The 57,179-nt window shown below is 61.3% G+C and carries 51 protein-coding genes and 1 pseudogene (1 of these 52 cut by a window edge); 30 read left to right on the forward strand and 22 right to left on the reverse strand.

Annotation, left to right across the window (positions count from 1 at the left end):
• A protein-coding gene (locus PQQ51_RS12145; protein WP_408497024.1) for a LysR family transcriptional regulator crosses the window boundary here: on the forward strand, positions 1–37 show its final stretch. The gene continues 905 nt to the left of window position 1, outside the view; 37 of the gene's 942 nt are visible here — the last part of the coding sequence; the start codon falls outside the window, past its left edge; its stop codon occupies positions 35–37.
• On the opposite strand, the gene PQQ51_RS12150 is transcribed toward PQQ51_RS12145, so the two are convergent.
• Positions 34–2,178: a TonB-dependent siderophore receptor gene (locus tag PQQ51_RS12150; protein ID WP_408497025.1), complete on the reverse strand. Its 2,145-nt coding sequence runs from the start codon at positions 2,176–2,178 to the stop codon at positions 34–36. The two genes, PQQ51_RS12145 and PQQ51_RS12150, sit on opposite strands and share 4 nt — an antisense overlap.
• A 474-nt stretch (positions 2,179–2,652) precedes the next feature.
• Here PQQ51_RS12150 and PQQ51_RS12155 point away from each other — a divergent pair, with 474 nt between their 5' ends.
• Positions 2,653–4,881: an NADP-dependent isocitrate dehydrogenase gene (locus tag PQQ51_RS12155; RefSeq protein ID WP_408497026.1), complete on the forward strand. Its 2,229-nt coding sequence runs from the start codon at positions 2,653–2,655 to the stop codon at positions 4,879–4,881.
• Between the two features lie 129 nt (positions 4,882–5,010).
• Here PQQ51_RS12155 and PQQ51_RS12160 read toward each other — a convergent pair whose 3' ends face one another.
• From PQQ51_RS12160 to PQQ51_RS12190, 7 genes are all read right to left on the reverse strand, one after another.
• Positions 5,011–5,238, reverse strand: coding sequence for a hypothetical protein (locus PQQ51_RS12160; RefSeq protein WP_408193129.1), 228 nt, complete (start codon positions 5,236–5,238; stop codon positions 5,011–5,013).
• A 367-nt stretch (positions 5,239–5,605) separates the two neighbouring features.
• The gene (locus tag PQQ51_RS12165; RefSeq protein ID WP_408497027.1) at positions 5,606–6,412 is read right to left on the reverse strand and encodes an alpha/beta fold hydrolase; all 807 of its coding nucleotides are present in this window, start codon (positions 6,410–6,412) and stop codon (positions 5,606–5,608) included.
• A gap of 43 nt (positions 6,413–6,455) precedes the next feature.
• Positions 6,456–9,449 (reverse strand): tetratricopeptide repeat protein, encoded by a 2,994-nt coding sequence (locus tag PQQ51_RS12170; protein WP_408497028.1) that lies wholly within the window; start codon positions 9,447–9,449, stop codon positions 6,456–6,458.
• Positions 9,446–11,029, reverse strand: coding sequence for a tetratricopeptide repeat protein (locus tag PQQ51_RS12175; RefSeq protein WP_408497029.1), 1,584 nt, complete (start codon positions 11,027–11,029; stop codon positions 9,446–9,448). The genes PQQ51_RS12170 and PQQ51_RS12175 overlap by 4 nt, the downstream gene beginning before the upstream one ends.
• Positions 11,030–11,192: 163 nt before the next feature.
• Positions 11,193–12,476 carry a DUF3443 family protein gene (locus PQQ51_RS12180; RefSeq protein ID WP_408497030.1) on the reverse strand — a complete coding sequence of 428 codons (1,284 nt, stop codon included), beginning with the start codon at positions 12,474–12,476 and terminating at the stop codon, positions 11,193–11,195.
• Positions 12,477–12,504: 28 nt separating this feature from the next.
• Entirely contained in the window at positions 12,505–12,996 is a 492-nt protein-coding gene (locus tag PQQ51_RS12185; protein WP_408497031.1) for a DUF2844 domain-containing protein, read from the reverse strand.
• A 210-nt stretch (positions 12,997–13,206) separates the two neighbouring features.
• Positions 13,207–14,097, reverse strand: coding sequence for a LysR family transcriptional regulator (locus PQQ51_RS12190; protein WP_408497032.1), 891 nt, complete (start codon positions 14,095–14,097; stop codon positions 13,207–13,209).
• 99 nt (positions 14,098–14,196) lie between these two features.
• Between PQQ51_RS12190 and PQQ51_RS12195 the strand changes: the two genes are divergently transcribed.
• From PQQ51_RS12195 to PQQ51_RS12205, 3 genes are read left to right on the forward strand one after another with little or no spacing between them, the layout of a single operon-like run.
• On the forward strand, positions 14,197–15,501 hold the full coding sequence (locus PQQ51_RS12195) for a CitMHS family transporter (RefSeq protein ID WP_408497033.1): 1,305 nt from the start codon (positions 14,197–14,199) through the stop codon (positions 15,499–15,501).
• A 33-nt stretch (positions 15,502–15,534) separates the two neighbouring features.
• Positions 15,535–16,902 (forward strand): acyclic terpene utilization AtuA family protein, encoded by a 1,368-nt coding sequence (locus tag PQQ51_RS12200; protein WP_408497034.1) that lies wholly within the window; start codon positions 15,535–15,537, stop codon positions 16,900–16,902.
• Position 16,903: 1 nt separating this feature from the next.
• Positions 16,904–17,212: an AtuA-related protein gene (locus PQQ51_RS12205; protein WP_408497035.1), complete on the forward strand. Its 309-nt coding sequence runs from the start codon at positions 16,904–16,906 to the stop codon at positions 17,210–17,212.
• A gap of 77 nt (positions 17,213–17,289) precedes the next feature.
• Here the strand turns inward: PQQ51_RS12205 and PQQ51_RS12210 are convergent, their stop codons facing one another.
• On the reverse strand, positions 17,290–18,003 hold the full coding sequence (locus PQQ51_RS12210) for a FadR/GntR family transcriptional regulator (RefSeq protein WP_408497036.1): 714 nt from the start codon (positions 18,001–18,003) through the stop codon (positions 17,290–17,292).
• Between the two features lie 374 nt (positions 18,004–18,377).
• Here PQQ51_RS12210 and PQQ51_RS12215 point away from each other — a divergent pair, with 374 nt between their 5' ends.
• Entirely contained in the window at positions 18,378–19,709 is a 1,332-nt protein-coding gene (locus tag PQQ51_RS12215; RefSeq protein ID WP_408497037.1) for an MFS transporter, read from the forward strand.
• A gap of 75 nt (positions 19,710–19,784) precedes the next feature.
• On the forward strand, positions 19,785–21,152 hold the full coding sequence (gene gudD, locus PQQ51_RS12220) for a glucarate dehydratase (protein WP_408497038.1): 1,368 nt from the start codon (positions 19,785–19,787) through the stop codon (positions 21,150–21,152).
• Positions 21,153–21,173: 21 nt separating this feature from the next.
• Here the strand turns inward: gudD and PQQ51_RS12225 are convergent, their stop codons facing one another.
• The gene (locus PQQ51_RS12225; protein WP_408497039.1) at positions 21,174–22,682 is read right to left on the reverse strand and encodes an MFS transporter; all 1,509 of its coding nucleotides are present in this window, start codon (positions 22,680–22,682) and stop codon (positions 21,174–21,176) included.
• A 471-nt stretch (positions 22,683–23,153) separates the two neighbouring features.
• Between PQQ51_RS12225 and PQQ51_RS12230 the strand changes: the two genes are divergently transcribed.
• Complete coding sequence (locus PQQ51_RS12230; protein ID WP_408497040.1) at positions 23,154–23,876, forward strand: dienelactone hydrolase family protein; 723 nt, start codon at positions 23,154–23,156, stop codon at positions 23,874–23,876.
• 80 nt (positions 23,877–23,956) lie between these two features.
• On the opposite strand, the gene PQQ51_RS12235 is transcribed toward PQQ51_RS12230, so the two are convergent.
• Complete coding sequence (locus tag PQQ51_RS12235) at positions 23,957–24,562, reverse strand: methylated-DNA--[protein]-cysteine S-methyltransferase (RefSeq protein ID WP_408497041.1); 606 nt, start codon at positions 24,560–24,562, stop codon at positions 23,957–23,959.
• Between the two features lie 272 nt (positions 24,563–24,834).
• Here PQQ51_RS12235 and PQQ51_RS12240 point away from each other — a divergent pair, with 272 nt between their 5' ends.
• The 4 genes from PQQ51_RS12240 (at position 24,835) to PQQ51_RS12255 (ending at position 30,018) form a co-directional block, all read left to right on the forward strand.
• Positions 24,835–26,199: a leucine-rich repeat-containing protein kinase family protein gene (locus PQQ51_RS12240; protein WP_408497042.1), complete on the forward strand. Its 1,365-nt coding sequence runs from the start codon at positions 24,835–24,837 to the stop codon at positions 26,197–26,199.
• A 62-nt stretch (positions 26,200–26,261) separates the two neighbouring features.
• Positions 26,262–27,215 (forward strand): substrate-binding domain-containing protein, encoded by a 954-nt coding sequence (locus PQQ51_RS12245; protein WP_408497043.1) that lies wholly within the window; start codon positions 26,262–26,264, stop codon positions 27,213–27,215.
• A gap of 613 nt (positions 27,216–27,828) precedes the next feature.
• Positions 27,829–29,304, forward strand: coding sequence for a catalase (locus PQQ51_RS12250; protein ID WP_408497115.1), 1,476 nt, complete (start codon positions 27,829–27,831; stop codon positions 29,302–29,304).
• Between the two features lie 108 nt (positions 29,305–29,412).
• A complete protein-coding gene (locus PQQ51_RS12255; RefSeq protein WP_408497116.1) occupies positions 29,413–30,018 on the forward strand; it encodes an ankyrin repeat domain-containing protein in 606 nt (201 codons plus the stop codon).
• Between the two features lie 51 nt (positions 30,019–30,069).
• Here PQQ51_RS12255 and PQQ51_RS12260 read toward each other — a convergent pair whose 3' ends face one another.
• From PQQ51_RS12260 to PQQ51_RS12270, 3 genes are all read right to left on the reverse strand, one after another.
• Entirely contained in the window at positions 30,070–30,240 is a 171-nt protein-coding gene (locus PQQ51_RS12260; protein ID WP_408497044.1) for a PRC-barrel domain-containing protein, read from the reverse strand.
• A gap of 66 nt (positions 30,241–30,306) precedes the next feature.
• Positions 30,307–30,879: a chromate transporter gene (locus PQQ51_RS12265; protein WP_408497045.1), complete on the reverse strand. Its 573-nt coding sequence runs from the start codon at positions 30,877–30,879 to the stop codon at positions 30,307–30,309.
• Positions 30,880–30,882: 3 nt separating this feature from the next.
• Positions 30,883–31,449: a chromate transporter gene (locus PQQ51_RS12270; protein WP_408497046.1), complete on the reverse strand. Its 567-nt coding sequence runs from the start codon at positions 31,447–31,449 to the stop codon at positions 30,883–30,885.
• A 161-nt stretch (positions 31,450–31,610) separates the two neighbouring features.
• On the opposite strand from PQQ51_RS12270, the gene PQQ51_RS12275 reads away from it, so the two are divergent.
• The 5 genes from PQQ51_RS12275 (at position 31,611) to PQQ51_RS12295 (ending at position 38,531) form a co-directional block, all read left to right on the forward strand.
• Entirely contained in the window at positions 31,611–31,994 is a 384-nt protein-coding gene (locus tag PQQ51_RS12275) for a hypothetical protein (RefSeq protein WP_408497047.1), read from the forward strand.
• A 109-nt stretch (positions 31,995–32,103) separates the two neighbouring features.
• Positions 32,104–33,405 carry a TolC family protein gene (locus PQQ51_RS12280; protein WP_408497048.1) on the forward strand — a complete coding sequence of 434 codons (1,302 nt, stop codon included), beginning with the start codon at positions 32,104–32,106 and terminating at the stop codon, positions 33,403–33,405.
• A gap of 10 nt (positions 33,406–33,415) precedes the next feature.
• Positions 33,416–34,969: an efflux RND transporter periplasmic adaptor subunit gene (locus PQQ51_RS12285; protein ID WP_408497049.1), complete on the forward strand. Its 1,554-nt coding sequence runs from the start codon at positions 33,416–33,418 to the stop codon at positions 34,967–34,969.
• A complete protein-coding gene (locus PQQ51_RS12290) occupies positions 34,966–38,184 on the forward strand; it encodes an efflux RND transporter permease subunit (protein ID WP_408497050.1) in 3,219 nt (1,072 codons plus the stop codon). The genes PQQ51_RS12285 and PQQ51_RS12290 overlap by 4 nt, the downstream gene beginning before the upstream one ends.
• Positions 38,181–38,531: a copper-binding protein gene (locus PQQ51_RS12295; RefSeq protein WP_408497051.1), complete on the forward strand. Its 351-nt coding sequence runs from the start codon at positions 38,181–38,183 to the stop codon at positions 38,529–38,531. The genes PQQ51_RS12290 and PQQ51_RS12295 overlap by 4 nt, the downstream gene beginning before the upstream one ends.
• Before the next feature lie 76 nt (positions 38,532–38,607).
• Here the strand turns inward: PQQ51_RS12295 and PQQ51_RS12300 are convergent, their stop codons facing one another.
• Together PQQ51_RS12300 and PQQ51_RS12305 are read right to left on the reverse strand one after the other, a co-directional pair.
• Positions 38,608–39,342, reverse strand: a complete 735-nt coding sequence (locus tag PQQ51_RS12300; RefSeq protein ID WP_408497052.1) for a hypothetical protein — start codon at positions 39,340–39,342, stop codon at positions 38,608–38,610.
• 121 nt (positions 39,343–39,463) lie between these two features.
• Positions 39,464–39,874 carry a BON domain-containing protein gene (locus tag PQQ51_RS12305; protein ID WP_408497053.1) on the reverse strand — a complete coding sequence of 137 codons (411 nt, stop codon included), beginning with the start codon at positions 39,872–39,874 and terminating at the stop codon, positions 39,464–39,466.
• A 69-nt stretch (positions 39,875–39,943) separates the two neighbouring features.
• Here PQQ51_RS12305 and PQQ51_RS12310 point away from each other — a divergent pair, with 69 nt between their 5' ends.
• Positions 39,944–40,267, forward strand: coding sequence for a hypothetical protein (locus PQQ51_RS12310; protein ID WP_408497054.1), 324 nt, complete (start codon positions 39,944–39,946; stop codon positions 40,265–40,267).
• 72 nt (positions 40,268–40,339) lie between these two features.
• Here PQQ51_RS12310 and PQQ51_RS12315 read toward each other — a convergent pair whose 3' ends face one another.
• On the reverse strand, positions 40,340–41,236 hold the full coding sequence (locus tag PQQ51_RS12315) for a helix-turn-helix domain-containing protein (protein ID WP_408497117.1): 897 nt from the start codon (positions 41,234–41,236) through the stop codon (positions 40,340–40,342).
• Positions 41,237–41,512: 276 nt separating this feature from the next.
• On the opposite strand from PQQ51_RS12315, the gene PQQ51_RS12320 reads away from it, so the two are divergent.
• From PQQ51_RS12320 to PQQ51_RS12360, 9 genes and pseudogenes are all read left to right on the forward strand, one after another.
• Positions 41,513–42,574 carry a porin gene (locus tag PQQ51_RS12320; RefSeq protein WP_408497055.1) on the forward strand — a complete coding sequence of 354 codons (1,062 nt, stop codon included), beginning with the start codon at positions 41,513–41,515 and terminating at the stop codon, positions 42,572–42,574.
• 340 nt (positions 42,575–42,914) lie between these two features.
• Entirely contained in the window at positions 42,915–44,168 is a 1,254-nt protein-coding gene (locus tag PQQ51_RS12325; RefSeq protein WP_408497056.1) for an MFS transporter, read from the forward strand.
• A 70-nt stretch (positions 44,169–44,238) separates the two neighbouring features.
• On the forward strand, positions 44,239–45,090 hold the full coding sequence (locus PQQ51_RS12330) for a dihydroorotate dehydrogenase electron transfer subunit (protein WP_408497057.1): 852 nt from the start codon (positions 44,239–44,241) through the stop codon (positions 45,088–45,090).
• Positions 45,083–46,033, forward strand: coding sequence for a dihydroorotate dehydrogenase (locus PQQ51_RS12335; RefSeq protein WP_408497058.1), 951 nt, complete (start codon positions 45,083–45,085; stop codon positions 46,031–46,033). The genes PQQ51_RS12330 and PQQ51_RS12335 overlap by 8 nt, the downstream gene beginning before the upstream one ends.
• 92 nt (positions 46,034–46,125) lie before the next feature.
• Positions 46,126–47,379, forward strand: coding sequence for an allantoate amidohydrolase (locus tag PQQ51_RS12340; RefSeq protein WP_408497059.1), 1,254 nt, complete (start codon positions 46,126–46,128; stop codon positions 47,377–47,379).
• A 27-nt stretch (positions 47,380–47,406) separates the two neighbouring features.
• The gene (gene pyrC / locus PQQ51_RS12345) at positions 47,407–48,462 is read left to right on the forward strand and encodes a dihydroorotase (protein WP_408497060.1); all 1,056 of its coding nucleotides are present in this window, start codon (positions 47,407–47,409) and stop codon (positions 48,460–48,462) included.
• A 28-nt stretch (positions 48,463–48,490) separates the two neighbouring features.
• The gene (gene aspA, locus PQQ51_RS12350) at positions 48,491–49,960 is read left to right on the forward strand and encodes an aspartate ammonia-lyase (protein ID WP_408497061.1); all 1,470 of its coding nucleotides are present in this window, start codon (positions 48,491–48,493) and stop codon (positions 49,958–49,960) included.
• 32 nt (positions 49,961–49,992) lie between these two features.
• The gene (locus PQQ51_RS12355; RefSeq protein ID WP_408497062.1) at positions 49,993–50,679 is read left to right on the forward strand and encodes an orotate phosphoribosyltransferase; all 687 of its coding nucleotides are present in this window, start codon (positions 49,993–49,995) and stop codon (positions 50,677–50,679) included.
• Positions 50,680–50,742: 63 nt separating this feature from the next.
• Positions 50,743–51,045 (forward strand): annotated as a pseudogene (locus PQQ51_RS12360) (NADP-dependent malic enzyme); the annotation flags it as partial.
• Positions 51,046–51,083: 38 nt separating this feature from the next.
• Here PQQ51_RS12360 and PQQ51_RS12365 read toward each other — a convergent pair.
• The gene (locus tag PQQ51_RS12365; protein WP_408497063.1) at positions 51,084–51,845 is read right to left on the reverse strand and encodes a helix-turn-helix domain-containing protein; all 762 of its coding nucleotides are present in this window, start codon (positions 51,843–51,845) and stop codon (positions 51,084–51,086) included.
• Positions 51,846–51,943: 98 nt separating this feature from the next.
• Between PQQ51_RS12365 and PQQ51_RS12370 the strand changes: the two genes are divergently transcribed.
• The 3 genes from PQQ51_RS12370 to PQQ51_RS12380 are packed head-to-tail and all read left to right on the forward strand — an operon-like array spanning position 51,944 to position 53,570.
• Positions 51,944–52,525, forward strand: coding sequence for a cyclase family protein (locus PQQ51_RS12370; RefSeq protein WP_408497064.1), 582 nt, complete (start codon positions 51,944–51,946; stop codon positions 52,523–52,525).
• Positions 52,526–52,542: 17 nt separating this feature from the next.
• Positions 52,543–53,049 (forward strand): flavin reductase family protein, encoded by a 507-nt coding sequence (locus PQQ51_RS12375; RefSeq protein WP_408497065.1) that lies wholly within the window; start codon positions 52,543–52,545, stop codon positions 53,047–53,049.
• Complete coding sequence (locus PQQ51_RS12380) at positions 53,046–53,570, forward strand: SLOG cluster 4 domain-containing protein (RefSeq protein WP_408497066.1); 525 nt, start codon at positions 53,046–53,048, stop codon at positions 53,568–53,570. The genes PQQ51_RS12375 and PQQ51_RS12380 overlap by 4 nt, the downstream gene beginning before the upstream one ends.
• On the opposite strand, the gene PQQ51_RS12385 is transcribed toward PQQ51_RS12380, so the two are convergent.
• From PQQ51_RS12385 to PQQ51_RS12400, 4 genes are all read right to left on the reverse strand, one after another.
• Positions 53,567–54,472: a LysR family transcriptional regulator gene (locus PQQ51_RS12385; protein WP_408497067.1), complete on the reverse strand. Its 906-nt coding sequence runs from the start codon at positions 54,470–54,472 to the stop codon at positions 53,567–53,569. The genes PQQ51_RS12380 and PQQ51_RS12385 overlap by 4 nt on opposite strands.
• A 166-nt stretch (positions 54,473–54,638) precedes the next feature.
• Entirely contained in the window at positions 54,639–55,460 is an 822-nt protein-coding gene (locus PQQ51_RS12390) for an aldo/keto reductase (RefSeq protein WP_408497068.1), read from the reverse strand.
• A gap of 112 nt (positions 55,461–55,572) precedes the next feature.
• A complete protein-coding gene (locus PQQ51_RS12395; protein ID WP_408497069.1) occupies positions 55,573–56,430 on the reverse strand; it encodes an NmrA family NAD(P)-binding protein in 858 nt (285 codons plus the stop codon).
• Positions 56,431–56,637: 207 nt separating this feature from the next.
• On the reverse strand, positions 56,638–56,973 hold the full coding sequence (locus PQQ51_RS12400; RefSeq protein ID WP_408497070.1) for a DUF4148 domain-containing protein: 336 nt from the start codon (positions 56,971–56,973) through the stop codon (positions 56,638–56,640).
• Positions 56,974–57,179 lie beyond the last annotated feature (206 nt).

A 57,179-nucleotide genomic window follows, 5' to 3' on the forward strand; every position in this document is an offset into this window, starting at 1 on the left:
CGACGCGGGCGCCCCGTTCGACGCAGCGCGCGTTTAGAACTGCAACGTGGCGCTGGCCACGGCGGTGCGTGTCGGCGAAGGCGACACGAACGAGCCCCACGCCGTAGTCCAGTAACGGCGGTTGAACAGGTTGTTGATCCCCGCGCGGAACGTCACGTCCTGACCGGCGATCTTCGTTTCATAGCGGCCGCTCAGATCGAACGTGGTATAGGCCGGCACGAACTGCGAGTTGTCCGCATTGACCGCCTGGTTGCCCACGTACTTGCCGCCGAACGCCAGCGTCAGCGGACGCAGATACGACGGGTTGTATTCGATCCGGCCCGTGAACGTGAAGCGCGGCGCGCCGAACACGCGCTTGCCTTCGACTGTCGGGTCGTCGATGTCGACGGCCTTCGTATCGAGCCACATCATGCCGCCCATCACGCGCCATTCGCTCGTCAGCGCGAACCAGCCGCTCGCGTCCACGCCGGTGAAGCGCTGGGTGCCGTCCTGAACGTACACATTGGACGTGTTCGTATAGTCGTAGCCTCGGTCGACGCGGAACAGCGCAAGATTGGCGCCCCACTTCGCGTGATCCGTCTTGAAGCCGATTTCATATTGCTTGCTGCGCAACGGACCATACGTCTGCGGGTAGTTGGCGTTGGTGTTGCCCGCGGCGCCGCCCTGTTCGAGCGACTCGACGTAACTCGCGTACGCCGTCGAATAGGGATCGGTCTTGAACATCAAGGCGAGCGTCGGCGTAATCGGATTCGCGCTGTATTGCGAGGTCTCGATGCTCGTCGGATCGTACTGATGCTGGCGGAATTGCGTGTAACGCAGACCGAGCAGCGCCGACAGACGCGGTGTGAATTGCACGGTATCGCTCGCGTACACCGCGGCTTGCGTGATCAGTTGCTGGCGATAAAGATTTGCGCCGATGCTCACTTCGTCGTTAGTCAGCAACGTGCTGCTGTACAGGTTGCCCGTGCCGAGCGAATAGCCGTCGTTCCAGCCGGTGCTGTTGCTGAGTTCGGTCGTTTGCGTCTGATAGCTCGCGCCGACCACGACATCGTGCTGGATGCTGCCCGTGTTGAATTTGCCCTGCACCATCGCGTCGACGTTCTGATAGAAGTAGCGCGTCATCGCCGCATAGAGCGTGTTCGAGTAGTTGCCCGCCGCGTCTTCGACAAACAGGAAGCTGTCCGAGTTGGTGCGGTTTTCCTTCGCAAAGCGGTACTTCAAGCTGGCGTGCCAGTTCTCGGAGAGGCGGTAGTCGAGCCCCGTGCCGAACGAGGCCATCTCGGTCTGGTAATAATTTTGCGGCTGCGTCAGGGCATGCGTGACGGTGCTTGCGTCGGGAATGCCGAGACCGCTGCCGAACCCCATCCCGAACAGCGTGCCATTGGTTTTGCGCTTCTGATAGAACGCGTCGACGGTCCACGTCAGATCCGGCGTGATGCGGAAATCCAGCGCGAGCGACGCGACCTGGCGGCGAATATGGCCGTTCTGTTCGGCGGTGTTGCCGTCTTCGTTGACGAGGTTCAGGCGGAAGCCGAAGCGATCGTCTTTGCCGAAGCGGCCGCCCAGATCCACCGCCTCGCTGAATACGCCGGCCGATTTGTAGCCGATCGTGAGGCTGCGGTACGGCGTGTCGGTGGGGCGCTTCAGCACATAGTTGATGATGCCGCCCGGCGCGCCGAAGCCGTACATGAAGCCGGACGCCCCTTTCAGCAATTCCACCTGCTCGAACGGTTCGAGCGGCAGGTCGGTGTCCCACGACGGGAAGGTCTGGCCGTCTACCTTGATGCTGTTCAGCGTGTCGATCGGCATCCCGCGCACGGTGAGGATCGAGTTCTCATTGACCGCGTTTTCGCTGATCGACGCCACAGCCGGGTCGTACTTGAACAGATCGTTCGCGGTCGCCGCGAACAGGTCCTTGCCTTCGTCGCTGGTTACCGTGCGAGTCGAGAACGGCGTGTCCACGGCCTTGCGCGAACCGAGCGCGCCGGCGTTGACCGTGTCGGCCTGCGCGACCGCGGTGTCCTTGGCGGCCGTGACGCTCACGGCCGGCAGCGTGGCGGACGCGTCGCTCGCGGCAACCTGCGCCCATCCCGACGACGACAGCGTGGATAGAGAAATACCGACGCTCACAAAAAGACCGACGCTGAGGAGGGAAGGCGTGCGGCGTTCAGCTCGCATAAACGTTGGGCAAAAGGCTGGCCGGGCCGGGCGCGCGGTCCGGCTGGCGATAAATCGTGTCTTCATGTTGTTTGACTTGGAGAAGGGGCGTGCCGCGCGCCGGCAGCGTGCGGATCGGCCTTCTTGGGCGAGGAGTGATTAAACGGATGTTCCAGACTTCAAAGCTTACGGATGTTAATGCATCTGATTCGCATTAACAATCTGTTTCGTTTCCAGGTCATCTATAAGACATCTGTCTTAAGACAGAGAGGAATCGGCTGAAAGCCTTGTCAGGCGGGGCTCGACCCTGTTCGGGCCGAGCGGGCGATATGTTTGTTTAGCAGCGAGTAGAGGAAAACACGCATATACTCTCGGTTCGAGCCGTATGCGTGGTGCCGTGGGTTGCGCTGCGCTTACGCTGCTTTCGTCGCACACTCGCGGGCTCAGCGCCACGAACGCTCTGTCTATCACTTCACCCCAAGCAAAGCATCAGACATGTCCACACCGCCGAAGATCATCTACACCCTGACCGACGAAGCCCCCGCACTGGCGACTTACTCGCTGCTGCCCATCGTCAAGGCGTTCACGCGCTCGTCCGACGTGATCGTTGAAACGCGCGATATCTCGCTTGCCGGCCGGATCATCGCTGCATTCCCCGACTTCCTGAGCGCGGAACAGAAGGGTTCCGACGATCTGGCGGAGCTGGGTGGACTCACCACGCGTCCGGAAGCGAACATCATCAAGCTGCCGAACATCAGCGCTTCGGTGCCGCAACTGAAAGCGGCGATCACCGAACTGCGCGATCAGGGCTACAAGCTGCCGGTCTATCCGGACGTCGCGACCACGGACGCCGAAAAAGACGTCAAGGCCCGCTACGACAAGATCAAGGGCAGCGCGGTGAACCCGGTGCTGCGCGAAGGCAATTCGGACCGCCGCGCGCCGTTGTCGGTGAAGAACTACGCTCGCAAGCATCCGCACAAGATGGGCGCATGGTCGGCGGACTCGAAGTCGCACGTGTCGCACATGAGCAGCGGCGATTTCTACGGCAGCGAAAAGTCGGCGCTGATCGCCGCAGCCGGCGCGGTCAAGATCGAACTGACGGCCGCTGACGGCTCGAAGACGGTCCTGAAAGAAAAGACCAACGTGCAGGCAGGCGAGATCATCGACGCGTCGGTGCTCAGCAAGAACGCGCTGCGCAGCTTCATCGAAGCGGAAATCGCCGACGCGAAAGCCAGGGGCGTGCTGTTCTCGGTGCACCTGAAGGCCACGATGATGAAGGTGTCGGATCCGATCATCTTCGGTCAGGTGGTGTCGGTGTTCTACAAAGACGTGCTGACCAAGCATGCCGATGCGCTCGCCAAGGTCGGCTTCAACCCGAACAACGGTATCGGCGATCTGTACGCGCGCCTGAAAGACCTGCCGCCGGAAACGGTCGCGGCGATCGAAGCCGACATCAAGGCGCAATACGAACAGCGCCCGCAACTGGCCATGGTCAACTCGGACAAGGGCATCACCAGCCTGCACGTGCCGAGCGACGTGATCGTCGACGCGTCGATGCCGGCCATGATTCGCGAGTCGGGCAAGATGTGGGGCGCGGACGGCGCGCTGCACGACGCGAAGGCCGTGATTCCGGACCGCTGCTACGCGGACGTCTATCAGGCCGTGATCGAAGACTGCAAGAAGCACGGCGCGTTCGATCCGGTCACGATGGGCACGGTGCCGAACGTCGGCCTGATGGCGCAAGCGGCTGAAGAATACGGTTCGCACGACAAGACGTTCCAGATTCCGGCGAACGGCGTGGTCCGCGTGACCGACGCAGCCGGCACGGTGCTGATCGAGCAGCCGGTGGAAGCGGGCGACATCTGGCGCATGTGCCAGACCAAAGATGCGCCGGTGCAGGACTGGGTCAAGCTGGCGGTCAACCGCGCGCGCGCAACGAACACGCCGGCCGTTTTCTGGCTCGACGCGGCTCGCGCACACGACGCGCAGATTATCAAGAAGGTCGAGCAGTACCTGAAAGACCACGACACCAACGGTCTGGACATCCGCGTGCTGACGCCGGTGGAAGCGACGAAGTTCTCGATCGAGCGCATCCGCGCCGGCAAGGACACGATCTCGGTCACCGGCAACGTGCTGCGCGACTACCTGACCGACCTGTTCCCGATCATGGAACTGGGCACGAGCGCGAAGATGTTGTCGATCGTTCCGCTGATGGCCGGTGGCGGCATGTTCGAAACCGGCGCCGGCGGCTCGGCGCCGAAGCACGTTCAGCAACTGGTCGAAGAAGGCTTCCTGCGTTGGGACTCGCTCGGCGAATTCCTCGCGCTGGCGGCGTCGCTCGAACATCTGAGCAACGCGTATCACAACCCGAAGGCGCAGGTGCTGGCGAAGACGCTGGATCAGGCAACCGGCAAGTTCCTCGACAACGACAAGTCGCCGGCGCGCAAGATCGGCGGTATCGACAATCGCGGCAGCCACTTCTACCTCGCGCTGTACTGGGCCGAAGCACTGGCCGCGCAAACCGAAGACGCGGCGCTGCAAGCGCAGTTCGCCGGTGTTGCGAAGGCAATGGCCGACAACGAAGCGAAGATCATCGAAGAGTTGGCGGCCGCGCAGGGCAAGCCGGTGGATATCGGCGGCTACTATCGTCCGAACGTCGATCTGACGAGCAAGGCGATGCGCCCGAGCGCCACGCTGAACAAGATCGTGGACGCGGTGGCTTGAGTGCCCGTTTGAGCGCGCAAGTAACGCACTGAAGTAAGCAGTAAGCAGGACGATGGCGCTCGAAATGAGCGCCATCGTCGTTTCTGGCTGCGGGTGTCGAGCGATCATGCCGCTAGTCATACCCCGCGCTCAAACGTGGACGATTTCCCAGTCGCTGAGCTTTTCGGGAATTTCGAGCGTCGACGTATCCACTTCGGTCAGTTGCGGGCAGGTCAGGCCGCGTGCGACTTCGTCGGCCGCCTGTTGCGGGCTGGAAAATTCTCCGAGCGTTTCGTTGCCGTAGGTTGCTTCCCAACCGTCCTGGCCCGGCAGAATGTAGAACGCTCCCTGGGTCGATCCAAAGCGAAAGCCTTTCATTTTTAGTCTCCCAATTACCAATTAAAAACCGCTGCGCCGAGGCGGCTTCATCAGGGGGCGGGGACGTACTGCGACTGCTTTCGTTGTCCCGTCTTTCGCTATACCCTTTCGCCTGCACCGATGAAGCGTCGGCTCTTGTAAAAGAGTCTACGTCAGCGACTCTCGCGGCAAGGGAGCGTTAGATGGTTCTTTCTATCAAATATTGTTATTTAAAAACAATATCTTATGATTGTCGTTCCACGATATGCAACGTGGGGCGACATTGCGAAATGGCGAATTTGTGCCACGCACCACGATTTTTTACGAAGCGCGGCTTTATGCCACATCGTGAAATTTGCAGGGATTCCTCAGAGGGTGAACCTGAACCTCAGCCGGCGACCCGCTTCAGAAAACCCAGCACGGCATGGTTGAACAGCGCCGGCCGTTGCAGCGGCGCGAAATGGCTCACACCCGGCAGTACGCGCAACGCGGCGCCGGGAATGGTGCGGGCGAGATAGTCGGCGTGCTCCGGTTTGATGAACTCGTCATGCTCGCTATGCACGATCGTCACCGGCACGCGGATGCGAGCCAGATCGGCCGCCGAGTAATTAGGCTGGGTCCGCATCATTTCGCTGACCGCCGCGACAAACGCATCGAACTCGCCGGGCGTGGCCGACAATTGCGCATAGTCCTGCCGATGCCGGTTGAAGCACCGGTCGATCACCGGCGTCGGCACGAAGGGCTTCGTGCCGTTCGGGTCCATATTGCAGCCGAAGAAGAACACGCCCGCGACCCGCTCCGGCGCCTCGCTCGCCAGCACCAGCGCGACGCAGGCGCCGTCGCTCCAGCCCACAATCATCGCGCGGCCGAGTTGCAGCGCATCCATCACCGCCAGCACGTCGGACGCCATCAGTTCATACGAGTACGGACGTGCGTCGCGTGTACTGCGGCCGTGGCCGCGGCTGTCGATCACCACGACGCGATGACCCGCGCCGAGCAGCGCGGGCACCTGATAACCCCAGTTGCCGCTGTGCCCGAGGCCGCCGTGCAACAGGATCACCGGCGTCCCGCTTCCATAGGACGCATACCAGATCCTCGCCGCGTCGTGTTCGGCGAAGCCATGCTCGTTCGCAACCGGCAGCGGGGTTGCGCCGTGGGCCTGGAAATGCGCGAGGTCGTCGTCGTGGGAGTCCATCGCCGCTGCCTCCTGTGCCTGTGGAAGCGCTAGGTTGCCAGCGTCACGGTGACGAAATCAATCCACTACGGAAATTTGCGAGCGACGCGCTCGCCGATCCGTGCCTGGCGGCCAGGCTGCCAGGCACGGTCGCGAGCAGATTGGCCGTTACCTGCTGCGCGCGTTGTCGCTCGGGCTCGGTCAACTGCGCGGCGATTCGCGTTTCGACCACCCGTGCCGCGTCGGCATAGACGCTCAGGCCGGGCGTTGCTGCGAACGCGGCCAGCGCGCGCCGAAGCCACGCGTCGCCCAACGCGGGGTCGCGCGGCAGACCGTCGCCGGTCAGGTAGCGGATGCCGGTTTCATACTGGCGCAACGGGTCGCCCTGCAGCGCTTCGCTGAGTGCGGAAAGGCCGTCCCACGCTGCTTCACGATCGCCGACGAGCGCAGATGCCGAAGCCGATGCCGCTTGCGCAGCGCCGCCGCCCGACCCCGCAGCGCCCTGGTCCGTCGCCAGCCAGCGCGCCCAACGCGCATTGAGCATCTGCGTATCGCCGGACGCCTGGGCTCGCAGTGCGAGCGCGATAACCGACGCATCGCAACCCAACGCCGCCGCCTTGCGATGCCAGCTGAGCGCCTGCGCGTCGTCGCGCGGCACGCCGTTGCCGGTCTCGTACAAGTTCGCAAGACGGCTAGCCGCTTCGCCGGACCCGGCGGCCGCAGCCTTGCGGAACCAGTCGCGCGCGAGGTTCACGTCCGGCGCGACGCCGCGCCCGGACAAATAAGCCTCGCCGAGCATTTCCATCGCCGACGCATGGCTGGCAGACGCGCGGTTCGCCCAATCGAACGCCTGCTGATCGTCCTGCGCGCCGCCGAGCCCGGTGAACAGATGCCACGCGAGCGAGGCCTGCGCCGAGCGGTTGCCTCGATCCGCGGCGCTGCGGAACCAGTACATTGCCGCGTCGAAATCGGCCGCGACGCCGTTGCCTTCGTCGTAGGAGTCGCCGAGCATCGACTGGTAGACCGGATCGCCGTCCTTCGCAAGACGCCATTGCCAGTAGACGCGCTCGCGGGCCGACGGCTCCTTGTCGGCTGAAATGCCGACGGCCAGCTGGCGCATCGCGAACGGGTCGCCCGCCTGCGCGGCGCTGCGGCACCAGCGCTGCGCCATCCCCACGTCGGCGCTCACCCCCGAGCCGTTGGCGTACGCGAGACACAGCACGCGCTGCGATACGAGATCGTTCGACTCCGCGCCGCGCGTGAACCATTTGATCGCGCTCGCCTGGTCGGGCGTCGTGCCGTTGCCGCGCGAGTAGACGGAGCCCATCGCGCTATAGGCCGGCGCGTACTTCTGCGCGGCCGCCTTCACCAGCCATTCCCGGCCGCTGTCCTTGCTGGCCGCCGAGGACGCCTGCAGCAGGTACAGCCCGAGCATCGTCTGCGCCTGCGGATCGCCGGTGCGCGCGGCGAGTTCGAGGTAGTGCTGGCCGAGCGGTTCGTCGCGTGGGATTGTCGTGCCGTACAGGTATTGCCAGCCGATCACGCGTTCGCCTTCCACATTCCCGAGATCCGCCGCCTTGCGATACCAGCTGAGCGCCTGGGTTTTGTCGACCGGCACGCCCTCGCCGTTGTACAGCAGCCGGCCGACCATCAGCGCGGCGGGCGCGTAACCGCGTTCGGCGCCGCTGCGCGCGAGCTGCAACGCGAGCGCCTTGTCTTTCGGCACGCCCAGTCCGGTGTCGGCGAGCGCGGCCAGATTGAACGACGCGACGCCGAGACCCTGCGCGTGCGCCCGTTCGTACCACTGCTTCGCTTCCGCGAGATTGCGTGGTTCGCCTTCGCCACGCTGAAGCATCGTGCCGAGGTCGTTCTGCGCCGATGCGACGCCGGCCTGAGCCGCGCCGCGCATCCAGCCGATCGCTGTTTCCAGATCCACGGGGCCGCCCAGCCCGAGCCGGTACTCGACGGCCAGTTCGAACTGCGCGGTCGGGTCGCCTTCGAGCGCGGCCTTGCGATGCCAGACGCGCGCAAGCGCCGCATCCCGCGCGGTGCCGGCGCCGCTCGCGTACAGTTCGCCGAGCCGGCGCTGCGCGTAGATCGAGCCGTTGCGCGCGGCCTTCGACATCAGCGCGAAACCGCGCCGTTCGTCGCGTGGGACGCCCGCGCCGAACAGATACAGATCGGCGAGCGCGGCATGCGCTTCGAGATGACCTTGCGCGACGGCCGCGCTGAGCCAGCCGGCCGCGTTATGCGCGTCTTTCGTGACGCCCAGGCCGCGCAACAGCGAGACGCCGAGCAGAAACTCCGCATCGGGGTCGCCGCCCTTCGCGCCCTGGATGATCCAGCCCATGCCGGTATTGACGTCTTTCGGGATGCCCGGTTTGCCGCCCATCAGCAGTTGACCGGCGTTGGTCGCGCCGTGCGGGTCGCCGTTCTGCGCGGAGCGTACGAATGCCGCGTAGGCCGCCGCATAGTCGACCGCGGCGCCTTCGCCGTTGTATTCCATCAGGCCGAGCGTGTCGGCTGCGGCACCGTCGCCGTTCGCGGCGCCGAGCGCCAGCCAGCGGCGCGCGGCCGCATAGTCTTTCGGCACGCGCGTGCCGTTGTGATACAGCGCGCCGACCACGCGCTGCGCGGCCGGCGAGCCGTCCACCGCGGCCTGCTGAAGGATCGCGAGGCCGGCATCGTCGGGACGCATCTGGAAGCCGAACAGGCGCATCTGCCCATAGACGACGCGCGCGTCGAGATTGCCCGCGGCGGCTTCGGCGCGACACGCGGCGAGCTGTTGCGCGGTTTTCACGAGCGGCGAGAAGGCCCACTGCTGACCCGCGACGAAGCGCAGCACGCAAGGCGTGGTCGGATCGCTGAACGGCGCGGCCGCCGGATTCGCCGACACATGCAACGGCTCGGCGGCGGCGCGTTGCGCCAGGGCCGGCAGCGCGCTCGCGGGCATCGGCGCGACGACCGAAGCCGTCAGGGCCAGCGAAGCAAGAAGCGCATGCAACGTCGACAGTCGCGGCGCCGAACGCCGCGGTGAAGCCAAGTGGATCACTGTCACGCACCGCCTCGCTGGGCCATCGACCACTCGTGCGTGCCGTAGGGCTGAAGATCGTTCAGGCGTTTCACGTAGGCATCGGCCGCAGAGTTGTCGTGTTTCACGTAGCGCTGATAGGCCGCGGCCATGAACCAGATTTCGGCGAGCCCATTCTGGATGGCGAGCGGACTCGGGAGCACGGTGAGTTGCACGTACACCTGGTCGGGCGTTGCGCGGCCTTGCATGTACAGCAGCAACCAGCGGCGATAATTGCCGAATGCGGGCTGCGCGTTGTGCTGGATGTAATCGTCGAAGAACTTGCTGGCAGGCGCCGCGCCCGCGCTTCTGGCCCGTACGTACAGATAGAGCGTGGCCATGTAGTCCTGGTCGCTCTGGTCCGCGCCTTTCGCGTTGTCGGTCAGCGCGTCGATCGCTTCCGCCCATTTGCCCTGCTGCATATAGGCTTCCGCCACCGAACTGTAGACCTCGCTATAAGCGGCGTAGACGGCGCCCGGCTTTGCCGCGCCGGCCGCCTTGTCACGCGCCTGCTGACGCAGCGGCGCCGCCAGTGCGAGCGCGGCGTCGAGGCGATTCAGCGCGACCAGCGTCGTGACTTTCGATTGCGGATAGTCGATGTCGTCCGGTGCGAGGGCAATCGCTTTGTCGATGGCGGCGAGCGCGTCGGTGTGATGATCGAGGTTGTCGGAGAACGCAGCAATGTCGCTGTAGGCCGCGGCTTTCGCCTGCGGCGTCGACGCGGTTTTGAGCGCTTCGCGTCCCTTGTCGAGCGATTGAACGGCCAGGTCGCGCAGCGGATTCGCGCTGCCGAACGGATGGCGGCGCTCGACGGCCGGATCGATGCCGAGCGACGTCAGTTTGGCGCGCTTCGGCGCGTCGATCGCGAGATCGAGTGCCCAGCGAGCGAATTGCGTGTAGTCCACGCGTGCACCCGCCGCATCGCCGGATGCTTCGCGCGCCTGCGCACGTCTGTAGTAGGCGTCCGCGCTGGCCGGTTGCAGCTCGACGGCACGGTTGAGCGCGGCGATGGCGTCCTGATTGCGGCCGAGCAGCGCCAGCGTCGCGCCACGCTGCAGATAGTAAGGGCCGCCTACTTGCCAATCGAGGTCGTGGGCTGCGTCGTGCCGGGTCCGTATCCGTTCCAGCGTCGCCAGGCTTTCGTCGCCGCGCTGATTGATCTCGTACAGGTGTGCGAGCAGCAGCAGTTGCAGATCCTTCGGCTCAGACGTGAGTTCGATCGCGGCCAGTTGCGCATCGAGCGCGCTGCGCTCGTCGTGCAGCGTCATGTCGAGCAGCGTCAGGCGTTGCAGCGCGAACACGCGCATTGGAACCGGCAGATTGGGCGACGCGAGACAGGCGTTGGTGAGGCGGACCGCCTCGGCGAAATGACCGGCAACGGTTTCAGTCGACGCGCGTTGACAGGTTGCGAGCACGTCCGGCGCAAGCGCTGCGTTGACGTCCGCGGCTGGCGCCGCTTGCGAGCCTGCATGCGCGGCCGTGGTGGGCGCAGCGGGATTGTGCGCACATGCGCTGAGACACAGTGCGAATAAGCCGGCGACTGTGCGCCGGCTGAATTTGGTCTTCATTTTCTTTTTCAATGGGTGAAGAGTCCGGCGAGCGAATTAATCGCTTTACGCCCCAGCACCCATATCGGCAGGAAAATAAAGAACTTAAGGGTGAATGTGTAATTTTTTTGAATGGATATCCGCGCTATGGCGGATATCCATTCCGTGAATCAGACAGCCGCGATTAACTGGACGTATAAGCGACGTACGGTCCCGTGCCGCCGCCCGTGGACGTCGTGCCCGTAATACCGTAGTACACGTGGCGTCCGTAGAAGGCCGGTATGCCGAGGTCGAGCTGTCCGCCCGAAAAGACCCCGAGATTGTTGAACGCCGTGTTCCCGCCCGCGGTCACGACCGTGGCGTTCGCGATATTGAAGCCGAAGGTGGCGGTCGAAGGGCTGATCGTCGTCAGCGTCGCGGTGCGGCCTACCGGCGACGTGGGCACGTAGAAGCCGGAACTCGCGTGCGGAATCGTCGAGTCCGCGAAGAACAGCTCGGTCGACCCGGAATCGAAGAACGTATTACGCTGCGTCGCGCCGTTGAAGGTGGACGTGAAAGTGCCGCTGCTATCCGTCCTGATCAGCGTGGCGTTCGTACCGGCCAGCGCGTTGTTGCTCTGGGTATCGATGCCGAACACGAGCGTTCCGCTTCCCGTCGGGCTGCCGCTATCGGAGACCTGCGCCATTTCCAGGATCACGCCGTTGTTGTCGGTGACGAATTTGGAAACCGGGTTGGCCACCAGCTGGCTGGCGGTAACCGTCGTGACCGTACCGGCGTTCGTGTAATAGAAGGACGGGTTGGAAATGAGGGTGCACGACGGGCAATCCGTCGGGCTCGCGCCGATCCCGAGAATGCCGTTCGCGCCCATGGCTGCCGGCGTGGTCAGCGCGGTGCCGTTCTGGCACGCGGTCGGCGCGGCGGTGCTCAGCGCCGGATCCGCCAGCACGTGAATCGGCAGGTTCTGCGCCACTTCGGACGAGAGCTTGACGTCTGCCTGATAGACGGTGCCCCAGCCGAAGCCGCTGCCGAACACCGCGCATTCGGCGAGGGTCTGGTTGTTGGTGTCTTTTTCAGCTACCAGCGTATTGAAGGTCGCGTTCGGAATCACCGACCGGAACAGCCGCAGCCCGTACGAGCCCGTGTCGACGATCACATTCGGAATGGTCGAGCAATTGTTCACGCCATTGCTGCCGGGCGTGCAGATCTGCACGCTGGTCATCGGCTGATTCAGGATGCCGGTCGCGGACACCGTGACGGGCACCGTGTTGGTCGCCAGCGACGAGGTCGGCACGGCGCTCGCGTCGGCGGCGAGCACGTTGGATACGTTCTGGTTGACCGGCGGCGCCACCTGATTGCCGCCACCCGACTGGCTGGAAGCCGTTGCTGAGTTGCTCGAACCACCACCCCCGCCGCATCCAGCCAAAGTCAGGCCGAGCGTTACGGCAAAAATCCATGCGATTTTGCGCACTTTTATTCTCTCGTTTGGTTTTACTGGATTACTTGATGTCGTCGGCGTTCAGGCCTTGCGGCAGCGCCTGGGGCAGATAAGCCCGTCCCACGAACGCGCCCATGTGGCCGCCCGTTTCCACCACGAGGGCCGACTGGTTGACCACGGCCGGTCCGTAGCCGCCGCCTTGTGCGGCGTGCGCGGCGTTCACGCCCGCGACGTAGGAAGGGAAGTAGGTGCCGAGCAGCGTCTTGAGCTGAGGCATGGCCGGGCCTTCCCAGCTCAGCGCGAACACGGTGTTCCCGGTCGTGATGTATTCGTTGACGACCAGTCCCGACGGGAGCGTCGTCTGACTGACGGTGTAGCTCGGGGCCGCCGCATTGCTCGCGGCAAAACGCGCGACTAACGCCGTTTGGGTCGCCGCGCCGGCACTGGTGCTGCTCGCCGTCACGGGGTAAGTCGGTGCCGATCCGAGCGCCGCGTAGGCCGACGCGGCTGTACTCAGCAATGCCATGCCAAGGAGTATTCGAAATTGACTCATTATCGTTGTTTGCTTTTCGAAAGAAATGGAAATGCCCGCGCGGTGTCATATAAATGTCGCAACCGCGAATGCCACATCGCGGGCGCGATCATATTAACGCGAAGCGTTGAATTATTAAACGGAGAAATAAAGAGGTTAATTAACCGCTGTTTGAAATTGAAAGCTAGCCTACAACTCATTTAATAGTAGTGGCGCGAATATAGGTTTTCGTCAGGCGCCGAGTTTACCCATTAGCATTTGAATAAAAGTTTCCGTTACCGGCGGTAAGGTTCTGCCGCGTTTCTTGATGAGCGCCACAGGTCGAGTGAACGCCGGGTCGTCGATCGGACGAACCACCAGTTCCGGTTCTGCCCGGACCTCGCGCGCGGAGGCCGGCAGAATCGTGACGCCGAGTCCGGCGCGCGCCATCGCGACCGCGCTCATCATGTAAGTCGGCTCGCAGGCGATCTCCGGCACCGAGCGCGCGTCCGCAAATGCGCGATCCACGACAGCGCGCACGCTCGTGCCGGGTGCGGTCAACACCAGCGGCACGGCGGCCAGATCGGCGAGCGTGAGACGCTTGCGGCGCGCGAGCGGATGGCGTTTCGGAAACACCGCCACCAGTCGGTCGAGCCCCGCATGCAGCACGTCGAAGCCGGCCTCGTCCAACTCGCCGCCGGTCAGGCCGATATCGACTTCCTCGTTGCGCACCAGCGTGTTGACCATGCTCGCGACCACGTCGCGTAAGTGAAAGCTCACTCGCGGCACGGTTTTCTTCAGCTCCTGCACGAGCTCGGGCAACACGCTGGCCGCGAAGGTCGGCAGACACGCGATGCGCACCGTGCCGCTGGTTCCGTCGCCGAGCGCGCGTGCATCGATCAGCACGTGCTCCATGTCGTGCAGCGACTTTTGCAGCACCGGCAGCAGATCGCGGCCGGTCGGCGTCAACGCGACATTGCGGCTATTGCGATCGAACAGCCGCACGCCGACCGTCTCTTCGAGCCGGCGAATCTGCACCGTCAACGCCGGCTGCGACAGATGCAGCCGCGACGCCGCGCGCGTGAAGCTGCCCGTTTGCGCGACCGCGATGAACGCGCGAATGTCCCTCAGATTCAGATCCATAATAGTTCGTGATAGCTGCTATCAATTCATTTCAATTGATTTATCGGTGCCCCGAACTTACGCTTCATCTCAATAAAAGACAATCTCGGAGACAAGCACATGCTGCCATTGCTGGGGCTGGCCACCATCGTCGTGCTGCTAGGCGCGATTCTGTCGAAGCGGATGTCGCCGCTGGTGGCGCTCATCATCGTGCCGATCGCGGCGTCGCTGCTCGGCGGATTCGGTTTTCAGACAAGCAAATTCGTGATCGACGGGCTCAAGAGTCTTGCGCCCGTGGTCGGCATGTTCGTGTTCGCGATCCTGTACTTCGGCACGATCACCGACGCCGGCACGCTCGATCCGATCATCGACCGCATCCTGCGCGCCGTCGGCACGCGTCCCACGCGCATCGTGATGGGCACCACGCTGCTCGCGCTGCTGATTCACCTCGACGGCTCCGGCGCGGTCTGCTTTCTCGTCACGATTCCCGCGATGCTACCGCTCTACGACCGCCTGAAGATGGACCGGCGCGTGCTGGCGGCGGCTGTTTCGATGGCGGCGGGCATCAACTTTCTGCCGTGGACCGGGCCGATGATCCGCGCGTCGGCGTCGCTGCATCTGCCGATTTCGGCGTTGTTCAATCCGCTGATTCCGGTGCAGATCGTCGGCCTCGTGTTCGTGTTCGGCATGGCGTTCTGGCTCGGGCGGCGCGAGGAAAAGCGCCTCGGCCTCACGGCCGCGAGCGGCGCCGTGCCGATGCCCAAACGCGAACTGACGGCGGAAGAACAGGCGCTGCGCCGCCCGCGGAATTTCTGGTTCAACATCGTGCTGACGCTGGTCGTGCTCGGCACGATGGTGGTGATGGGCGAGAAGATTCCGCCGGCGATCATGTTCATGGTCGGCTTGTGCGTCGCGCTGATGGTGAACTATCCGAACGTGGACATGCAGAGAAAGCGTATCGACGCGCACGCGCGCGCCGCGCTGATGATGGCCGGCATCCTGCTCGCGGCCGGCGTGTTCACCGGCGTGATGCAGGGCAGCGGCATGCTGAAGGCGATGGCGCAGGCCGCGGTCGGCTTCGTGCCGCCGGCGATGGCGAGCCATATTCCCGTCGCGCTCGGACTGGTGTCGATGCCGCTCAGCATGCTGTTCGACCCCGACTCGTTCTATTTCGGCGTGCTGCCGGTGATCGCCGAAGTGGCCGGCCAGCTCGGCGTGCCCGCGGTGCATGTCGGCCAGGCTGCGCTGCTCGGCCAGATGACCACCGGTTTTCCGGTCAGTCCGCTCACGCCCGCCACGTTTCTCGTGGTCGGCCTGTGCGGGATCGATCTCGCCGATCACCAGAAATTTACCTTCCCCCTGCTGTTCGGCGCGTCGATCGTGATGACGATCGCGTGCGTCGTGCTGGGGATATTCTCGTTGTGAGTCTCCTGGTTTGACTGAATGGACGCGACCCGCATGACAACCACTCAATCTCAACGCAGCACGCAGACCGTACGTATCGGTGCGGGCGCCGGTTATTCGGGCGACCGCGTCGAGCCCGCGGTCGAACTGGCGGAGCACGGTCAACTCGATTACCTCGTGTTCGAGTGTCTCGCCGAGCGCACCATCGCGATCGCGCAACAGGCGCGCAGCCGGGACGCCGAACTCGGTTACGACCCGTTGCTCGAAACGCGGATGAAAGCGGTGCTGCCCGCGGCGATCCGCAACGGTGTGCGGATCGTGTCGAACATGGGCGCGGCGAACCCGCTGGCGGCGGCGCGCAAGACCGCTGAAATCGCGCGCGAACTCGGCCTGGGAGGCGTGAAGATCGCGGCGGTGACCGGCGACGACGTACTCGACGTCGTGCTGCAAGGCGATTTCCGCTTCGAGGAATCCGGGGAGAGCGTGGCGTCGTATCGCGACCGGCTGGTTTCCGCGAATGCCTATCTCGGCGCGACGGCGATTGTCGACGCGCTCGCGGCCGGCGCGCAGATCGTGCTCACCGGACGGGTCGCCGATCCGTCGCTGTTCGCGGCGCCGTTGATCCACGAATTCGGCTGGCGCATGGACGATTGGGACACGCTCGGTCAGGCGACCGTGGTCGGGCATCTGCTCGAATGCGCGGGACAGATCACCGGGGGCTACTTCGCCGATCCGGGCTTCAAGGACGTTCCCGATCTCGCGCGGCTCGGTTTTCCGATCGGCGAGGTCGCGCAGGACGGATCGGTGGTGATCACCAAGCTCGAACGCGCTGGCGGATGCGTGACCGAAGCGACCTGCAAGGAGCAACTGTTGTACGAGATTCACGATCCGCGGCGCTATTTGCAGCCGGACGTGGTCGCCGATTTCACGCAGGTGCGGGTCGAACGGGAAGCGTCCGATCGCGTGCGCGTCAGCGGCGGACGCGGCACGCCGCGCACGGCAACGCTGAAAACGTCGGTCGCGTATTTCGACGGCTATATCGGCGAAGGGCAGATTTCATACGGCGGCCCCGGTGCGCTGGCGCGTGGCCGGCTCGCGCTCGAGATCGTTCGCGAACGGCTCGCGCTGACAGGCGTCGACACGCGTGAATTGCGCTTCGATCTGATCGGCGTGAACGCGTTGCACGGCGAGACAGCGGCGGCCGACCACACCGAACCTCATGAGGTGCGCGCGCGCGTGGCGGGGCGCACGGCGTCGCTCGCAGAAGCGGTGCGGATCGGCAACGAAGTGGAAACGCTGTACACCAACGGCCCGGCGGGCGGTGGCGGCGTGACGAAGGCGGCGCGCGAAGTGGTCGCGGTGCAGTCGGTATTGCTGCCGCGCGAATGCGCGCGGCCGTCGTTCACTCTGGTGGAGGCTTGAGATGAAACTCCGTGAACTGGCTCACTCGCGTACCGGGGACAAAGGCAACACGCTGAATATCTCCGTGATCTGCCATGACGCGCAGCATTACGAGCATCTGCGTGCGGTGCTGACGTCGCAGCGCGTCAAGGCGCATTTGCGCGATGTCGTGCACGGCGATGTGGTGCGCTATGAGTTGCCTGGAATCGCCGCTTTCAATTTCGTGCTCGGCAATGCGCTCGGTGGTGGCGTCACGCGTTCGCTCGCGCTCGACGCGCATGGAAAATCGTTGAGTTCGGCGTTGATGAATCTGGAGGTCGCCGCGCCGTGAGGTCATGCGAGGGCGCTGCGTTCGAACGGACCGGCGCGGTCGCAGGGGCAGTGGCGGTTGCAGAAAAACCGTAAAGCTCAGCCCGGCCCCGCCTTCCCCTGATCGTGCGCGCGGCGCAGCCGCTCACGGCTGTTGCTCAGATGCATGCGCATCGCGGCGCGTGCATCGTCCGGATCGCGACGCTCGATCGCGCGATAGATCAACTGGTGCTCGTTGAGCACGTTGCGTAACAATTCCACGTGATCGAGTTCGGCGATTTCGGCACTGCCGAGCCGCGTGCGCGGACTCACCGCGCGGCCGAGCTGGCTCAGGACGTCGAAGAAATAACGATTGCCGCTGGCGCGCGCGATCTGCAGATGAAACTCGACGTCGTGCGCGGCCACATCGGTATTGCCGCGTTCCAGCTCCGAAGCAAAACGCTCGAGCGCGCCGCGCATCTGCTTGAGGTTCTGCTCGGTGCGTCTCGCCGCCGCGAGGGCCGCCGACGCAGCCTCGACATCGATACGGAATTCGATGATCGCCATCACGTCCAGCATGCTGGACAGATCCGCGCTCGGCAATTGCATCGGCTGTTCGGTGGCCGGCGTCAACACGAAGGTACCGATGCCGTGACGGGTCTCGACCACCTTCGCCGCCTGCAGCCGCGAAATCGCCTCGCGAACCACCGAGCGGCTCACTGAGAGCTGCTTCATCATTTCGATTTCGGTGGGAATCCGGTCGCCGGGCCGCCATGCGCCGCGCCGGATTTCATCGGACAGGGTGGCCACTACCTTCTCAGTCAGGCTACTCATTTCTACGGCTTATCGGTTGTTCTTCGGCTAAAGAATGACACATGGGGCGGGCGCGACAGACGTGATCAGACATCTCGATGCCAGCCATCATAGCGCGTCGGAGATTCTCGCGACCATCACAATTCAGTGAGTCATCAGACGTCTTGTTTCGGTTTAGGATGTGTTGCGTCATTGGCCGTCCAGGAGAGCCATCATGCCTGCCGTTATTGTCTAAAGCAGGGAAGGGTAAACACCACATTGGCATCCTTGGCGGCAAAAAGTAGACTGTCGTCAGACAACGTATCACGCGTTTCGGTGCAGTCGGACGGCCAGCTTGACATGCGCCGCGCGGCACCCGATCGGGCCGCCGAAACCGGCCGCAACTGGAGACAACCTTGACGTCCGCTCTCACTCCCGCGATCGACCCGCTCGAATCCGCGGTCTCGAAGGTCAAGCGGCATGTGCTGCCGCTGTTCCTGATCATGTTCATCGCCAACTACATCGACCGCGTGAACGTCGGCTTCGTCAATTCGCACATGCAGGCGGATCTGGGCATCGGCGCCGCCGCCTATGGGTTGGGAAGCGGCCTGTTCTTCGTCGGCTATGCGCTGTTCGAGGTGCCGTCGAACGTGTTGATGCAGAAGTACGGGGCGCGTGCGTGGCTCACCCGCATCATGGGCACGTGGGGACTGGTCGCGGGCGCGATGGCGTTCGTGTGGAACGACACGTCGTTCTATGTGCTGCGATTCCTGCTGGGTGTCGCCGAAGCAGGCTTCTTTCCGGGCGTGGTGTTTTACTTCGTCCAATGGCTGCCGCAGAAGGAGCGCGGCAAGGCGGTCGCGGTGTTTCTCAGCGGCTCGGCGCTCGCGTCGGTGCTGTCCGGGCCGATCACCGGCAGCCTGCTGTCGATTCGCGGTTTCGGCCTGCACGGCTGGCAGTGGATGTTCCTGATCGAAGGCGCGTTTTCGATCGTGCTGTGCGGCGTGAGCTGGATGTTGCTGAAGTCGCGGATTCGAGACGCATCGTGGCTGACGGCAGAGGAACAAGACGTTCTGGAAAGCTCGATCGCCGCCGAGCAGGCCGAGCGCGATGCGCAGGGCGGCGCGCATCTGCCCGCGGCCAGGCTGCTGAAAGACCCGCAGATCCTGCTGTTCTGCTTCCTCTATTTCGCGATTCAGTTGACGATCTACGCGGCCACCTTCTGGCTGCCCACGATCATCCGCAAGATGGGCGGGCTGTCCGATTTCCAGGTCGGCCTGTTCAACACGATTCCCTGGCTCATCGCGATGGTCGCGATGTACTGTTTCGCGGTGCTGTCGGCGAAATGGCGCTTTCAGCAGGCATGGCTCGCGGCGGCGCTGGTCATCGCCGCGTGCGGGCTGTTTGCGTCGACGTCGGGCAATCCGGTGCTGTCGTTCGTCGCGATCTGTTTTTCGGCGATCGGCTTCAAGGCGGCGGCCTCGCTGTTCTGGCCGATTCCGCAAGGTTATCTGGATGCACGCGTAGCGGCGGCGGTGATCGCGTTGATCAATTCGGTGGGCAATCTCGGCGGCTTCTTCGCGCCGGCTGCGTTCGGTTATCTGCAGCAGCACACCGGCTCGATTACCGGCGGTCTCTACGGGCTCGGCGTGGCTTCGCTGATCGCGGCCGCAGCGGGCTTCCTGACCCGCAACCGGCGCACGAACCATGACGCGCTGCCGGACACGTTGCACAGCAAAGCGCATTGATACCGACTGCGCCGATCGATATTCATGAACCACGCCGTCACGCGGCTCGCTCGTCACTCAACAGGCCTCACTATCATGTCCACGAATACTGTCCATCCGAACGCCAACGCCAACCCGAACGCCACGCCGATCGTCACCGAACTGCGCGTCGTGCCCGTCGCCGGCCGTGACAGCATGCTGATGAATCTGAGCGGCGCGCACGGTCCGTTCTTCACGCGCAACATCGTGATTCTGCGCGACAGCGCGGGGCATACGGGCGTCGGCGAAGTGCCGGGCGGCGAGAGCATCCGCAAGACGATCGACGATGCGCGCGCACTCGTCGTGGGCCAGTCGATCGGCAATCTGCAAGCGGTGCTGAACAAAGTGCGCACGCAGTTCGCCGATCGCGACGCGGGCGGCCGCGGGCTGCAAACCTTCGATCTGCGCACGACGATTCACGCGGTGACCGCGCTCGAAGCCGCGCTGCTCGATCTGCTCGGCCAGCACCTGGGCGTGCCGGTGGCGGCGCTGCTCGGCGAAGGCCAGCAGCGCGACGAAGTCGACATGCTCGGCTATCTGTTCTATATCGGCGACCGCAAGCAAACCGACCTGCCGTATGCGAGCGGTGCGGAAGGGCGCGACGACTGGGAGCGCGTGCGCACTGAAGAAGCGATGACGCCCGAAGCGGTGGTGCGTCTCGCCGAAGCCGCGCAGGCGCGTTACGGCTTCAACGATTTCAAGCTCAAGGGCGGCGTACTGGCCGGCGACGCGGAAATCGAGGCGGTCACCGCATTGGCCGAGCGCTTCCCGCACGCACGCGTGACGCTCGACCCGAACGGCGCGTGGTCGCTCGCGGAAGCGGTGCGCCTATGCCGCGACCAGCACGACGTGCTCGCGTATGCCGAAGACCCGTGCGGCGCGGAGAACGGCTATTCGGGTCGCGAGGTGATGGCGGAGTTCCGCCGCGCCACCGGCCTGCCGACGGCGACCAACATGATCGCCACGGACTGGCGTCAGATGGGTCACGCGATCCAGTTGCAGTCGGTGGATATTCCGCTGGCCGATCCGCACTTCTGGACCATGCAGGGTTCAGTGCGCGTCGCGCAGATGTGCAACGAGTGGGGCCTCACGTGGGGTTCGCATTCGAACAACCACTTCGATATTTCGCTGGCGATGTTCACGCATGTCGCCGCGGCCGCGCCGGGCAAGATCACCGCGATCGACACGCACTGGATCTGGCAGGACGGCCAGCATCTGACAAGCAATCCGCTGCAGATCGTCGGCGGCAAGGTGAAGGTGCCGGAGGCCGCGGGCCTGGGTGTCGAGCTGGATATGGATGCGATCGAGAAAGCGCACGCGCTCTATCAGCAATACGGCCTCGGCGCGCGCGACGACGGCGTCGCAATGCAATATCTGATTCCGAACTGGAAGTTCGACAACAAGCGCCCGTGTCTCGTGCGCTGAAGCTTCGAACCATCGCTTCGATCAGCCGCGCTTGAACACCACGTGTGAGATCCGCTGCACCAGCAACGCGGCGGCGAGCGCGGCGACCGCGGTCAGCCAGACGCCGATATGAATCGACTGCACCAGCGCATCGCGTGCGGTATCGATCAGCACCAGCGGATCGATTCCTGACGGCTTCATATCGGCGATCAACTTCGTGCGCGCCGCTTCGTCGATCAGAATCCGCAGGTCGACGAAGCGCGGCCGCCATTGCGCCGCGGCGGGCGCGCCGAGCACGTTGATCGTGCGCGTGACCACATCGCGGTAATGATGCGCGACGACGGTCGCGACAATGCTCGTGCCCAGCATCCCGCCGACCATGCGCGTGGATTGCAGCAGTGCGGTCGTGATGCCGAAACGCTCGCGGCCGGCGATCTCCTGACCGAACACATTGAGGTTGTTCAGGATGAAGCCGAGACCGATGCCGACCGCTCCCATCGGCAATTCGATCCATAGGTGAGGCGTTTGCGGCCCGGCAAACGCCAGCGCGATCGACGCGATCAGCAGCAACCCAAAGCCGATCGACAGGATCTGCGTCGGCTTCTTCATGTGAATCACGATGCGCGTATTCAGCAGGCTGCCGAGCGCAATGCACGCTGCGATCGGCGTGGCGAGCAGCCCGGCCTGCTGTGGCGACAATCCGAAGCCGCCCTGCAACAGCAGCGGCGCGAAGAAGATCAGCGAGAACATCACGAAGCCGGACAGAAAGCCGAGGATGAACAGCGTGACGAGTCGGGCGTCCTTGAACAGGTCGAGCGGAATGATCGGGTGCGTCGCGCGTCGTTCGCACACCAGCAGCGCAACGGTGCCGGCCACCACGCAGGCGCCCAGCACCAGGTTGCCGGCCGTGAGGCCGTCTTTCGGCACTGCCTCGATGAAGGCCTGCAAACAGCCGAGCACGCCGGCGACGAGCGCCGCGCCCAGCCAGTCGATCTTGACCTCGCCTTCGTGCGGACGGCGAAACATCGGCAGATGCGCCCAGATGAAATAGAGCGCGGCGCCGCCCACCGGCAGATTGATCAGGAAGGTCGAGCGCCAGCCCCAGTGCTCGCTCATCCAGCCGCCGAGCGACGGCCCTGCTGCGGTGCCGATGCCGTAAGCGGCCGCCATCACCACCTGCCAGCGAACCCGCGCGCGTGCATCGGGGAACAGATCGGGGATCGACGCGAACGCGGTGCCGACCATCATCCCGCCGCCCACGCCTTGCAGGCCGCGCGCAATCACGAGAAACAGCATGTCGTTTGCGACGCCGCACAGCACGGACGCAACCGTGAAAGTGATCACCGCGGCGATCACGAAGCGCTTGCGGCCGAAATAGTCGCCGAGACGTCCGAACACCGGAACCGTCACCACCGACGCCAGCAAATACGCGCTGGCAATCCACGCGTAATACTCGAAGCCGTGCAGTTCGGCGACGATCGACGGCAAGGCGGTGCTGACGACGGTCTGGTCGAGTGCGACCAGCATGTTGACGAGGCCGATGCCAAGCATCGCGAAGAGGGCGTTACGAAAAGGCAGGGCGGTCGTGGTGGGCGTCACGGGGCGGGCGGAGTGGGCTTTTTCAGGGTGGGCGCGGACGAAACGGGTGTGGCGTGCAGGCAATCTGGCGTCGGGTTTGGCGTCGGCTAGTTGTCTGACTTGTGTCGTGCATTATACGGGTTATCCCTTAATTGAGCGCGTTTTTTAGGCAGTAGAACGATGTGTTACCCGCTAGAAAGCCAGTTTCTCTGCTGTGACGTCCTCATATAGGACGTCTGGTGACCGGTGAAAATTGGGAAGGTTACCGGAGATCTTCCGGCACCGCCCTGCTTCAGCCGAAACTCGCGCTTTGGCTGGGCGCTCTCCCTGCAAATCACGGCTGTCGCGGTGCGCATTCGTCGTCGCGATGATGCGCCGGGCCGCCAGCAGGATTTCCCCTCCGAAGGCTATGCTAGTGGTTTCGTCCAAACCGAGGAGCACCCGATGAGCAAAGCACAAGGATCGATGATTACGTTTCGCCGCCCTGACGGCAAAGACGTGCAAGGTTATCTGGCCAAGCCGGAGAAACTCGAGGGCGCGCCGGCGATCGTCGTGATTCAGGAGTGGTGGGGCTTGAACGACCAGATTCGCGGCGTGGCCGATCGCTACGCGCAAGCCGGCTATCTGGCGCTGGTGCCCGACCTGTTTCGCGGCAAAAGCACCGTTGAAGAAGCCGAGGCCAACCACCTGCTGGGCGAGCTCGATTTCGGCGACGCCGCCGGTCAGGACATTCGCGGCGCCGTGCAGTATCTGAAGCAGCATTCGGCGCGAGTCGGCGTGACCGGTTATTGCATGGGCGGCGCGCTCACGTTGCTCGCGCTATGCAACGTGCCGGAAGTGTCGGCGGGCGTGGTGTGGTACGGCTTTCCGCCGCTCGACTATATCGACCCCGCGAAAATCACCGTGCCGGTCCTCGGGCACTGGGCGACGCAGGACGAGTTCTTCGCTGCCGACATCGTCGATGCGTTGGAGACCAAGCTGACGGAAGGCAAGGTCGACGTCGAGTTTCATCGCTATCTCGCGCATCATGCGTTCGCCAACGAGGACGCCGTCGGCCCGGGCCGCATCTCCAGAACGCAATACGATCCGGTGTGGGCGCAGCAGGCATGGGATCGGACGCTGACGTTTTTTGGCCGCACGTTGTGGGAACCGGTCGGCGCGAAGTAAGGTTGTCGCGCGGATGATGAGGCCGGCGGCGCCTCTTTACGCCGCCAGCTTCGCCATTGACAGTGACATGCGCAAGGGCGTTAAGACCGATCCCCGAACAACGACGCTTGCGTGCCGCGGCCCGGCAAAGGCCGCGCGGTTTTCGCTTTCGGCTCGATACGTCGCGCCGTTTCCGCGTGCATCGGCGCGGCAGCTTCCAGCGAAGTCTGTCCCGCTTCGAGCGACAACAGGAACATCTTGTTGGCGAGTCCACCGGCAAAGCCGGTCAAGTCCCCCGAAGCACCGATCACGCGATGACACGGCGCGACGATCGAAATCGGATTCCTGCCATTGGCCGCGCCCACGGCGCGCACCGCATTCGCGCTGCCGATCTGCGCGGCGATATCCGAATAGCTGCGGGTTTCGCCGAACGGGATCGTCAGTAGCGCATGCCAGACTTTCTTCTGGAATTCCGTGCCCTGAAAATCGAGCGCGAGGTCGAAGCGGTCTCTCGTTCCGGCGAAATACTCGTTCAATTGCCGCTCGACTTCGAGCAGGACGGGGCTATCGGCAACTTCCGCCATATCCGGCAGACGCACCCGGTTCGGTTTGTCGTTTTCCCACAGAATGGCGGCGAGACTTTCGTTTTTTGCAACGAGCTTCAATTGACCGACCGGCGAGGCCATCAATTTGTACGCGTATGTCATGGTGCTTGCTCCTGACTTGTTGACGAGGGACGCATGCGCCAGCGGGGTTCATGCACCGCGCGGCAAACAGCTCACCCTGTCTGATACATTAATCCGCTGCATCGGCGGGGACAGTCCGGATCTTGCGGTGTCATCCTTCGCACCGCTCGACGGACATGCTAGCCGCTTTCGGCACGGCTGATAACCCTTGACTTGCTGCGGCCCACGCGCGACTCAGTAGAATTGAGGCTTCTGCATGATTCTGACCGGCCACCGGAGCCCTTCTCTACACTGTGAATAGCACTCTCGAACAACTGCGGACCGGACAACTCGCGGGCGCGCGTCGACTCAATCTCTCATGCGGACTGAGCGAATTTCCGCGCGAAATTTTCGATCTGGCCGACACGCTGGAGATTCTCGATCTGTCGGGCAATGCGCTGTCGACACTGCCCGACGACCTCGCGCGTCTCGGCAAACTACGCATCCTGTTTGCGTCGAACAATCGCTTCACGGAACTGCCTGAGGTGCTGGGCCAATGCTCGCAATTGAGCATGGTGGGTTTCAAGGCCAACCGCATTCGCACGGTATCCGGCCGGGCGCTGCCGCCGCAACTGCGCTGGCTGGTGCTCACCGACAACGAAATCGAGACGCTGCCCGCGGAAATCGGCGCCTGTACGCAACTGCAGAAGCTGATGCTGGCCGGTAACCGCTTGCGCAACTTGCCTGACGAATTGGCCGCGTGCTCGCGGCTCGAATTGCTGCGTCTTGCGGCTAACCGGCTCGATGCATTGCCTGCGTGGCTGCCACGGTTGCCGCGTCTTTCGTGGCTCGCGTATGCGGGCAATCCGTTCAGCGCGGCGCTGGAGAGCGCGGCACTCGTCGATACGCCGATTACGGATGTCGAGTGGGATCGATTGACACTCGAACAGCAATTGGGCGAGGGCGCGTCCGGTGTGATTTATCGCGCGGCGCTCGCCGGCCATGCGACTGACGTGACGCGGCCGGTGGCCGTCAAGTTGTTCAAAGGCGCGGTGACCAGCGACGGTCTGCCGGACTGCGAGATGGCAGGCTGCATACGCGGCGGCGATCATTCGAATCTGATTCCGGTGGTGGGCAAGGTGCGGGATCATCCGGCGGGCACGCATGGTCTCGTGATGGAACTGATCGATCCGGAGTTCCGCAACCTGGCTGGGCCGCCGAGTCTCGCGTCTTGCACGCGCGATATCTATCGCGCTGAAGTTCGTTTCGATCTGGCCTCTGCGTTGCGCATTGCGGGCGGGATTGCTTCGGCCGCGTGTCATTTGCATCGGCGCGGCGTGATGCATGGCGATCTGTACGCGCACAATATCCTGACGTGCGGGGAAGGCCGTGCGCTGTTAGGCGATTTCGGCGCCGCGTCTTTCTATGCGCCCGCCGATCGCGAATTGGGGCACGCGTTGCAGCAGCTCGAAGTTCGAGCGTATGGTTGTCTGCTGGAAGAATTGATCGAGCGTTGCGACGGGCTCGACGTCGAAACGGAGATCGCGTCGAAGCTGTTCGAATTGCAGGCGCAATGTTTGAGCGAAGAGCCGGGCAAGCGGCCGTTGTTCGAGGAGATTGCATCGCGTTTAGTGTCGTTGACGCGCACGGACGAGCAGGACGTGCTGGCGTCGCCGTGATGCATGCTTGAATTGGACATGACGCGAGGAATCGCCGATTGGGCTCAACGGAGAGAGTGTCGATGACGCAGAGAATGCGCCGCCGCGTGCTGGTCGCCGGCACGCTGGTCGCGGCAAGTGTTGCCGGCACGTCGCGGGTCAGTGCGGCGGCGGGCGGTCAGGCGAAGATCGCGCTCGTATTGAAGTCGATCGCGGACCCGTTCACTGTCGCGATGGCGAACGCGGCGCAGAACTATCAGAAGCACTATGCATCGCAGTTCGTGCTGACGATACGCGGCACGGCCAACGAGTCCGATCCGGCCGGGCAAATTCGTATGGTCGATGACATGATCCACGCGCGGATGAATGCGATCGTTATTGCGCCGACTGATTCCAGGGCGCTGACGGCGGCGGTCGCGCGTGGGATCAAGGCGGGGATCATCATGATCACGATCGATAATCCACTCGATGAGGCCGCTCAGAATGACGCGCATATTTCAGTGCCGTTTGTGGGGCCGAATAATCGTAAGGGCGCGATGCTGGTCGGCAATTATCTGGCTAGCAAGCTGAAGGCAGGTGATCAGGTCGGAATCATAGAAGGCAATGTCGCGGATCGAAATGCGCAGCAGCGCACAGTCGGGTTTAGTGACGCGATGAACGCTGCCGGAGTGAGGGTTGTCGCTGTGCGGTCTGGGGAGTGGGAGTATGGGAAGGGGCGTGATGTCGCTTCCAGAATGCTTGCGCAGAATTCGCAACTGCGCGCGTTGATGTGCGCGAATGACAATATGGCGATGGGTGCGGTGGATGCGGTTCGCGATGCGGGGCGTAGTGGTGGGGTTTTTGTGACTGGGTATAACTGTCTGGAAGAGGTTCGGCCTTTGATCGCCGATGGGAGGGTTCTTGCCAGTGTTGATCAGTTTGCCGAGCGGCAGGCGGTGTTTGGGGTGGATGTCGCGGTGAAGGCTGTTAGTGAAGGGAGGCGGCAGAGTGAGTTGTCTGCCGTGATTGAGACGCCTTTGGAGCTTGTTACCCGGTGAGTTTTTTTCTTTTTTGGTTCTTTCATTTTTTTGTGGTTTGCCAGGGTTGCCCCTGTGCGGGGCGGCACTTACTTTCTTTGCCGCGGCAAAGAAAGGTAAGCAAAGAAAGCCGCTCACACCGCCAGTGCTGGAAGTTATCAGCGGCTGGTTACCCGCAGTGGCCCCGGAGCGTCCGGGTCGTCGCGCACTCCGCGTGAGCGACAAGGCCATGTCACTTCCCGCCTCGCACTGCGTGCTCGCCGGAACGGTTCATCCTAAGCCATGCGCTTTGATTATGGTGGTGCGGTATTGATGGTTCGTGGATTCGCGGATTTTTACTTCATCTCTCTCCTTCTTTCCTTCTTTCTCTCTCATTTCGTTTTGCCCGCGAAGTCTATCTTTATTCAATGGCTTCGATGTTCTCAATGCATTGGGGGCGTCATCGTATTTTCTAATGAATGGGATTGGGGATTGCGATTGGCTTCGCTCTATCAAAACGGATAACGTTCGTGACAATTCTTTGCCACGAGCCCTACTCCGCGCGATTGCCCGCGCTTCAATGCCAGGAATTCCAATGAGAAACAAATCCCCCGTATTCTCCCGCAACCTGATAGCACTAGGTGCCGGTCTCTCCATGATGATCGGCGCCCACGCCCAACAGCTGACTCGCGATAACGCATCTCCCGTCGGCGATAACCAGAATTCACAGACCGCTGGACCTGCCGGTCCCGTTTTGCTACAAGACTCCCAACTGGTTGAAAAGCTGCAACGCTTCGATCGTGAACGTATTCCGGAACGTGTAGTCCACGCGCGCGGCACCGGCGCGTTCGGCGATTTCGTATCGACCGCCGACATCTCCGATCTCAGTATTGCGCAAGTCTTCACGCCGGGTACGAAGACGCCGGTATTCGTTCGCTTTTCAAGCGTGATGGGCTATCGTGGCTCGCCCGAACAGGCACGCGATCCTCGCGGTTTCGCCGTGAAGTTCTACACCCAACAAGGCAATTGGGATGTTGTCGGCATCAACTGGCCAATCTTCTTTATTCGCGATGCAATCAAATTCCCGGATTTCGTTCACGCGAACAAACCGAGTGCCGTGACCGGCGTGCAGGACGCCAATCTTGCGTTCGACTTCTTCGCGCACACGCCAGAAGCGACCAGCATGCTTACGCATCTGTACTCCGATGAAGGCATGCCGGACTCCTACCGGAAGATGGACGGGTATGGCGTACACGCTTTCAAGCTGGTCAATGCGAACGGCGACGTCCACTACGTGAAGTTTCATTGGAAGAGTCAGCAGGGAATTGAAGGCATTCGGCCAAAAGACATTCCGGCATCGATCGGCAATGACTGGAATCTGATGACCAACGATCTGTACGGCGCATTGAAGGCCGGCAACGATCCGAAGTGGGATCTGTACATTCAGGTACTCAATCCGCAAGACCTGGATAAGTTCGACTACGATGCGCTCGACGACACCAAAGTCTGGACCGACGTTCCCGAACGAAAGATCGGCACACTGACTCTCGACAGAATTCCTGACAACTACTTCGAATCCACTGAAGAGTCCGCCTTTGCACCGTCACGCATGGTGCCGGGGATCGAACCGTCCGAAGACCGGATGCTGCAAGGACGGCTGTTCGCCTATGCGGACACCCAAACGTATCGGCTTGGCGTGAATTACAACCAGTTGCCGATCAATCGCCCTCTCGCACCGGTGCAGAACAACAATCAGGACGGCGCGATGAATAGCAGTGGACGCCACGGCGAGGTCAACTACGAACCGTCGACGCTTCACGAACTGTCGCAGGATCCGAAATACAAGTACGTCAGCACGCCGCTCGCCGGTTCGACGCAGCAACGCGCAATCCACAAGACGCTCGACTTTCGTCAGGCCGGCGAGTACTACCGGTCATTGTCCGCGACCGGCAAACTCGATCTCGTGACAGCACTGAGTGCGGATTTGAACCACGTCACCAACGACGCCAACAAGTACACAATGCTGTCGTACTTCTACAAGGCCGATGCCGATTACGGAACGCGTCTCGCACACCTGACACACGCCGATCTGTCTCGCGTGCAAACGGCGGCCGCGAGTCTCAGCGAATAGTCTGTAGCGCGGCGTTTGCACATGCTTGTATTCGTGCAGGCGCCGCATATCCGTGCCACCGGTCAACAGGATCTCATCATGCGCCGTATCTTCCCGAATCTTAGGGTGATGAAATGTGCCGGTTATGTGCTGACGTTTGCAGCGCTAGTCTCCGGCTGCACCTCGGCACAACTACCTCCAGCATCGGCGACACAGCACGAACGGTCGCCCTACACCGAAGTCAACGCCAGCCAATACGACAGCGATTGGTTTGCCGCGGCTCGCGCCGGTCGCATCGACATTCTCCAGGCGCTGATCGATGCTCACTATCCTGTCGACAGAACCACGCCGCAAGGTTATACGGCGCTAATCCTCGCGGCGTACGACGATCAGCCGGAAGCGGTAACTTTCCTTCTGAACGAACATGCCGATGCATGCATGGGCGATCGTAATGGCAACACAGCATTAATGGGCGCTCTTTTCAAGGGAGAAGAAAAGATCGCCCGCATGTTGCTAGACACCCAATGTGCAATCGACCAAACCAACCACGCAGGCGAAACTGCGTTGTCGTTTGCCGCGCTATTTGGCCGCTTTGACATGCTCCCGCTGTTGGCCGCACGTGGCGCCGATCCCAATCATGCCGACGCACGTGGCGCAACGGCGCTGCAGATGGCGCATTCCCAAGGCAATCTCGCCGCGCAAAATGCGTTGCGTGCAATCGGCGCACGTGAATAGCGCCTATTTCGACGCTTATTCCGCTTTGACCTTCTTCGGTTTCGTCGCCTTTTAATGCTTGCCCATTCCAGGGAATCCGCCCACCGATACCACCGCGTACGTCGCCTTGCGATCCGGCGCGATGATCACGCCGTAGATGTTGCCGATCTTGTCGTTCAGATCGTTATAGACCGGTCCGTACCGGTACGATTGGCACGCGTGTGACGTGCCCGGGCCGCTCACGGCACGGAAACGGCAAGGTGAAATTAGGCGGCCGCGTCTTGAGAAAAGAAAAGCGCTGAAGCAGCGCTAACCCGCCACATGCATTTGCAGTATCGCCGGGAGCACGAAGTTGAGTTCGCCGATCCCGAGCAACAGCAATGCGCCGCCGAGCAGCAGCAGAAGCGGATTGATCCGCGTGCCCAGCAACACGGCCAATGAAACGAGCGCGATGGCCTTGGCGGGCAGTCCTCCGTCGAGCGACTTCAACAAGACCCAGCCCGCCGCGAGAATCATCCCCGAAGCGACGGGACGCAGGCCGCGTTCGAGCGCCAACTGCCACGCCGCGCCCTGATAACGCGCCCACACGTGCGTCACGCCGTAGATCAGGATGCCGGTGGGCGCAAGCAACGCCAGTGTGGCGACCACGGCGCCCCAGAAGCCCGCGATTTGCCAGCCGATCAATGTGGCGAGCAGCGAACCGGGGCCGGGCGCCATCCGCGAAATCGCGAAGTCCGACGCGAACTGTGCATGCGTGAGCCAGCCATGCACGTCGACCACCTGACGTTGAATGTCCGCGACGATCGCCTGGCCACCGCCTATCGTCACGAGCGACAGTGGTGCGAAAACGGCCGCAAGCTGTAGAAGAACGCGCGTGGACATGGTCTATGCGCTGCGCAGTTTCAGGTATTCGACCAGCACGCTCAGACCGCCGGCGGCCACCACCACCCACACCAGCGGCAGCCGTAGCACGCCGACCGCGACGAAGGTGCCCGCGAGAAACAGCATGGGCAGCAGCTTGCGCGGCACGCGGCGCGCGGTCGTCACGCCCATCGACAGCGACAGGCCGGTCGCGGCGGCCGCCGCGCCGGCGAGCAGCACGTGGGCAATCGGAAAGCGCAGCAGATGGCTGAAGAGCGTACCGAGAACGATGATGACGATGGCGGGCGGCACGATGATGCCGGTTACCGCCAGTAGCGCGCCGCGCCAGCCGAGCAGCCGGTGGCCGATCCATATCGCCATGTTCTTGACGTTGATGCCCGGCAACGCTTGCGAAATAGCAAGGCCGTTCAGAAAGTCTTCTTCGCTGATCCAGTCGCGGTCCTGCACGAATTCGCGCAGTAGCCAGCCGCTCAGGCCGCCACCGAAACTCGTCAGGCCAATGCGGCTGAAAATGAAGAAGAGCCCGGACAGGGTAGGAGGTGGACTCGGCGCGGCGGTCTGTTGGGACATTGAAATTCCATTCGAATGGATTTATGCCGGCCTGTCGACTCGCTGTGCGCGAGGTGGGGTCTCCTTCGGCCAGAAAAAATTATAACAACCTGACGCGGCGCCTTCGTCGAGACATCAGATCGATGTGCAGCAATTAAAAAGGCTGCGCTATACTCGCGACAATGAAAGTTTTGCGGACACTTCTCGTTTTGCTGCTGTGTGCGATGCTGCCCCTGAGCGGGCTGGCAGCCAGCGGCACGATTGGAGTGTGTCCCATGCAGTCGGCCATGACCGACGGTATGGCAACTGCGGCTGCCGCAGTTGCCATGTCGGCCGACATGCCCGGTTGCGAATCGATGAGTGCCGCCCCCGGCGAGCACGGCAAATCGAAAGCGCCGCTCTGCAAGATGGGCGCGCAGTGTCAGATGGGCAGTCTTTACCACCCCGTTGCTTCCCCCACCGTTACGCGCCCCGCGGGCCCGTTCGTCCCAGTCAGCTTCCATTACGCACAGTCGCTCTCCATCCGCGAGCCGGATGGCCTCTGGCGTCCTCCGCAGTCCGTCTAACCCGATCGTTCTGGTTCACCGCTTTTACGCGGTGATGTCGTCCCGCTTCGGGACGTGAGTTCGTGTGTCCGCTCGCGTGATACACGGCTCGACCATTCGAGGTTAGAACATGGTTTCCATCATCGGCACGCCGGCATCCCGGCGCGCCTGGGCTTGCTCATGCGCCGTCCTTGTCGCGTTCGGCCTGTTGGCCGGCCGCGCGGCGCACGCCCAAAACTCGGGTTTGACGCTTGAAGAAACGCTGCAAATCGCCACTAGCCGCTCGGCCTCCATTCAGGCCGCGCAAGCATCGGTTCGCGGAACTTCGGACGTGGTCGCAAAAGCCGGGCAACTGCCCAATCCCACGCTGAATTTGAGCCTTCAGAATCTGCCCATCAACGGACCCGATGCGTTCACGATCGGGCAGGACAACTTTACGATGCGCGGCGTCGGTATCCAGCAGGAATGGGTGTCGGCGGAAAAGCGCCGATTGCGGACCACGCTCGCCGGTCGAGCGGTGGAGCGCGATCGTTCCACCTACCTTGAAAAAGTCGCCGAGGTTCGTCAGCAAGCGGCAATGGCGTGGCTGAACGCGATCTACGCAAAGCAGGCCGTCGCGCTGAATCAGGCGCTGGTCGACCACCTCGGGCAAGAGCTTGCCGCAAGACAGGCGTCCTATCGCGGCACGAAAGGCGCCGCGCTCGATGTCGCTCAGGCGAGTCTCACGCTCGGCAACGCGCGCAACGAACTGATCGGCGCGCAGCAGGACGAGAAGACCGCGTTGATTACGTTGTCGCGCTGGACCGCGGCGGGCAACGTGCTGGCCGTCGACGGTACGCCGCCGGAACTCGAGTCGAACGTGTCCGCTTTGAGCGTCGAGCAACTTGCTCAGGTGCAGCCTGCGTTGATCGCGGCTCGTTCGGCTATTTCGCTGGCCGATGCCGACACCGACGTCACGCGCAGCAACAGGAGTCCGAACTGGACCTGGGGCGTCACCTACTTCAAAAGCGGTGGCCGGTATCCGGATTACGTGTCCGTGGGCGTTTCGATTCCGTTGCCGATTCACCGCCGCAGTGTCGAAGACCGCGACGTCGAGCAGAAGTCCGAGATGGGTACGCAGGCGCGACTCGTCTACGAAGATACCGAACGCCAGGTCGTCGCCGATATCCAGAGTCTGAGCGCGAAGCTCGCGAGCGGCCGGGCCCGTCTCGCCAATGCGCGGCAGAGCGTTCTTCCCGCGGCCGAACAGAAAGTGCAACTGGCCAACGCCGCGTACCGCTCGGGTGCCGGCACGCTCGCCGACGCACTGGATGCGCGCCACACACAGCTCGAAGCGGACCTCCAGGTGTTGAACCTCGAACGGGAAACATCCCTCGTCTGGGCGCAACTCGAATACCAGGTGCTGCCGGCCGACATGGCTTCCGGCGAGTAAGGAGAACAACATGAATCAGAAACTCATCGTACGCGCTGTCGCTACGGTATTCGCCGCGGCGGTATTGCTCGGCGCCGGTTATGCGATCGGCAGCCGTCGTGCGGCAAGCGTTGCACCGATGGCGTCGGCTGCGAACCCATCGGCATCCGCCGACAATGCCGACAATGCCAACAACGTCGATCCGAAGACGGGTCGCAAGGTACTCTACTGGCACGACCCGATGGTGCCGAACCAGCACTTCGACAAGCCGGGCAAATCGCCGTTCATGAACATGCAGTTGCAACCGGTCTTCGCGGACGAAGGCTCGGGCGGCTCGGGTGGCATCAAGGTCGACGCCACGCTGCAACAGAACCTCGGCATCCGCTACGCGACAGTGGTGCGCCGCGACACCGCCGAAGGTTTCGATGCGATCGGCACCACGCAATTCGACGAGTCGATGGCACAGGTCGTCCAGTCGCGCGTCACGGGCTATATCGACCACCTGTACGCAAGTGCGCCGATGCAGCATGTCGCGAAGGGCGCGCCGATTGCATCGTTGTTCGTGCCCGACTGGTTGTCGCCTCAGGAAGAGTATCTGGCGCTCAGGCGCGGCGGCATGGATGCCGGTTTGCTCGCCGCGGCACGCGCACGGATGCGGGCACTGTCGATTCCGGACGGACTCGTCGCAAGCCTCGACCGAACCGGCAACGTGCAGACCCATGTGACGCTATTCGCGCAGGACGCCGGCGTGCTGACGGAACTCAACGTGCGCGATGGCGCGATGGTGTCGCCGGGGCAAACGCTCGCCAAGGTCGCGGGTCTGTCGAAGCTGTGGCTGATCGTCGAAATACCGGAGTCGCTCGCGTTGCAGGCGCGACCCGGCATGACGGTCGACGCAACCTTTACCGGCGACGCCTCGCAGCATTTCAACGGCCACATCCGCGAAATCCTGCCGGGCATCACGCCGGACAGCCGCACGTTGCAAGCGCGCGTCGAGATCGATAACGCCGGCCTGAAGCTGACGCCCGGCATGTTGATGCGCGTGCGTGTCAGTGGAGTCAAACCGGTCTCGCGGTTGCTCGTGCCGTCCGAAGCGGTCATCACGACCGGCAAGCGCTCGATCGTGATCGTCAGGAATGGCGATGGCCGCCTGCAACCTGTCGAGGTCGCCGTCGGCAACGATAGCGGCGACTCCACCGAGGTGACGAGCGGGTTGACCGAAGGCCAGCAGGTGGTCGCATCGGGCCAGTTCCTGATCGACTCGGAAGCGAGCCTGCTATCGGTGTTGCCGAAGCTAGAAGGCCCCGCGGCGCCCGCGCCCGCTTCCATGGCGAGTTCCACACCGGCCGCCGCGCCAACCTACGAAACCACCGGCAAGATCGAAAAAGTCACCGCCCACGACATCACGTTCTCGCATCAACCGGTGCCGGCGCTGGGTTGGGGCGCGATGACGATGAGCTTCGACAAACCGTCGCCGGATGCCTTTGCGGACGCGAAGGTCGGCGAGTCGGTGCATTTCGTGTTCAGGCAATCCGACAACGGTTACCAGTTGACGCGGGTCGAACCGGCCGGAGGCGCGAAATGATTGCTCGCCTGATTCGCTGGTCGATATACAACCGCTTTCTCGTGCTGCTCGCGACGGTTCTCGTCGCCGGGTGGGGCGTTTATTCGCTGACCCACACGCCGCTCGACGCGCTGCCGGACCTGTCCGACACCCAGGTGATCATCAAGGCGTCGTATCCCGGCAAAGCGCCGCAAGTCGTCGAAGACCAGGTGACGTATCCGCTCACGACCACGCTGCTCGGCGTGCCGGGCGCCACCGCGATCCGTGCGTATTCGTCGTTCGGCGATGCGTTCGTCTATGTGCTGTTCGACGATAAAACGGATCAGTACTGGGCCCGCTCGCGCGTGCTCGAATATCTGAACCAGGTGCAGAGCCGTTTGCCGCCGGGCGCGACGGTGTCGCTCGGGCCCGATGCGACGGGCGTGGGTTGGGTCTATGAATATGCGCTGGTCGACCGAACGGGCAAACACGATCTCGGTCAGCTTCGAGCGTTGAACGACTGGTTTCTGAAGTTCGAACTGAAATCGGTGCCGGACGTATCGGAGGTGGCGAGCATCGGCGGCATGGTGCGGCAGTATCAGGTCGTGCTCGATCCGGACCGGTTGCGCGCTTATGGGATCACGCAAAGCGCGGTCGCGGAGGCGATCGGCAACGCGAACCAGGAGTCGGGCGGCTCGGTGGTCGAGCTGGCCGAGTCCGAGTACATGGTCCGCTCGTCGGGTTATCTGCACTCGCTCGACGACTTCCGCAACATCGTGCTGCGCACGAACGATGCCGGCACGCCGGTGTTGCTCGGCGACGTCGCGCGTATCCAGATCGGACCCGAGGCGCGGCGCGGCATTGCCGAACTGAACGGCGAGGGCGAGGTGGCCGGCGGCGTGGTCGTGATGCGTTCGGGAAAGAACGCGCTGACCACCATCGATGCGGTCAAGGCGAAGCTTGCCGAGCTGAAGAAGTCGCTGCCGGCAGGCGTCGAGGTCGTGACTACCTACGATCGCTCGCAACTGATCGAACGCGCTGTCGACAATCTGAAGGACAAGCTCATCGAGGAGTTCGTCATCGTCGGTCTCGTGTGCGCAGTGTTTCTGTTTCATCTGCGAAGCGCATTCGTCGCGATCCTGTCGCTGCCGCTCGGCGTGCTCACCGCGTTCATCGTGATGCGTTATCAAGGCGTCAATGCGAACCTGATGTCGTTAGGCGGGATTGCGATCGCGATCGGTGCAATGATCGATGCGGCCATTGTGATGATCGAGAACGCGCACAAGCATCTGGAAGCGTACGACCTTACGCACCCCGATACGCCGATCACGAACGCGCAACGCTGGGAGTTGATCGCGCGTTCCGCTGCCGAGGTCGGTCCGGCGCTGTTTTTTTCGCTGCTGATCATCACGTTGTCGTTCATTCCGGTGTTCTCGCTCGAAGGTCAGGAAGGCAAACTGTTCGCGCCGCTCGCGTTCACCAAGACCTACACGATCGCGGCTGCCGCCGGCTTGTCCGTCACGCTCGTGCCCGTTTTGATGGGCTATCTGATTCGCGGCCGGATTCCGCATGAAAATGCCAATCCGCTCAACCGGGTGCTGATCCGTCTGTACCGTCCGTTGCTCGAGGCGACGCTGCGCCGGCCGTGGGTTGCGATCGGGCTCTCGGTCGTCGCACTCGCCGTCACGATGATTCCGGTGGCGCGGCTCGGCGGCGAATTCATGCCGCCGCTCGACGAAGGCGATCTGCTCTACATGCCCACTGCGTTGCCCGGCATCTCGGCCGACAAAGCCGCCGAACTGCTGCAACAGACGGATCGCCTGATCAAGACCGTTCCCGAGGTGAAGACCGTGTTCGGCAAGTCGGGACGCGCCGACACCGCGACCGATCCCGCGCCGTTCGAGATGTTCGAGACCACGATCCAGTTCAAGCCGCGCAGCGAATGGCGGCCCGGCATGACGCCGGAAAAGCTGGTGGACGAACTGGATGCGCGGGTCAAGATTCCGGGGCTGTCGAACGTTTGGGTGCCGCCGATTCGCAATCGCCTCGACATGCTGTCGACCGGCATCAAGACGCCCGTCGGCGTAAAGATCTCCGGCGCCGATCTTGGGCAGATCGACAGGATCGCGTCGCAGATCGAGTCCGTGCTGAAAAACGTGCCGGGCGTGAGCTCGGCGCTGGCGGAACGCCTGAACGGCGGCCACTACATCGACGTCGATATCGATCGACTCGCGGCGGCTCGCTATGGCTTGTCGGTGAAAGACATCCAGTCGGTCGTGTCGACCGCGGTGGGCGGCGATAACGTCGGCGAGGTGATCGCGGGCCGCGAGCGCTTTCCGATCAACCTTCGCTATCCACGCGAAGTGCGGGATTCCGTCGACAAAATCCGTCAGTTGCCGGTCGTAACCGGGCGCGGCGCGCAGATCACGCTTGGCGACGTCGCGACGATCAGGATCTCCGATGGCCCGCCGATGATCCGAAGCGAGAATGCGCGCTTGTCCGGGTATGTCTACGTCGACATCCGCGGCACGGATCTGCAATCGGCGGTGAGGGCGATGCAGAGCGCGGTCGCGCAGCACGTGGTGTTGCCGCCGGGTTATTCGATCGCGTGGTCCGGTCAGTTCGAGTATCTGGAACGGGCGGCGGAAAAGCTGCGAACCGTGATTCCGGTGACGCTCGTCGTCATTTTCGTGCTGCTGTTCCTGACCTTCAGTTCGGCCGCCGATGCGCTGTTGTTGATGTCGACGGTGCCGTTCGCGCTCGTGGGCGGCTTCTGGCTGATCTGGATGCTCGGGCACGCGGTGTCGGTCGCCACGGCGGTCGGATTTATCGCGTTAGCGGGCGTCGCAGCGGAATTCGGTGTGGTGATGCTGCTGTATCTGAAGGGCGCGCTCGAGCGCCGGCTCGCGGAAGGTGCGGCATTGACCGAAGCGACGCTCGTCGAGGCGATCCGCGAGGGCGCGGTTCTGCGCGTGCGCCCTAAAGCGATGACCGTTGCGGTGATCCTCTCGGGCCTGATCCCGATCATGCTCGGTCATGGTTCGGGATCCGAAGTGATGCAGCGTATTGCCGCTCCGATGGTCGGCGGGATGGTGACCGCGCCGCTGCTGTCGATGCTCGTCATTCCGGCCGCCTGGCTGTTGCTGCAACGCCGCCGCATCGCTCGGCTGAAAGCAGACGCGCAACACACGTTTGACACTCATGTAGCACCCAATGGCACGCCTGTGCCGCACATTCACTCTGGAGAAAACCCATGAAGAAGTTGATGATTTTGACGGCTGGATTTTGTAGCGCTGTGACGTTCGCCGGCGCGGCGCTGGCGGACGATATGGCCGGTATGAAAATGAGCGGCGGCGCGATGCAGGCCGCGGCGCCGAATAACGCGGCGCTCACCGATGCAGTCGTGAAGAAAGTGGACCCGGCCACCGGCATGGTGACGCTTCAGCACGGCGAACTGAAGAACATCGGCATGCCGGCGATGACGATGGCCTACAAGGCCAAGGACACGTCGATCGTCAATCAGGCGAAGGCGGGCGAGAAGGTCAAGGTCCGCGTCGAGAACGTGGACGGTACGCCGACCATTGTGAAGTTGCAGAAACAGTAACGCTTCGCTGCTGCAATGCGCCGGTCTGATGGTGACCGGCGCATTGTCAGCCCGCTTGTTCGAGTCCGCGAACGATTTACTGTGCGGCGGCCTTGAACGATTCGAGTTCGGTCGAGATGCGTTGAGTACGCATGCCGTTGCTGCTGTAATACTCTTCGACGGACTTCACCCATCGGCCGACTTCCGGCACATACCAGAATGCCTTATACACGCGGCCGGTTGCGGTAACCGGCGCGACGTTGCGGGTTTGCGCCACCACTGTCGTGCCGTTCTGAGTGGACACGGCGCCGGTGGTCGCCGCATGCACGGGCGAAGTCACCGCGGTCCATTCGCCTTCCGCTTCGATCTTGATCGCCTGGAATTTGCCCGCGGGCACTTCCACGGATTCAGGACCGACCACCTTGAATTGCGTATTCATCGATTCCGAATCGTGCTTCACGTTCGGATGCGCTTCCGTGTATTTCAACTGCCATGTTTTGCCGGCCGTAAGCGGAAAAGACAGCGGCTGATTAACCACGGTTTCGGTGCCGTTCACGTTTCGCGAGCGGCTCCAGTCGGCGCCCGCGATCATCTCGACGGCGGCCTGAGTGGCGCCTGCCTGCTTCGTTTCGAAATACACGTGGTCCGATGTGGCGCGCGTGACGACGATCTCGTCGTGCGTCTGACGCCAGCCGTTAGGCGCGGTCTCGACAGTGTCGATATAGGTCCAGCTGTCGCCCTGCCTGAGCACCGGCGCTGGTGTGGATTCGGCCTGGCAGAGCATCGGAACAGCCATTGAAACCAGCAGCAAGGTGGTCTGTATTATTTTCATGGCGTGCGGTTTTTGTGTTGTTGGGGTGCCGCACGATTCTAGTCACCTAGTCTTTCGGTTGGCATTCAACCGGCGCCGCTGCGTTTTCCCCGGAAACCGTGCCTATCGCCCGACTGACACGTCAACGTTCAGGCTTCACGAACAACCGGTTATCGATCGAAGTTACGCCAGGAACATGGCTGACTGCCGCCTCGGTATGGGCGATCTGGTCTGCGGTGTGCGCAGAACCCACCAGGAGAACCTTGTCACCGTGTACGAACACGGCCATCGACGACATATCAACGCCGGGCGTTCTTGCTATGGCTGCGCGGACCTGGCGGACTGTCGGCGATCGGGAGTCATTCGTTGCTTGCGGGACGTTTGATTGTGCAAGCGCGCTGCATCCCACGGCCATTGCGGCTGTTGCGGCTAGCAATTTGAAAAGTGCAACCAACTTCATGACGTACGACTCCCAAGATCGGTGATCAAAAGCGCGAATGCGCGAGGCGATGCGCAAATAATTATACTTGTCTTTTTTTTTAGATTGTCGCATGATGATTTTTCAGGACCTGACATAAACAGGTCTTCATGGGCTTCATACCCACGAAATGAGGAACCCGCTATGAATCTCCACATCGCAAGTGCATGGCTTGAACGGTTGCACGCTGGTTTCAGCGATCTCCACCAATTCGCCGTCCAGTTGAGGGATGCGGCATCGGCTTCAGGACGTGAATCGGCGGCGCTCGCGCTGTTGGCCGAGCGCGCAGCCGTATTCTGCGAGCGGCATGAGGGAGCCGCGGTGTCCACAAGCGTCGTTGACGAATTTATCGCGGAGCTACGCGAAGATGCGTTGAAGCTAAAGAGTGCGAGTGAGGCGTCCGATGCGGCGTTCCTCGAAGCGCTGAACGCATTTGCAGGCAGGCTCGCGCCGACGATGGTCGTCTGAGAGGTTTGCGCTCGGAACGATGTCTCTTGCGTCAGTCGGTGCGTTAGGGAAAGGGGCGCACCGGCAGTCGAACTAGCTTGCGTCCAGCAGTGCCTGCAACGCGCGAGCTCCGTCGCGCCCCTTTGCAGCGCCAGCCCAAAGCCGTTCAATCAATCCCCGATACATCGCCACCGCGTCAGGTGAGGTAGTGATGGTCGCGATACCCGTTCGCACGTTCGGGAGTTCGCCCAGTCTGAACGGCGAGACCGCCACGTGTTGAACGCCAGGTTCTTCGAAAATCTGGAAAGTCTCGCTCGGCAGATGGTCGGCGACGATACCGACTTGTACGCCGATGGGGTCGCTATTGAGCACGTCGATCATGTGCGCCACTTCTTTGCGTGCCGCGAGCTTGCGCTCAAGCTGGATTCCTGATGGCAAGCCAAGTCGTCCAACCAGACCGTGATGCAGGAACTGCTCGATCTGTCGCAACCCAATGAGGCTGAGAATGCTCGGCCGTTGCTGTTCGAACGCCTTCCGGCGCGCGAAAAGAATCTTCAGCACGTCGCTGTCGATGCGGTTTGCCTCTTCGTCGCGAAGTTCGTGGGGCACGCTCTCTTCCAGCATGGCGCGAAGATGCTGACCGTACTCGTCGGAAGTCAGTAGCACGGAGATCGGGTCGAAGTTGGCGAGGATGCGTGTAGAGCGCGACTCGAGTTGTCGCATGCGCTCGAAATAGCTGATCGCCGAGCTGTGGTACTCCGACTCGACGCCGAGAAGGTTCGGCAGTGTGACTTCCAGCAGCGCGGCAAGGCGTTCCAGAGTCTCGACCTTGACGATCTCTCCACGTTCAAGGTTGTAGACAGCCGCGCGCGAGATTTCCAGGCGCTGTGCGATGTCGTCTGAACGCAGTCCGCGAGCTAGCCGATACGCGCGCAGGCGCTCGCCAATAGCAAGAAAGTCGAACGTAGGCGCGTTCCTGCGAAATGCCACTTCTGCCACGATCGCTCCTCGTATAAAAAACCTTCCTGATTGTAACCCATCAGCCTGATCATCCGACGTTCCAGGGAAAATACCGACCCATTTTTGTTGTAAAAATAGAGATTTATATATTTTTTACTACTTGTCGATATTTTTGGACGAATTCAAGATTGTTCTGTGCCGGCGCCCTGGGTGGCGCCCCACGAACGCCCCGGTCACCGCACGCGCTCACAGCGATACGAAGACCGGAAATTTTGATGATTGTCAGGATAACGAAAAGAGGCTCCCATGCCTGGTGCAAAATTAAAGCTTCTGCCGAGTCTTTGTTTTCTCGGCGCAGCCGCGCTTAGCGCGCCAACTTACGCGCAGTCGTCGGTGCAGCTTTACGGGCTGATCGACTCCTATGTTGGGGTTGTCAAGAATCCGGGCGGTCATGCCGCAGCCGTTATGCAGGGAGGGGGGATGTCGACGTCGTTCTGGGGCCTCAAAGGCACTGAAGATCTCGGCGGCGGCTATACGACTTTCTTCGTGCTGGAAAGCTACTTTCTTTCTCAGAACGGAAACTATGGTCGCTTCAGCGGCGATTCGTTCTTCTCGCGCAATGCCTATGTGGGTATCGGCATGCCCTACGGTTCGATCCGCGCGGGTCGCCTGACCACGCCGCTCTATATCTCGACGATCAATCTCAACCCTTTCTTCAACTCGTACACGTTCTCGCCGTGGATATTTCATACGTTCAAGGGATTGGGACCGCAGGGGGTCGTGGGTGATTCGGGCTGGAATAACGCGGTGGCCTATACGTCGCCTACGATCAGCGGCTTTAGCGGTACGGCAATTTATGGGTTCGGCAATACGGCCGGTGACGCGGGCGCCCACAAATGGGGCGCCAACCTGACGTATCAGATGAACGCGCTGCTGCTGGCCGCGAACTACCAGTACATCAACTTCAGCAATACACCGGCCGATATCGGCTCCGCACTTCCATCGGTGCCGGGTTTGCGCGCGCAGGAAACCATCCAGCTCGCCGGCTCGTACAACTTCAACGTGATGAGGGTGTTCCTGGGTTACATGAACATTCGCGACGACGCGCGACTTGGCGAAACAAACTCGAACACCGAACAGGTCGGCGTCTCCGTGCCGGTTTCTACCCACGGTTTCGTTCTCGCGGACTTCGCGTACACGAAATCGACGGGACCGCAGAGCGGTGATGTGCATCGCGCAACCTGGGCCGTCGGCTACGATCTCCCGGTGTCGAAGCGCACGGACCTTTACGCGGCCTTCAAATACGACCGTTATGCGAGCCAGTCGACGGGGCTGACCTATGGTGTCGGCCTGCGCCACAACTTCTAGGCAAAAAGGGTCCCCCGTACCGCTATCTCTTTCGGGCATGGGGTTTTCACTTAGATCGTAGACATTGCATGGCGCAAAGAAACCACGTAATCTAAATTTTTAGACAGATAGCCGGAGCGACAGATTCCGGCGTCGGATAAACAGCCTTTAGACGTGGTTTGGAACCCCTGGTCATGTGTGACCTGCGCGATCGCAAGGTATGTCACTGGTTTTGAGCTATCGGAAGGTCCTTGGTCGTGTCGATCGTCTATTTATTTAGACGGATGCGATGAAATAAAGCTGGTGGCCGAACTGGCTGCCACTTGGACCGCGACAAAGGTTGGTCTCCCTGGAGGAAGTAATGGAAGCAAATGTAAAGACAGTAGGACGCAGTGCGGCGTCGAACGCCGGCTCGGACGAGCGCCCCGACAAGTACGCCTGGAAGGCGCTCGCCGGCTCTGCAATCGGTTACGCGATGGACGGCTTCGACCTGCTGATTCTCGGTTTCATGCTGCCGGCCATCGGTCTGGATTTGCATCTGTCCACGCAGCAGTCCGGCGCGCTGGTGACGTGGACATTGATCGGTGCCGTCGGCGGCGGGATTTTCTTTGGCGCGATGTCGGATCGCTTCGGCCGAATTCGTGTGCTGACGTGGACGATTGTTCTCTTTGCGCTCTTCACCGGTCTTTGCGCTTTTGCGCGAGGTTTCTGGGATCTGCTGACGTACCGCACGATCGCCGGTATTGGTCTCGGTGGCGAATTCGGCATTGGTATGGCGCTCGCGGCTGAAGCATGGCCCGCGAAACTCCGCGCGCGTTGTACGTCGTATGTCGCGCTCGGCTGGCAGACCGGTGTACTCGCTGCGTCGCTGCTGACGCCGGCTCTGCTCCCGCATATCGGATGGCGGGGAATGTTCCTTCTCGGCGTGGTTCCGGCTCTCGTTGCGTGGTTCGTGCGTAACAGGCTTCATGAGCCAGAAGTGTTCGTTCGCGCAACCAGCACGACCAGAAAGCCGAACGCATTCAAGCTGCTGATTGCCGACGCCCGCACCACGCGCACGAGCCTGGGTGTGATCGTCCTCTGCTCGGTCCAGAACTTCGGCTACTACGGAATCATGATCTGGCTGCCCACCTATCTCGCCAGGACGCTTGGCTTCGGTCTGACGAAGTCGGCGCTTTGGACCTCGGTCACCATTGTCGGGATGATGGTCGGCGTCTATATCTTCGGCCAACTCGCGGACCGCATAGGCCGTAAGCCGACCTTCGTGCTGTTCCAGGCGGGTGCGGTGGCAACGGTCATCACCTATTCGACCCTCTCCGATCCCGGCGTGATGCTCTGGGCGGGCGCGGTCATGGGCATGTTCGTGAACGGGATGATTGGTGGCTACGGTGCATTGATGGCCGAAGCCTACCCGACTGCCGCGCGTGCAACCGCGCAGAACGTGCTGTTCAACATTGGCCGCGCAGTCGGCGGTTTTGGCCCGATTGTTGTTGGTGGAATCGCCGCCGCCTATTCCCTTCAGACTGCTATTGCGTTGCTCGCAAGCATCTACGTTCTCGACATTATTGCCACGATTTTCCTGATCCCCGAACTGAAGGGAAAGGAACTGGAATAAGCAGGTTGTCTGTCGCGAGCCTCCGGTCCCGAGGCATCGCGCTACGTTTTTGAAGAGTGGAGTCACCATCATGTCAGCAAGTCCGTGCTGCGGCTCAAATGCCGTCGCCACTGTTGCTTCATACCGCTGCAAGGTAGTAGAGCACTACTGGGTCAATCAGCGCTACAAATACATTCGTCTCGAAGCAGATGCACCTGTTGCCCGCATCACCAGGGCCGGTCAGTTCTATCAGCTCAAATGTCCGACGACGCTCGAACACGAGCCGTTTCTGTTGCGACCGATGAGTGTCTACGGTGCGGGTCCCGAGGATAACCGCGTCGAATTCCTCTACAACGTTACGGGTGTCGGCACAAAAGCAATGGCGACTCTGCCGGAAGGCAGCGACATGGACATTGTCGGGCCACTCGGCAATACGTTTACTTTCAGTCCTGAGTATCGACGCATCCTTGTTATCGCGCGGGGCGTGGGCCTTGCAACGATGGCGCCGCTAATCAGGGACGCGGCGAAGGCTTCAGTCGACATCACCGCTGTCATGTCGGCTCGCTCGTCCGCGGATCTTATGGAAAAAGAATTCCTGCGAGGTGCGAGTGCGGATGTGCGTGCTGTATTCGATGCGGATGGAACTTCGTCGATCGAAGCGATGGAAGTACTGCTTCGCCAACTGATCGAAGAGCAACGTCCGGATGCTGTTTATACGTGCGGTTCGCACCGGCTTCTGATGCTATTGCAGCGTGTACTTGGCGATTATCCGCAGATCATCGGCGAGGTTGCGATGGAGCAGCGTATGGCGTGCGGTATGGGGGTCTGCCTGTCGTGCGTGCGATTGTTCGACTGCGACGGTGACCGCAAATTTCTTCGCGTCTGCCGCGAAGGCCCGGTCTTTCCGATTCGCGAAGTGGTGGGGGAGGTGGAATTTGGCTAATTTGACTGCTCGGGTTGGCGACATGATTCTGCGCAACCCCGTCATGCCGGCGTCAGGCTGTTTTGCAATCGAATACCAGGAAGCACTTGACCTTAATCGTCTCGGCGCGCTGGTCATCAAGAGCGTATCCCCGACATCCCGTGCAGGCAATCCAACGCCGCGCGTGTGCGACGCATACAGCGGCATGCTCAACTCGATCGGTATTCCGAGCAAAGGGCTCGAGTACTACCGCGAGAGTGTGCTGCCGCCGTATCTGAAGTTCGACACACCGATTGTCGTGTCGATTTCGGCCGACACGGCCGACGAGTTCGCCGAAGCATGCGAACAGATGTCGCTGCCTGAGGTCGCCGCGATTGAAGCGAATATATCCTGCCCGAATCTCGAAGCCGACGGTATGGCGTTTGCGATGCAGCCGGAGACGACCTACAAGGCAGTATCTGCGATCCGCCGTCGCACCCGTCACCCGTTCTGGGTCAAGCTCACGCCCAACGCGAGCAACATCGCGGCGGTGGCGCGCGCGGCAGAAGACGCTGGCGCAGACGCGATCGTGATGGGTAACACCGTTCTTGGTATGTCGATTGATGTGCGTACCCGCAAGCCGAAGCTGGGCAATGTCATGGGCGGCCTGTCGGGTCCCGCGATCAAACCGATAGCACTGCGGCTCACTCACCAATGCTACAGGGCGGTCCGCATTCCGATTATTGGCTGCGGCGGTATCCAGTGCGCGGAAGATGCGGTCGAGTTCATGCTCGCGGGCGCGAGTGCGGTACAGATCGGCACGGCCTCGTTTCGTGATCCCGGTGTCATGCAGAAGATCATCGACGGGATGGAAGGCTACTGTAACGAGATGGGCGTGGAGAGCATCCGTGATCTGGTCGGACAGGTGAAGTTGGACCACCAGCTTAGCGATCACTGGCTACGATTCGCGCAGCAATCCGGCTGAATTCTCAACAGGAAACTGGCGGCTCGTGTTGACTGAGCGGCTGGTGGCAAGCGCCGGCAACTGCCGGCTCACCGCGCAAATGGACAGGCATCATGGAAACACTCGACCTTCACGGACTCGCTCAGAAGCTCTTCGACGACATTCGCGGCATTTCATCCGACGGCGTAGGCGTGACGCGAGACAGCTATGGCGAAGGCGAAACCGCGACCGCGAACTATCTCCGGCAGTTTGCTGAAAACGAAGGGCTGCACGTCGAAACAGATCGCGCTGCCAACCTGATTTTCAGTCTTCCGGATACCCACGAACAGGATGCATCCATCTGGGTCGGCTCTCACCTGGATTCGGTGCCGCAAGGCGGCAATTTCGATGGTCTTGCGGGGATCATCGCGGGCCTGCTGTGTATGGTGACGCAGAAGCAGCGCGGGCAGTCTTCGGCCACGCCCCTTCGTGTGATTGCATTTCGCGGCGAGGAAAGCGCATGGTTCGGCAAGGCGTACATGGGCTCGGGGTCGATCTTCGGGAAACTTTCCGCCGATGATCTGAAGCTGAAACACCGGTCGACCGGCAAGCCGCTGTCCAGCTATATGGAACGGGTGGGTGCGGATACGACTGCCATCGCGTCGCAGGAATTATTGTTCGACAAGAAGAAGGCGAAGGCCTATCTCGAACTGCATATCGAGCAGGGCCCGATCATGGTGGCACGCAGGATTCCTCTCGGCGTCGTACCGGGTATCCGCGGCAATGTGCGTCATAACCGGGTGACCTGTGTTGGCGAGGCGGGGCATTCGGGCGCAGTCCCGCGTTGGCTCCGTCGCGACGCGATGTTTGCAGTCGCTGAACTTATCACGCGACTGGATGAACATTGGCGAGTCCTACTGGAACGCGGTATCGACCTCGTGGTGACGGCGGGCATCGTCGGAACCGATCCTGCTGAACATTCCATTTCCCGCATTCCGGGCACCGTCAATTTCAGTTTCGAGGCACGCAGTAAGAGCCACGAAACCCTTGAAGGCTTTTACCAGCTGATGCGCAGCGAGTGCGCGTCGATTGAGCGCGAGCGAAGCGTGAGGTTCGATTTCGATCGTCGGCTGGAGTCCGCTCCCGCGGTAATGGATGAAAAAATCTGCACCGCGCTCGCCGAGTCTTGCGGCAGGAACGGCACGCCCTACGAAACGGTTCCGAGCGGCGCAGGCCACGACGCGTCGTTATTCGCGAACGCGGGCATCCCCAGCGGGATGCTATTCATCCGTAACGAAAACGGCTCGCATAACCCGCATGAGGCAATGGATCTCGAAGATTTCCTGCTGGGTGTCCAGGTGCTGTCAGACACCATCGATCATCTCTGACGCCTGCGTTTTATCCGAGGATTTCTCATGGCTCAGTCTGTCACCATCCGCCGACCGGACGATATGCACCTACACCTGCGTGACGAGAATACGCTGCGTACCGTGTTGCCTTATACCGTTCGCCAGTTCGGCCGCGCGATCGTCATGCCGAACCTCAAGCCGCCGGTCACGACTGTGGCTGCGGCGCGCGCCTATCGGGAGCGCATTCTGGCGGCTGTGCCCGCTGGCGCAAGTTTCGAACCACTGATGACGGCCTACCTCTGCGACAACACCGATCCCGAGGAAATCAGCCGAGGTTTCAACGAGCGTGTCTTTACTGCAGTGAAACTCTATCCGGCGGGAGCAACGACGCATTCCGAATACGGTGTGACCTGTACGAGCAAGGTCGAGAAAGTGCTCGACGTGATGCAGGAACTCGGTATGCCTTTGTTGATTCACGGGGAAAGTACGGAGGCGGGCGTCGATGTTTTCGACAAGGAAGCGGTATTTCTGGACGACGTGCTCAAGCCGTTGCTCGAGAAGTTTCCGGCGTTGAAAGTCGTGCTCGAACACATCACGACCGAGCAGGCGGCCGATTTTGTCGATGCGGACAGGAGCGGGCGGCTGGCCGCGACGATCACCCCCCAGCATCTATTGTTGAACCGCAATGCGATGTTCACTGGTGGCCTGCGTCCGCACTACTACTGCCTGCCTGTTCTGAAGCGAGAACAGCATCGTCTTGCTCTACGCCGTGTCGCAACCTCCGGGTCGTCGTCATTCTTCCTGGGTACGGATTCGGCACCTCACGAGCGCGGAGCCAAAGAGGCGGCATGCGGTTGCGCAGGAATCTTCAGCGCGCCCACGGCGCTCGAAGCCTACCTGACGGTGTTCGAACAGGAAAACGCGCTCGACCGGTTCGAAGCGTTCGCCAGCGAGAACGGCCGACGCTTCTACGGACTGCCGCCGAACGAAGGAACCGTTACGTTGACCCGCGAGCGCAACGATGCGCCGCGCAGCATCTCGCCTGGCGACAACAAATCGATTGAAACCTTCATGGGCGGCGGCGAACTGTCGTGGCGCGTATCTGAAGAACGCGCGAGCTAACCTGAGAGAAACTACTGTCGGAGACACTATGAATCACCCGAACCACCGCGTCGAATACGATTTGCTCGGCGATCGCATGGTGCCGCAAGAGGCCTACTACGGCGTACACACCCTTCGAGCCAAAGAAAATTTTGAAATCTCGGGCACGAGAATCTCGGCCTTCCCGAATCTGATAATCGCGCTCGCCGCAGTCAAGCAGGCCGCAGCGGAGGCGAACGCTGAACTCGGACTGCTCGAACCCACACTGCGCGATGCGATTGTCGCAGCGTGTATCGAGTTACGAGAAGGGCATCTGCACGATCAGTTTGTTGTCGACATCATTCAGGGTGGCGCCGGTACTTCGACCAATATGAACGCCAACGAAGTCATCTGCAATCGCGCACTGGAAATCATGGGACATGCGCGGGGCGACTATGCGCACCTGCATCCTAACGAACATGTAAATCTCGCTCAGAGCACGAATGATGTTTATCCGACCGCACTGCGTATCGCTACATTCTTTGCGATCGAATATCTGATCGAGGCAATGGGCCGTCTTCATGACGCATTCGAAGAAAAGGCCGAAGAGTTCGCTGGCTTACTCAAGCTAGGCCGCACGCAACTACAGGACGCAGTGCCTATGACACTGGGGCAGGAGTTCTCGACGTATGCCGTAATGCTTGAAGAGGATATCGCGCGTCTGCGCGAGGCTTCAGCGTTGATTCGTGAGATCAATCTCGGAGCAACAGCCATTGGTACGGGTATCACCGCGCATCCGGACTACGCGAAAAAGGCCTGCGACGCGTTGCGCCGGATTACCGGCATCGAGCTGATAACCGCGCCGAACCTGATCGAAGCAACGCAGGATTGCGGGGCATTCGTTCAGATATCCGGCGTACTGAAACGAATTGCCGTCAAACTCTCGAAGACATGCAACGATTTGCGCCTGCTGTCGAGCGGGCCGAGAGCCGGCCTGAACGAGATCAATCTTCCGCCAATGCAGGCAGGCTCGTCGATCATGCCGGGCAAGGTCAATCCAGTCATTCCTGAAGTGGTGAACCAGGTCGCGTTTGAAGTGTTTGGCAACGACATCACGGTTACGTTTGCCGCGGAAGGCGGTCAACTGCAACTCAACGCCTTTGAACCGATCATTGCGAGCGCGCTATTCCGGAGCTTTAAACACCTGACCGCGGCGTGCACGACGCTTGCTGACAAATGTGTTCGCGGCATCACCGCCAATGCAGACCACTTGCGCGAAACGCTGGAGCGCTCCCTCGCGCTGGCTACTGCGCTTAATCCCTATATCGGCTACAAGAACGCAACTTCGGTTGCGTCCGAGGCGCACATCAATAACTCGACGATTCGTGAAGTTGTGTTGCGCAGGGGGCTGATGACTAGCGAGCAACTCGATGAGGCGCTTCGTCCGGATGCACTCATTAAACCGCGCGTTCACGGCAATCTCATCAGTGTGTCTGGCACGGCCGACACTGGCGTAAGGCAGGACACTATCCCGCACTGATTTCGCGTGGGCCAACGAGTAGGGAGTTTTGTATGTCGATTTCACGCAATGACCTTGGGTTGACCTCGTCGATTGCACAGGCGCTCATTGACGCGGGTTGTGTCCAGTTTCGCATCGACGAGCCGTTTCGTTTGCCCTCCGGTTGGACGAGCCCCGTCTATATGGACTGCCGGCGTCTGATCTCTTTTCCGAGGCTGAGACGCGATCTGGTCAGCGAAGGGCTGCAACTTCTTCGTGACCGGAATTGCCTCGAAGGTGTCGACGCGATCGTGGGCGCGGAAGCAAGCGGTATCGCGCTAGCCGCGTGGATCGCCGACGCCCTCAGCCTGCCGATGCAATATGTGCGGAAGCAGGCAAAAGGTCTCGGACCGTCGCGACAGATCGAAGGCTTGATTGAGCGCGGTGAGCGTGTACTACTCGTCGACGATCTGATGGCCGCCGCCGAGTCGAAACGGGAATTTTGCCGCGCGCTGAATGAAGCGGGCGCGAAGCTTAAAGACATTTTTGTATTGTTCGAGTACGGCGTATTCCCAACAGCCGAAGTACTCAAACCTTGGGATGTGAGCGTCCATTCGCTGTGCAACTGGAACGATGTTCTCGTCGCGGCAAAGACCGGGAGCCTCGCGGATGATCGGGCCATCGACGAACTGGAGGCGTTCCTGCTCGATCCAGTCGCCTGGTCGCACGCACATGGCGGCATCGTCTGGACGCGGGGCTAATCCTGCTCCGGAGCCGCACAGTGCGCGTGCACATCCCGTTTAATTCTCTATATCAAAGACTCCATGGACGAACAGTTCAAGCAAAGCGCTCTCGCATACCACCAGAATCCGAAGCCCGGCAAGATTTCGGTCACGCCCACCAAACCACTGTCGAACCAGCTGGATCTGTCGCTGGCGTACTCGCCGGGCGTCGTCGCCGCGTGCATGGCGATCTACGACGAACCGCTCGACGCGCAGAAGTACACGTCGCGCGGTAACCTGGTCGGCGTGATCACGAACGGCACCGCCGTGCTCGGTCTCGGCAATATCGGCCCGCTCGCCGCGAAGCCGGTGATGGAAGGCAAGGGCTGCCTGTTCAAGAAGTTCAGAACCGGCGCTTTTACTTGCCAACGGACAGAAACAATTCAATCTTCAATGTCGCCAAAACGCAATCTGCTGGGCGGATAGCCGTAGAATTTGCGAAACGCCTGGGCATAGGCGCCTTCAGTCGAGTATCCGACAGCCATCGCCACGTCGATAATCCGCAAACCGCTCGCATGCATCTCAACTGCCTTCGCCATTCGGATCTGATTTCTCCATTGCTGGAATGACGTTCCGGTAGTCGCGTTGAAGTACCGCTGCAGAGTCTTGCTACTGACGCCTGCTTCATGCGCCCAATCGTCTATCGTCTTTGAGCTGCCTGGGTGCCGTTCGATTGCCCGGCATATCGCCGCGATGCGAGGGTCGTCCGGAATGCGAATAGCCGAGGGGATGGCTTTGGCGCGACGGATCTCGTTCACCAGAACATGAGCCTTTGCTCGAGCGACACTAGTCTCGTCTTTTCCCCATTTCTCTGCGTCAAGGATGAGCTCGCGAAGCAGCGGGCGCACCGGCAGTACGTATGGTTTGTCGTGGATCGGAAAATCGCTCCCGATGTACAAGCTGTAGTAGCAGAAGCTACGATCGATAGCGATACCGTGCTCGACTCCTTCAGGAATCCAGGCCCCACGATCCGGTGCGAGCCGGATGAGGCTGTTTTCCGTTTCCACCAGAACGCCGCCGAGTTGCGGATAAATGAGCTGACCGCAGGCGTGAGTGTGCGGGTCCGCTCGCGCAACTTCCCCGTGACGCACAACGCAGACAATCGAAGATGCCGCATGAGGGATGTCTAAGGATTTCAAACGCATCACCTGTCCACTTTTAACCGTTGATTGTCTTTTGTTCGTCGGCGAGAGACTGGACGAATCATTACATTGTAATGACTTCAACAACGACGGAGACGTCCATGTACATCGATCTTACCCTCTCAATCGACCAGAACGACCCGGTTATCGGCAAAGCCAGCAAGGATCCGAACAGCTACATGTCGCAAGGGCATATCGGTACTCACCTCGACGTGAATTTCGGACACGCGCTGCCGCCGGCTGAATACTGTCGCCGACGTGGGTGGATTGTCGACGTCAGCGGTGTCAGTCACGCGGAAATTGATGAGTCTGTTTTAAGCGGCATCGACTGGTCGGAGGGAGACTTCATCATGTTCCATACGGGACGAACGGCTGAATACCGGTACGGTAGTCCCGAGTACTTCAAGGAACATCCGCAACTGAACTGGACGTCGATTCACTCGATTGCCAAACGAAAGCCGGCTTTCATCGGACTCGATTTCGCCGGATTGCGGCGCGGGCCCGAACACAATCAGGCCGACTCGGTTTGTGCGGAACATGGCACCTATGTGATCGAAAACCTGGCGCGCCTCGGTGAACTTGTCGAGCGTGCTGGAGCCCGGCCATTCGAAGTCGTTACAGGTTGGACAGGGTTGGTTGGTGCGACTGGCCTGTCGTGCCGGGTCACTGCGATCGTCAAGTAACCAGGGGGAGACCAGCCATGCTGCAAGGGATCGCATCGGTGCCCGTAGCTTCGAGCTTTCGCAACGCGATGTCTCGCGTCGGAGCATCTGTTCACATTGTTACGAGCGCGGGGCCGGCCGGCAGGGTAGGCTTCACGGCCTCGGCCGTTTCGAGTGTGACTGACTCACCCCCCATTCTGCTTGTCTGCGTGAATCGTCTGGCTTCGTCTCACGAGCCGATACTGTCGAACGGTGTGCTGTGCGTCAACACGCTCGCAGAGGAACAGGAACCTTTGTCGAGACGGTTCAGCGAGAAAATTCCATTCGAGCAGCGTTTCGACGGCGCAGACTGGGGAACGTTGCGTACCGGTTCACCGGTACTTCAGCACGCGTTGGCATCCATGGATTGCAGGATTCTGGATGCGTTGGAGTACGGAACGCACAGCGTCATCATGGCGCAGGTGATCGATATGAAATATCGGCAGGATCGGGCACGAGGGCTGATCTACTTTGATCGGTGTTATCACGCAGTGGGGAGCGCATGAAATTAAATACCATAGGTGTAATGGGATCCGGCCAGCAACCATGGCGAGAACTGGCCGAGCCCTTGGGCGAATGGATTGCCAGAGCGGGGCATAACCTTCTGACCGGCGGCGGTCGCGGAGTCATGTCAGAGGTCTCGCGAGCGTTTACCGACGTGAAAAATCGCGCAGGCCGTGCGATCGGGATCGTACCTACACGAACAGATGAAGCGACGGGTTTCGTTGTGCTGGAAGGGTATCCGAATCCGTACGTAGAGGTTTCCATTGTTACTCCGCTGCCGCGTCGGGAGCCGGGTCAGAGCGTGGATGCGATCAATCGGAACCATGTCAATGTTCTCAGCAGCGACGTGATCGTCGCACTTCCAGGAGGGTTGGGGACTGCGCAGGAAATCGAAATCGCCCTTCGCTGGGGGAAACCGGTCGTCTGTTTCGGTACTCACGAGGCGCTCGCGAGACTACCCGCCGGCGCTCCGCGAGTAAGCACACTGGAAGAGGTGAAGAACTTCGTCAATAACTTGCTCTAGCCGAGGTCCGATGTCAGTAGATCGATGAATACTCGCATCTTTGCCGACATTAACCGGCGGGACGGGTAATAGATATAAAGCGGCAGTTGTTCCTGAGCCCATTCCGGAAACAGTTCGACAAGGCTGCCGTCGTCGAGCCATTGGTGTGCGCCGAGTTCCATCGTTTGTGTGATGCCGAGACCCGCCGCGCACACACTCAACTTCGTAGCGAGATCATTTACGGTCAACCGCCCCGATACGGGTACGGTCAGCACTTCGCCGTCGCGATGGAATTCCCACGGAAACGGCTGGCCGGTCGACGGGTCGCGGAATAGCAGGCATTCGTATCGGCCGTCGGCAAGCTCCAGTGGATGAGCCGGCCGGCCGTGCCGCGCGAGATAGCGAGCGGAACTGCAGGTCAGAATGCGGGTTTTCAAAAGCGGCCGTGCGACAAGAGACGACGCGTCAGGTGTGCCGAAGCGCACCGCCGCGTCGAAACCTTCCGCGATCAAATCCCCGAGCCTGTCCCGGACTATCAGGTCGACCTGAAGCGATTGTTGCGCCGACAAAAACTTCTCAAGTTTAGGCGCGAGTACGAAGCGGGCAAACCACGGGTCTACATTGACGCGCAATCGACCCCGGACCGTAATGGATGACCCTGCGGTCTCGGTCGCCGCATCTTCCATTTCGGCTAGCAGTGGCGCGACGCGCTGGTAGAAGCGTTGTCCCTCGTCGGTTAGCTTGACCGTGCGGGACGTGCGATCGAATAGCCGTATTCCAATGCGCCGTTCCATCCGGGCGATTGCGCGACTGATCGCTGAGGCGGTTACATCGAGCGCTTCTGCGGCTTGCACGAAGCTGCCGCTCTCGGCTACGGCAGCAAGAACGCCAATACCATTCAAAAGACGTGTATCGAAGACCATGGTTGTCGGTGAACTTAGGTATCTGTGATGTCGAGCCAACAGGCGGCCCTCCAATTGACAGATTCGTTGCCACTGCACCCTCCTGACTTTGGGCTGGGCATTGGCTGCGTCTTTGCACAATGAATGCCCAGCCCGAACAACGGTAATCACGGTTATGACGAACGCGTCACGCATCCCACTGTGGTGCGAACGGCGGGTTCACAAACCGCTGATTCTTCGGTAGAGCCGCAATCGTCGCTCTGTCGGAATCATCCAGACGGATCCTGAGTGCATCGAGGTTTGCTAGCTGACTCTCTCGCCGTTGAGCCTTTGGAATAGCCACGACGCCGGGCTGATCGAGCAACCACGCAATCGCGACCTGGGCCGCAGTAGCGCCGTGCTTCACGCCGATGCGCGAGAGAACAGGATCAGTTGCTGCGCGACCCTGTGCAAGCGGTGCATAGGCCACCAATGGAATATCCCGGGCGCGCAGGTACGCAAGCATTGCGTCCTGTTCAAGGAACGGGTGATATTCCACCTGATGACAGGCAATAGAAGTGCCGATATCTTCTACGACGATTTTCAGAAGCTGCATGTTGAAGTTGCATACGCCGATCGCTCGCGTAAGCCCTTCTTCTTGCAGTTGCTGAATGGTTTCAATGACTGCCGGCAAATCCATATTGGTCGACGGCCAATGAATCATGTACAGGTCTACGAAATCGACGCCTAGTTTCTCGAGACTGACGCCGAGCGATCGGCGGATGGCATCGGGTGCGAGATGCTCGTGCCAGACCTTTGTTGTGATGTGAAGAGCAGAACGTGCTATTCCTGACGCTGCAATAGCCGCGCCTACTGCCCCCTCGTTCTGATACATTTCTGCGGTATCGATGTGCCGATAGCCGAGTTCCAATGCACTTTCCACAACAGGTTGGCATTCGTTGCCGGGCATACGGAACGTGCCGAATCCGAGGCGGGGTATCGTCAAACCTTGTGTTTGAACTGTGTCCACAATTTTTCCCTGGCTGATGTCTAAAATTGACTGCAATGTATTGAGGATCGATAGATCGTCAGACGCGGCAACTGCTCACAGCTTGTTGTTGCCGGTCGGAGAACATGCCTGATTACGCGACGAGTCCTTTGAGGACATCGTCGAGAGGAATCTGGCCTTTACGGTGTTCGATACCCGCACCGCCCTCGAAGTCAATCCAACCCTCATTGAACCCATCGATCATCCGGATACGTGGCATCGGATATTGCATGCCTTGGGAGCGAAACAACGTCTCCCACGTATCGCGCGGCACCGGCACCATGTGCACAGGAAGACCCAGTGCGGCGCTGAATCCGGACGCGATGTCGTTTGCGCAATAGCGCGCAGGCCCCTCCAGTTCGACAATTCGCGCCCCGGTCCATTCGTCACGCAGAAGTTCAGCCGCGTTGCGTCCAATGTCGTCGGCGGCCACCATCGGTATGGGATGGTCTTGAGGTTGCAGGAAGCAGGGAATCGCGCCGGTGCGTGCCGCATCTACATCCCATGCTGCGTTCTCCATGAACCAGGCCGCGCGGAGCATGCACACCGGAATATCCAGCGTGCGAAGCATCTCTTCAGTCATTCTGGAGTTATTGAGCAGGTTCGGCTCCGTGACATGCGCACCGACGGTCGACAGAAAAACTACCCGTTTCGGCTGTGCGGTCTCCAGCGCTTTCCTGATCGCAACAGCATTAGCTTGCGTTTGCGGGAAGCCCGGCTGGGGATCGTAGTTCGGAGGTGTCATCAGGAACACGCCGTCGGCACCCTCAAAGGCCTTCGTAAGCGCATCGGCATCGCCGATTTCCGCAATGGCGATCTCGCAACCGAGCTCTGCCCACTGCCTGCTTTTCGCGGCGTCCCGGAGAACGGCTCGAACCGGCAGTCCTGCTTTCAAAAGCGATCGGGCGACGACACCGCCGACTTTCCCTGTAATTCCTGTAATTGCATACATTTGATTTAGTCCTTTAAACGGTATCGAACCTGTTGGGGCCGCGGATATAGCGTGGTTGAGCTTAAGCGCAACCACCTGCCAGATGAATATCCGGCGTGTCAGAAGTCATATGACTAAGTGTCATCAATAGACGAGGCAGTTTAATTAATTCGCAACGGTGTGGATTCAAGAGGCAAGAGGGGCGCACGTCAGGCGGCGAGCCGGGAATCAGTGACGTGAGTACAACGCATTGGTGCTGCTGCTGACGCTGCGAGCGCCGGAGGCGGACGTCCCGGAGGCGGACGTCCCGGAGGTGGCACTGCCGACGCCGGAGTCCGCGTTGGCCGGCGAGCCGTTTGTGGCAGCGATCCTGGCTTCTGCCGCCTGGATATCGCGCGGGTAGTAAAGATCGTTATTGCCTGGGCGATAACCGGCCTTTTCGAACTGTACGAGGTCGTCGCGCACCTGGGTACGGGTTACGGTGGAAGATTGTGCGTGGACCTGGCCGGCAAACGGAACGGCGAGAGCAGTGGCAACGACGAGTGTGAGTTGGCGGAGGTTCATGGCAAGTTTCCTTTGGGGTTCGGTTAAGAGAACAACGTAGGGTTCGGTATGAATTCTGGACAAAGGGAGATAAATCTTAAATAGCATCGAGGTAATCTCACTAATGCCAAATGATCATGAAGAGCATTGCTGGGAAGTCGTGCCATCCCGTCAGAATCCGTTCGCCAAAGCCACTGATCAATGCCTCGGCGGCATATATCAAATGA

It is taken from the genome of Paraburkholderia xenovorans (genome assembly GCF_046030735.1).
GTDB classification, from domain to species: domain Bacteria; phylum Pseudomonadota; class Gammaproteobacteria; order Burkholderiales; family Burkholderiaceae; genus Paraburkholderia; species Paraburkholderia xenovorans_A.

Excerpts from the sequence above, each read along its gene's own strand:
- PQQ51_RS12200 (WP_408497034.1), top strand. The coding sequence starts at position 15,535 with ATGACAACCACTCAATCTCAACGCAGCACGCAGACCGTACGTATCGGT.
- PQQ51_RS12375 (WP_408497065.1), top strand. The coding sequence starts at position 52,543 with ATGCTGCAAGGGATCGCATCGGTGCCCGTAGCTTCGAGCTTTCGCAAC.
- PQQ51_RS12330 (WP_408497057.1), top strand. The coding sequence starts at position 44,239 with ATGTCAGCAAGTCCGTGCTGCGGCTCAAATGCCGTCGCCACTGTTGCT.
- PQQ51_RS12235 (WP_408497041.1), bottom strand. The coding sequence starts at position 24,562 with ATGACATACGCGTACAAATTGATGGCCTCGCCGGTCGGTCAATTGAAG.
- PQQ51_RS12400 (WP_408497070.1), bottom strand. The coding sequence starts at position 56,973 with ATGAACCTCCGCCAACTCACACTCGTCGTTGCCACTGCTCTCGCCGTT.
- PQQ51_RS12325 (WP_408497056.1), top strand. The coding sequence starts at position 42,915 with ATGGAAGCAAATGTAAAGACAGTAGGACGCAGTGCGGCGTCGAACGCC.
- PQQ51_RS12285 (WP_408497049.1), top strand. The coding sequence starts at position 33,416 with ATGAATCAGAAACTCATCGTACGCGCTGTCGCTACGGTATTCGCCGCG.
- PQQ51_RS12155 (WP_408497026.1), top strand. The coding sequence starts at position 2,653 with ATGTCCACACCGCCGAAGATCATCTACACCCTGACCGACGAAGCCCCC.
- PQQ51_RS12295 (WP_408497051.1), top strand. The coding sequence starts at position 38,181 with ATGAAGAAGTTGATGATTTTGACGGCTGGATTTTGTAGCGCTGTGACG.
- PQQ51_RS12300 (WP_408497052.1), bottom strand. The coding sequence starts at position 39,342 with ATGAAAATAATACAGACCACCTTGCTGCTGGTTTCAATGGCTGTTCCG.
- PQQ51_RS12195 (WP_408497033.1), top strand. The coding sequence starts at position 14,197 with ATGCTGCCATTGCTGGGGCTGGCCACCATCGTCGTGCTGCTAGGCGCG.
- PQQ51_RS12190 (WP_408497032.1), bottom strand. The coding sequence starts at position 14,097 with ATGGATCTGAATCTGAGGGACATTCGCGCGTTCATCGCGGTCGCGCAA.
- PQQ51_RS12370 (WP_408497064.1), top strand. The coding sequence starts at position 51,944 with ATGTACATCGATCTTACCCTCTCAATCGACCAGAACGACCCGGTTATC.
- PQQ51_RS12250 (WP_408497115.1), top strand. The coding sequence starts at position 27,829 with ATGATGATCGGCGCCCACGCCCAACAGCTGACTCGCGATAACGCATCT.
- PQQ51_RS12265 (WP_408497045.1), bottom strand. The coding sequence starts at position 30,879 with ATGTCCACGCGCGTTCTTCTACAGCTTGCGGCCGTTTTCGCACCACTG.
- PQQ51_RS12230 (WP_408497040.1), top strand. The coding sequence starts at position 23,154 with ATGAGCAAAGCACAAGGATCGATGATTACGTTTCGCCGCCCTGACGGC.
- PQQ51_RS12395 (WP_408497069.1), bottom strand. The coding sequence starts at position 56,430 with ATGTATGCAATTACAGGAATTACAGGGAAAGTCGGCGGTGTCGTCGCC.
- PQQ51_RS12310 (WP_408497054.1), top strand. The coding sequence starts at position 39,944 with ATGAATCTCCACATCGCAAGTGCATGGCTTGAACGGTTGCACGCTGGT.
- PQQ51_RS12340 (WP_408497059.1), top strand. The coding sequence starts at position 46,126 with ATGGAAACACTCGACCTTCACGGACTCGCTCAGAAGCTCTTCGACGAC.
- PQQ51_RS12210 (WP_408497036.1), bottom strand. The coding sequence starts at position 18,003 with ATGAGTAGCCTGACTGAGAAGGTAGTGGCCACCCTGTCCGATGAAATC.
- PQQ51_RS12255 (WP_408497116.1), top strand. The coding sequence starts at position 29,413 with ATGAAATGTGCCGGTTATGTGCTGACGTTTGCAGCGCTAGTCTCCGGC.
- PQQ51_RS12165 (WP_408497027.1), bottom strand. The coding sequence starts at position 6,412 with ATGGACTCCCACGACGACGACCTCGCGCATTTCCAGGCCCACGGCGCA.
- PQQ51_RS12160 (WP_408193129.1), bottom strand. The coding sequence starts at position 5,238 with ATGAAAGGCTTTCGCTTTGGATCGACCCAGGGAGCGTTCTACATTCTG.
- PQQ51_RS12355 (WP_408497062.1), top strand. The coding sequence starts at position 49,993 with ATGTCGATTTCACGCAATGACCTTGGGTTGACCTCGTCGATTGCACAG.
- PQQ51_RS12205 (WP_408497035.1), top strand. The coding sequence starts at position 16,904 with ATGAAACTCCGTGAACTGGCTCACTCGCGTACCGGGGACAAAGGCAAC.
- gudD (WP_408497038.1), top strand. The coding sequence starts at position 19,785 with ATGTCCACGAATACTGTCCATCCGAACGCCAACGCCAACCCGAACGCC.
- PQQ51_RS12380 (WP_408497066.1), top strand. The coding sequence starts at position 53,046 with ATGAAATTAAATACCATAGGTGTAATGGGATCCGGCCAGCAACCATGG.
- PQQ51_RS12290 (WP_408497050.1), top strand. The coding sequence starts at position 34,966 with ATGATTGCTCGCCTGATTCGCTGGTCGATATACAACCGCTTTCTCGTG.
- PQQ51_RS12225 (WP_408497039.1), bottom strand. The coding sequence starts at position 22,682 with ATGCTTGGCATCGGCCTCGTCAACATGCTGGTCGCACTCGACCAGACC.
- PQQ51_RS12270 (WP_408497046.1), bottom strand. The coding sequence starts at position 31,449 with ATGTCCCAACAGACCGCCGCGCCGAGTCCACCTCCTACCCTGTCCGGG.
- PQQ51_RS12320 (WP_408497055.1), top strand. The coding sequence starts at position 41,513 with ATGCCTGGTGCAAAATTAAAGCTTCTGCCGAGTCTTTGTTTTCTCGGC.
- PQQ51_RS12280 (WP_408497048.1), top strand. The coding sequence starts at position 32,104 with ATGGTTTCCATCATCGGCACGCCGGCATCCCGGCGCGCCTGGGCTTGC.
- PQQ51_RS12185 (WP_408497031.1), bottom strand. The coding sequence starts at position 12,996 with ATGAGTCAATTTCGAATACTCCTTGGCATGGCATTGCTGAGTACAGCC.
- pyrC (WP_408497060.1), top strand. The coding sequence starts at position 47,407 with ATGGCTCAGTCTGTCACCATCCGCCGACCGGACGATATGCACCTACAC.
- PQQ51_RS12150 (WP_408497025.1), bottom strand. The coding sequence starts at position 2,178 with ATGCGAGCTGAACGCCGCACGCCTTCCCTCCTCAGCGTCGGTCTTTTT.
- PQQ51_RS12175 (WP_408497029.1), bottom strand. The coding sequence starts at position 11,029 with ATGAAGACCAAATTCAGCCGGCGCACAGTCGCCGGCTTATTCGCACTG.
- PQQ51_RS12305 (WP_408497053.1), bottom strand. The coding sequence starts at position 39,874 with ATGCGACAATCTAAAAAAAAAGACAAGTATAATTATTTGCGCATCGCC.
- aspA (WP_408497061.1), top strand. The coding sequence starts at position 48,491 with ATGAATCACCCGAACCACCGCGTCGAATACGATTTGCTCGGCGATCGC.
- PQQ51_RS12275 (WP_408497047.1), top strand. The coding sequence starts at position 31,611 with ATGAAAGTTTTGCGGACACTTCTCGTTTTGCTGCTGTGTGCGATGCTG.
- PQQ51_RS12385 (WP_408497067.1), bottom strand. The coding sequence starts at position 54,472 with ATGGTCTTCGATACACGTCTTTTGAATGGTATTGGCGTTCTTGCTGCC.
- PQQ51_RS12245 (WP_408497043.1), top strand. The coding sequence starts at position 26,262 with ATGACGCAGAGAATGCGCCGCCGCGTGCTGGTCGCCGGCACGCTGGTC.
- PQQ51_RS12365 (WP_408497063.1), bottom strand. The coding sequence starts at position 51,845 with ATGCGTTTGAAATCCTTAGACATCCCTCATGCGGCATCTTCGATTGTC.